Consider the following 55,661-nt stretch of genomic DNA (forward strand, 5'->3'; position numbering starts at 1 on the left):
AGAATTCAAGGCCGCCTATGCCGACATTTTCGGTGGTCCGACGGTCAGTGCCGCGCTGCAATATTCGGTGAGCGAAGGCTATCTGCCGCTGCGCCAATGGCTTGCCGGCCGCATGGCAGCCATCGGTATCCCTTGTGACCCGGAAAACATCCTGATCACCTCCGGCTCGCAGCAGGCGCTGGATTATCTCGGCAAGCTGTTCCTGTCGCCCAACGATACGGCGCTGGTCACCTGGCCGACCTATCTCGGCGCGCTGCAGGCATTCAATGCTTACGAGCCCGCCTACGACCAGCTGTCGCCAGCCGGCAACCGCACGCCGCAGACCTATCGCGATGTCGCGGCAGAAGCCGGCGGCCGGGTCAAATTCGCCTATATGTCGGCCGAATTCGCCAACCCCACCGGCGAAACGCTCGATTTGGCCGCGCGTGAAAAGGTTCTCGATCTGGCTGAAGAACTCGATATCGCCGTCATCGAGGACGCCGCCTATCAGTCGCTGCGTTATGACGGGCAAGCCGTTCCGCCGATGCTGGCGCTGGAGATTGCCCGCAAGGGCTCGATCAACGAGACCCGCACAATCTATTGCGGCAGCTTCTCCAAGACGCTCGCACCCGGCCTTCGCGTCGGTTTCGTGGTGGCGGCCATGCCGATCATCCGCAAGCTTGTGCTGATGAAGCAAGCGGCCGACCTGCATTCCTCGACCATCAACCAGATGGCCATCTGCCATGTCGCCGAGCGGGGTTTTGACGCCCAGGTCAACAAGATCCGCGCCGTCTACAGCAAGCGGCGCGACGCCATGCTGGCAGCACTCGGGAACTATATGCCGAATGGCGTCAGCTGGACGGTTCCGGAAGGCGGCATGTTCGTCTGGCTGACTTTGCCCGCCGGCATGGATGGCGCCGATCTGCTGGCAAAATCGCTGGTGACGGCCAAGGTGGCTTTCGTTCCGGGCAAGGCGTTCTTCGCCGACGGCTCCGGCGCCAATACGCTGCGCGTCAGCTTCTCCTGCGCCGACGAAGCGATGATCCAGGAGGGAATCTCCCGCCTCGGTAACCTCATCGGCCAGGAAGCAGCGTCGATCGCCGCCTGACTAATCTTCCTCTGCGAAGCAGGCGAGAGCGGCCTCGTAGATCACGTCGGGTAAGACCTCGAAGGTGTAGGGCATGTGGACGCGTTCCCATTTCTGATGGTAGTCGCGTCCCCATGGTCCGATATTGACCACCGGATAGGATAGAAGCCCGTCCGGTGCTTGGTCCACGAAGGCCGAGCAGGGGGTGTTGTCGGAGAGAAGCTGCGTCTGCCCGGCGGCTGGGCGATGGCCGAAGAAGCTCATGTCCGAAATGCCGGCGAAGAACTGTTTTGCCTTGATGGTTGTCCCATGCCGTTTCGCGCATGTTTCGGCGGCGGCCATCATGTTTCGTTCAAAGATTTTTCCCGTATCTCCGGCACTGTCCAGATGCACGCGCGGATAGTGCAGGGTCGAGAAACCAACGATCACCAGCGGGCCTTCGAGACCGGCCTCCGCGAGCGTTGCCGCGACGATCTGGCGGGTGACCGACAGCGGGTCTTCGCCGCCGGACAGGGACTGATCGAGGGCCTTCAGACGTTCGGCTGCAGCCTGTCCGCCATGGGAGACGGCACGCTGGTACATTTCGACATAAGTGAGGACCTGTCCCTGATGGATTTCCGCGCGGCCTGAGCCCTGGCGCTCGAAGAAGGCCTTTGCATTTTTTGCCTGGGTGTCGAGCGCCGTTTGCAAGGCGGTTGCGGCAAGCGCGCTGAACTCGGCGAGAACGTCTTCAGGCGTGCGCCTGTGCGTCAGCCAGTTGAACGACAGCCAGACATGGGCCGGTGTCGTCACTTCATATCCATGGCGCACGTCCTTGGCTTCCAGGCAGACCGGTGCCGGCGAAATCTCGCCATGGGCCTCGTCGCAAAGGGCGCTGTTCATTTCCATGGCGCGCATGATTTCGGCGCCGATCAGATGGGCGCTGACGCCATCGAAGGCATAGCCGGCATGGGTGGGCCGGCCAGCAACAAAGGCGAATGGCGAGAATTTGCCGACCGAGCCAAGATAGACGGCGCGGCCTTCCTCGCCATCGCCATCATCGCCGCTGGCGTCGAGATTGATACCGCCAACAATGTCCAGATCAAATTTTTCGGCGATGGCGGGCAGGGCGTCGCGTAAGGACCGCATGCCGCGCGAGCGGTTCTCTTCATCCGGCGTCGCGACGAACAACAAATTGCCGGGTGGCTCATCCAGCTCTGCGAAACGCTCCAGTGCGGCGATCCCGGCGGCAAGCCCGCTCTTCATGTCGAGCAGGCCACGGCCGGCAAGGAAATTGCCGGTCATCAGGTCGGCAAGTGCTTTGTCTTCGGCGGGATTGCGGCTTTTGGCCGTGAGTTCATCGATCAATGCCTTGGTGAGCGCTTCCGGTTCGCAAGCGAGCGATACCAGCGAACTGTAATTGGCAATCGAGACGGTATCGAAATGCCCCGCCAGAACCAGGCAACGCCGGCCCTTTCCGCGCACCAGAGCCAAGACGTTTTGCCGGGCGGGTGTACCGTGGCTGTCGAGCGCCAGCAGGTTTTCCGGGTTTTTGCGGAAATAGGGCGTAGCGCCGAGAAGCTCCATCAACCGGCCGGAGAATGCGGCTTCGTCATCGCTTTCCGTAACGCTCGGCCACCGGGTCATTTCGATCGAAAGCTCGCCGGTGCGCGACACGGAGTTGCGAAGAGATGGGCGGTCGGCAGACGGCATTTTGGGCGATCCTCTCGCGATTCGAATGGGCCTCTATGACGAGGCTGGCGAACTCTAGCGGGCGGCATCACAAAGCGAAATGGCAATAACATGGAAAATTGCTTGATATTTCGTGCAAAATGACAGGCTCTGTTGGCGTAATGATTGGAGATTCACGTCATGGACAATACTGACCGCCGTTTGCTGGCAATTCTCAGAGCTGATGGCCGGGCCTCGGTTTCGAAACTGGCCGAGCTCTTGAAGATATCGCGCGGCACGGTGCAGAACCGGATCGACCGGTTGACCGCCGATGGCGTCATCGCCGGATTCACGGTGCGGATCGCCGCAGCGGAAGACCCGCATGCGGTCCGCGCGGTCATGCTGATCGAGATCACCGGTCAGAAAACCGTCTCGGTCATCAAGATCCTACGCGGCATCCCCGAAATCCGGGCGCTGCACACCACCAACGGCGCCTGGGACCTCGTAGCTGAAATCGAAACGGAGAATCTCGCCGAGTTCGACCGCGTCCTACGCTATGTCCGGGCTTTGGAGGGCGTGTCCAAATCGGAAACAAGTCTGTTGCTGACAACGATTTGAGGCCTTGCCTTTCGGTCAGGTATGCGGCCCCAGTAGCGACAAGTCGGCTTCGCCCAGCCTGTCCTTGGCGGTTCGGACCTGATGCCAGTAGGGATAGAGGATTGGCGGGGCGCTGACTTTGTCGAGGCGTTCGCGCTCTTCCGTGGTCAGGACCAGTTCGGCGCTGGCGAGATTGTCCTTGAACTGTGCTTTGGTACGGCCGCCGATAATGACGGAGGTGACGGCCTTGCGGCCGATCAGCCAGGCCAGCGCCACCTGGGCGCCAGAGACATTGCGGCTTTCGGCGATCTCGACGAGGACATCGACGATGTTCCATAGGCGGTCTTCATCGCGGATCGGCGGCTCATCCCAGCCCGCCAGCTGCCGCGAGCCTTCCGCCGTCTTGTTGCGGCGATGCTTGCCGGAGAGCAGGCCGCCAGCCAGCGGGCTCCAGACGAGCACGCCGAGACCCTGATCGATGGAGATCGGCAAAAGCTCGTATTCGGCTTCGCGGGCTTCGAGCGTGTAGTGGATCTGCTGGCTGACGAAGCGCTGGCGATGTTCGGCGGTGCTGACGCCGAGCGCCTTCATGATGTGCCAGCCGGAAAAGTTTGAGCAGCCGATATAGCGGACCTTGCCCTGGCGCACGAGCATGTCGAGCGCTTCCATCGTTTCTTCCAGCGGGGTCTGGCCATCCCATTCGTGCAGCTGGTAGAGGTCGATAACATCGGTCTTCAGCCGTTTCAGGCTTGCCTCGCAGGCGCGCACCAGATGATGGCGCGAGGATCCGGCATCATTCGGTCCGTCGCCCATCGGGAAGCGGGCCTTGGTGGCGATCAGCACGCCGTCCTTGCGATTTGCACCAAGAATCTCGCCGACGATTTCCTCGGAAACCCCGTTGGAATAAACATCGGCCGTGTCGATCAGGTTTACGCCGGCGTCGAGAGACATGTCGACAAGTTTTTTGGCCTCATCGGCGCCGAGGTCACCGACGGTCTTTGCCCAGCCCTTGCCGCCAAAGGTCATGGTGCCGATGGTCAATGCCGAAACCTTGAGGCCGGAGCGGCCGAGAAGACGATATTCCATGATGATTTTCCCGATTCAGTTGACGTGCGCAGCGTCAGCTAAGCTAGTCGCGAGCGATCAAAAGGAAAGAGGTGGCCGGATAGCCACCCCTTGATTTTAGAAGCGTCGCTCAATCCTTTGCCAGCACGATGACCCGGTCGGCGGCGCTGTAGAGCAGCTTTTCGGACTTCGACGGATTGACCGTGACGCCACCAAGCCGGCGCTGGTCCTGATCCTCGTCGCGCTGACGGCGGTAGCCGATGGCCACTTCACCGCGCCGCAGGGCGGCAAGGCAGATCGTGTAGAAGGTGACGGGTTTGCCGATGGCGACATAATCGCTGACCGGCCGCATGTAGATTTCCGAGCCGTCCTCGTCGAGAAGTTCGTCGAAGATCGCGGCCATGCGTTCGTTTTCGGACGCCTGTGCCAGCATCAGGCTGACCAGCTTGTTGCTGACGACGAAATCGTCGGCGCGGGTGACTTCCGCCAGTTCCCGGTTGCGCACGTCGGTCATTTCGCTGACGACGCTGATATGCCGTCCGGCATGTTCGGCGATCTTGCGCAGCTGCAGCAGGGTGACCAGCGTGCGGGTGTCGGCGGGTTGCGGCGCCATATGGTCGCTGTAACCGAGAACCAGCACGTGGTCATAGCTTGGAATATCCAGCGCATCGAGCTCGGCGCGGTTGCTGGTGTCGATGACGCGGTAATCGACGGCCATGTTGCCGTTGGCGACCTTGAGGGCTGCAATCTCACCCTCAAGCTCAGGGGTATCAGCTGCAATGGTCAGCAGCGAGCCGGGCGCGACGTAGCGCGACAGTTCGAAGGTGATGATCGGTCCACGCCGGTTCCAGCCGAGCAAAAGCGTCCGTTCCGGCCCTTGCGCGCGCGCCTGCACGGGCAGAATAGCGTCTTTCTCGATATGGATTTCGTTGTTTCCGGATTTGATCGCGGCATCGTCCTCGGCGATGATGACGGCGCGTTCGCCCGGCTTGAAGATGCGGCCGGGCGGCGGGTTGAGATGGACCTTGCCGTCCTCCTCGCAAAGACCGATCAGCGTCGATGTCTCGTAGGCCATCACGGCTGCGGCAAAGCTCTTGCCGGTAATGTCCGGCTGTTCCAGCGTGTAGATCTCGCAACCGTCGAAATCGAGAAGTTCGGAATAGACGGCGCTCAGGCCGGATTGGCGGCTGGAATGCACGACGATGCGGGAAATCAGGTCGTCCGCCAAGATGAGCTGCAACTCCTTGCCACCGACGATGCGGGCAACCTCGGCGTTCTTGCTGTCGCGGATTTCCGCAGCGATCTGGTACGGCTTGGCGCGGCGGTTGGGGGCGTTCACCAGTGCCAGCACGCTCTTGATCACCTGCGAGTCCGGGTCGTCGCCTTCGGGCGACAGCACTATGACGGAGCGCGAGGTTTCCGGATTGACGATGTTCAGGTCGTAGAGATCGGTCGGGTCACCGCTGCGGCAGATGATCCTGGTGTTCTTGAGGTCGGCCACTTTCGTGGCGATCTCGTCCTCCATCTCCACCTTGTCCTTGTGGGCCATGATGACGATGCGCGGCTTCTTGCGGCTGGTATTGGCGATGACCAGTTCGGAAATGACGTCGAAGATCGAGGGCGACCAGTTGAGAATGATCGTGTGGTCGTTTTCCAGAACCTGCGAACGGCCCTTGCGCAGTTCTTCGAGCTTGTTTTCGAGGCCTGAGCTCAGAACACCGATCAAGGCCGAGAAGACGAAAATGCCTGCGACCGTGACGAACAGGGACACTCCGCGAAAGCCCCAACCGGTATCGCCACCCATTGTGCCGGCGTCGAAGGTCCGCATCAGCGATTCCCATGTGCCTTCGATAAAGCTGACGGGTTCGCCACCTTCCGGCGCGATCTGGGTGATGGCGAGAAAGGCGCCGGCGACAACGATGACGATGAGCGAAATGACCGTCAGCCAGCCGATCAGCGCGATTGCCCCTCCGGCCATGCTCTTGTCGAACTCATAGCGCAGCCGGGCGCTCCATGTCGTGCTCTTGCTCATCGATTTTCCCTTGGTCCCGCCATACGCGCTTCGCTCGGATCGCAGATATTCCTAATATATTCAACAGGTTTAGGTGGTTGCGGGCCAATGCACCCAGTAATGTTCATTCTATCATCCGGCTATCTACCCACATCACGCTTGTGGCTGGCTGTTTATTCTCCGCGCGTTGCGTCGGCAGTGTCATATGCCTGTCAATTGCCGCCACTATCCATCGGTCCATCTGTTCACTTGGGAAGAAGACCGATGAAGACGTTGCTTGGTGCATTCACCGCACTTGTTGCCGCCAGCCTGATTGCCGTTTCGGCACATGCCGAAAACCTGGTGCTCTACACCAGCCAACCGAACGAAGACGCGCAGGCGACCGTCGATGCGTTCAAGGCCGCCCATCCGGGCGTGGACGTGGAGTGGGTGCGCGACGGCACAACCAAGATCATGGCCAAGCTGATGGCCGAGATCGAAGCCGGCAATCCTGTTGCCGACGTGCTTTTGATCGCCGACACCGTGACGCTGCAGCGGATGAAGGAAGCCGGCCAGCTCTTGGCTTACAAGTCGCCGGAGGCTGCCAACTACGACGCAGCGCTCTACGATGCCGATGGTGCCTACTATTCCACCAAGATGATCACCACCGGCATCATCTACAACACCTCCGCCACGATGAAGCCGACAGGCTGGAAGGATCTGACCAAGCCGGAAGCCAAGGGCTTGGTGACGATGCCGAGCCCGCTAACCTCGGGTGCCGCGCTGATCCACGCGCAGACACTGACCGGCATCGATGGTTTCGGCTGGGACTACTACAAGTCCCTGGCCGAAAACGGTGCGACGGCTTCGGGCGGTAATGGCGGCGTGCTGAAGGCGGTTGCCACCGGCGAAAAGGCCTATGGCATGGTCGTCGATTTCATGGCGATCCGCGAAAAGGCCAAGGGTGCACCGGTCGAGTTCGTCTTCCCGGCCGAGGGTGTCAGCGCGGTGACCGAACCGGTCGCCATCCTGAAAACCGCCAAGAATGTCGATACGGCCAAGACGTTCGTCGATTTCCTTTTGTCCGAACAGGGCCAGCAGGTTTCCGTCAAGCTCGGCTACATTCCGGCCCGCAATGGTGTAGCCCTTCCGGAAGGTTTTCCGGCGCGTGACAGCATCAAGGTTCTGCCGATCGATGCGGCCGCAGCCGTCAAGAACTCCGAAGGCGACCTGAAGACGTTCTCCGGCATCTTCGGTACCAACTGATCGGTTGCCATGCCCAGACGATCTGCCAATCGAAGCAGCCAGCCAGCCTGGCTGCTTCCTTTCGTTATCATCGCCGTCTGCCTGCTGAGCGGGCTGCCGCTCGCACGGCTGCTGTATGCGGGATTGCGATTTTCGCTTGAGGGCGGTGCCACCGGCCTTTTCTCGGAGCCTTCCACCTGGTTTGCCATCCGCAACACGCTGATGACCGCGACCGCAGGAATGGTGATTTCCGTTCTGCTCGGCGCAACCTTTGCCTTTGTCGTGACGCTCACCGACATCCGCGCGAAAGGCTTTTTCAGCTTCGCCTTCGTGCTGCCGATGATGATCCCGCCCCAGGTGACGGCGCTGGCCTGGGTGCAGATGTCGGGTCCGGCCAGCCCTTTGTTGAAGACGCTCGGCCTCGCGCCGCCGCTCGGCAGCCCGCAGCCGCTCTATTCGCTTGGTGGTATTGCGCTGCTTTTGGGTGTCCAGCACGCACCGCTGGTGTTTCTGGCGCTGAAGGCCGGTCTTGCTTCCTTGCCGCGCGATGGTGTTGAGGCGGCGCGTCTGGCCGGTGCCTCGCCGATGCGGGTTTTTCGCGATATCATTTTTCCGCTGGCCGTGCCGGGCCTGATCGCGGGGGCGGCGATCGCCTTCGTCTCCGGAGTCGGCAATTTCGGCATTCCGGCCATTCTCGGAATTCCCGCATCGATTTTCGTGCTTCCGACGCTGATCTACAGCCGTCTCTCGAGCTTCGGAGCGGGCACGTTCGCCGAAATGTCGCAATTGTCCATGGTGATCGCCGCCATCGCCGGTCTTGGCCTCGTGATCCAGCAACGGGCGTTAAGGGGGAGGGATTACCGCATCATCGGACTGTCGGGACAGAGTGCGGCATTCTCGCTCGGGCCATGGCGTCTGATCGCTGAAGCCGGGTTTTCACTTCTGCTGTTTGCCGTTCTCGTCGCCCCCTTAGCGGCCCTCTTGGCCAGTTCGCTAGTGCCCACCTATGGCGTACCGTTGAACTTCCAGACCATGTCGCTCGGTGCCTACAGCGAAATCCTGTTTCGCCAGTCCGTGACGCTGACGGCGTTTGCCAATTCGCTGTTCCTGGCCGGGACCACGGCCTGCGGGCTGCTACTGTTCACCGTACTCACCGCCTATCTGCTGACCCGACGCCCAGGAAAGCTCGCCAACATCATCACTGGCCTGATTGAAATTCCCTATGCGCTTCCGGGCATCGTGCTGGCCGTCGCCTTCATCCTGTTGTTTGCAGCACCGTTGCCGTTCGTGAACGTGTCGATTTATGGGACGATCTGGATCATCCTGATCGCCTATTTCTCCAGTTTCTTTGCCGTCAGCCTGAAGCCGGTGGCGAGCGCTTTCCTGCAGCTTGATCCGTCGCTGGAGGAGGCTGCCCGGCTTTCCGGCGCAGGTTTTGGCCGCCGCATGCGCGACATTCTCGTTCCGCTGATCGCACCGGCGGCGGGCGCTTCCGTGATCCTCGTCTTCCTCATCGCCTGCAGCGAATTGACGGTTTCGGCGCTGCTGTGGTCGGCGGGCACGCAGACGCTCGGGGTGGCGATCTTCAATCTCGACGACAGCGGCAGTTCCGATCTCGCCTCGGCGCTCTCCGTGCTTGTCGTCATCATGGTGGTCATTCTGATGCTGCTTTTGGAACTACTGGCAAAACACCTTCCGAGAGGCGTGCTGCCATGGCGCAATTGATCCTCAACCATCTCAGCAAGGATTTCGGTACCGGCCGCGCCGCTGTATCCGATGTCTCGCTGACGGTGCGGGAAGGCGGCTTTCTGGCGCTGCTCGGGCCATCCGGCTGCGGCAAGACGACGGTGCTTCGCATGATTGCCGGTTTCGAGCAGCCGAGCGATGGGTCGATCGTGCTGGGCGAACGCACGCTGGCCGATGCCGGCGGCGCGCTGCCGCCGGAAAAGCGCAACATGGCGATGGTGTTTCAATCCTATGCGCTCTGGCCGCATATGACAGTGGCTGAGAATGTCGGTTATCCACTGAACGTGCGTGGCATCAAAGGCGCCGCGTGGGAGGGCCGCGTCAAGGATGCGCTCTCGGTCGTCCAGCTCGAAGAGTTCGCCGATCGCCGCCCGGCCGATCTGTCCGGCGGCCAGAGGCAGCGCGTGGCGCTCGCCCGCTGCCTCGTGACGTCACCGGACGTGGTACTTTTGGACGAGCCGCTTGCCAATCTCGACCGTCACCTGAAGGCGGCGATGGAGGAAACGTTTCGCGCGTTCCATGCCCGGTCCGGCGCGACGATGATCTACGTGACCCATGACCAGGGCGAGGCGATGGCGCTGGCGACCGACATTGCCGTCATGTCGGAGGGGCGGTTGATGCAAGTCGCATCGCCGCAGGAGATTTATGCGCGGCCCGAAGGCCGGGTCGTCGGCGGGCTGGTCGGGCAGGGGGCCATTCTTGATCTGGCACTGGCTGCTCACGGGCCGCGCCAGGTTCCATGGCCAGCGCTGGAAATGGCCTTCCGGCAAACAGATGGGCCGAGCCGTCCCGTGCTTGTGCGCCCCGAACACGTGATTGCCGATCCCGCAGGCATCCTGCTGCAGGTGACATCCTGCGTGTTCGAGGGCGAGCGGTTTTCCCTGTCGCTTCGCACGGCAGGCGGACAGGGTCTCAAGGCCTATTCCGCCCATGCCCTGGACTGCGGTGTTCTGCAGCCGTTCGTGATCCGCCAAGGTTGGCTGCTCTGAGATATCAGTTCGCGCCGGAGCATTGCCAGCGGATGACCCGGCAGCTGTCGGAATGGTTCGAACAGGATGCCAGCGCTGCGCGTTGCGCCTGCCTGCGCCAGTTTGCGCCCCAGCCGCCGTCTGCCCCGCGTGCGACCGCTCCGCAGCCATTCTTGAACCAGATGGCGGTGCGGCAATCGTCGGCATTCCTGTCGCAATGCGACCGCGCGACCTCTTCAGCCTCCCAACGCGAGCTATAGTCGTGCGACCAGCCGGTGGCCCCCGTCTCGGGCGACAGCGAGATCGCCCCGAAACTGTCGGCATGGGCCATCGCGACGCTGGCGCCGAGGAAAGCCAAAGCCGATATCGCCGCTTTGGCATTGCGTTTCCAGTTCGACATTCCGTTCTTCTCCCTGTGCCGTGCATCTGTCCGGCTGATCTTGCGAAGGTGAAACGGCCGATCAAGATCGATTATTCGCAATCACTGGATGACCCCAAAAATGGTGTCGAAGCGGCCGGTTAACGGGCAGGGATGAGATGCGGAGAAAGGCATTCGACTTTTACGCCCGATTGTCTAAAGTTGCCCCAATTGCACTCGGAAACTGCTGATGACCCTTCGCCTTGCCACCTTCAATGTCGAAAACCTGATGAGCAGGTTCGATTTCTCCGGCTTTCGCAACCACCTCAAGCAGGATCGCGTTCTTCGGCTCTTCGACGTCAAGAACGAGGCGGAATATCAGCGGCTGGAAGAAGCCCGCACCATCGCCTATACAGATGACACAAGGCAGATGTCGGCGCTGGCTATTGCCGATTGCGACGCCGATATTTTGTGCCTGCAGGAAGCCGACAACATGGCGGCGCTGCAGGCGTTTGAATACGGCTACCTGTTCCGCATGGTCGGCAACGGCTACCGGCAGAAATACCTGATCGAGGGCAATGACAGCCGCGGCATCGACGTTGCCGTTCTGGTGCGCGAGGAAACCCGCGATGGCCAGAAGATCGAGTGCGTCGACGTCAAATCGCACGCCGGCGTCACCTATGCCGATTTCGATCTGTTCAACGATGCCTTGGCGTCAACCAACGTGCCTGGCGACCGCATTTTCAAGCGGGATTGCCTGGAACTCGATTTCCGCATCGGCGGCCGGCCGTTCACGCTGTTCGTCGTGCATTTCAAGTCGATGGGGCCGGCGCGCGACGGGCTGGATGGGCGCATGTCGACGATGCCGGTGCGCGCCGCCGAGGCCGCCGCCGTTCGCCGCATCATCGAGAACCGCTTTGGAGCGGATAACCTGGATGGCAAGATGTTCGCCATCTGCGGCGACATGAACGATTATCAGGAACGGGTCGATGTGCTGGGCGACCGCCGCAACGGCTATCGTTTCGTGCCGCAGCAAGAGGCGCAGAGCGCGCTGGATGTGCTCAGCCGCGACGGTTTCGTCGAAAACGTCATGCGCCGGCGTCCGGAACTCGACCGCTGGACCCTGTTTCACAGCCGTGGACCGGACGAGCGGCACCTTTGCCAGCTCGACTACATCTGGCTGTCCAAGGCGCTCGCCGAGCGCAACCCGGCCAGCGTGCCGGAGATTATTCGCGGCGGACAGCCCTACCGGACGATCTTTCCGAAGGGGCAGGAGGTCGAGCGCTATCCGAGAACCGGCTGGGACCGGCCGAAAGCTTCTGATCATTGCCCGGTCGTCATCTCCCTCAACGTCTAAAATTCCTGAGGCAAGGTTTATGTCGAAACGCACCAGCAACATTTCCGGATGGCCCGACGAAGGTGTGATCTTTCCCGTCACGAGCATCGATGTACGTGTCAGCGGCGAGCCGCATCCGTATTTCCATTCACACACGGCCGAGATCGCGACCAATTGGGAGCGGGAGGTTGCCGCCAATCCCGCTCTGTTTGACGGCCGAATGCTCTTGATGAGGTCGCTTGAGAAACGCGACGGTGCGATTTCGGGAGAGTGCCATATCATTCCTTTCTCGGCGTTTTTGCTGTGGCGTAAAACCCGGCCTGCCGGTGCCGCCCTGCATCTGTTCGGCCTGCCGGTGATCGTTTCCTCCGATGGTGCCGTGATCGCCATCCGCATGGGGCAGCACACGGCCAATCCCGGCCGTGTCTACTGTGCGGCAGGCTCGCTCGATCCGGATGATATCCGCGGCGGATACTGCGACATCGACGGCAACATGGCGCGTGAGGTGCTGGAGGAGACCGGGTTGTCGCTCTCGGATGCCAGCAATATTTCCGGATTTCATGGCCTGCGTGGCCAGGACGTCGTCACGCTTTTTCGTGCCTATCATTTTGCCGAAACGGCGGCGGAGCTGATCGCGCTTATCAATGCCCATATCGCTGCCGATCCGGATCCTGAAATCGACGCTGCTCTGGCCATTCGCACAGCCAATCCGGGGCAACACCCCTATCCGCCCTTCATGCCGCCGGTGCTCGAATGGGTTTTCAGCACCACGCAATGACGCTTTTGCGCTTGCCGCAAGCTACCTGCCATGCAACGTCTGATGACGGAAAACAGCAAAAGGAGATCATCGTGGCGCGTCGCTATGCAATCTACGACGTTTTCACCGCCAACAGGCTGGAGGGAAACCCGCTCGCCGTTGTCTTTGATGGCGATGGCCTGAGCGATGCGGCGATGCAGGCGATTGCCGGCGAGTTCAACCTGTCGGAAACAGTGTTTTTACAGCAGCCGCAAAAAACCGGGCATGCGGCGAAGCTGCGGATTTTTACTCCGGGCTATGAATTGCCCTTCGCCGGTCATCCGACGGTGGGGGCGGCGATCGCGCTGGCCGAGGACGGGCGCGCTTCTGAAGGCGAAGACTACGATCTCGTGCAGATGCTTGAGGAAAATGTCGGCCCGGTGCGCTGCGCCGTGCGCGGCAGGGCAGGCGAGGCAACTTTCGCCGAATTCGACGTGCCGCGCAAATCGGTCCGCCTTGAGGCCAAATTCGACCGGCAGGCGATTGCCGATGCGTTCAGCTTGAAGGCAACGCAGATCGGCTTCGAAAACCATGTGCCTTCATTTTGGAGCGCCGGGGTTCCCTTCGTGATGATCCCCGTTCACGATGTCAGCGCGGCAGGTGCCGTCGAATTCGATCCAGCCTTGTGGGAGCAGATAACTCCGATTGCCGAAGGGCGGCTCGCGGCGGCCTATCTCTACTGTCGCGGCGGCGTCAATCATGTTGCCCGCTTCCATACCCGGATGTTCGCCCCCGCCATGGGCATCGTCGAGGACCCGGCGACGGGCGCTGCGGTTGCGGCCTTTTCGGGCGCGATCCACAGCTTCGACCAGTTGATTGACGGGCATCACCCGTTCCTGATCGAGCAGGGCGTGGAGATGGGGCGGCCGTCGCTGCTGCACCTCCATATCGACGTCTCCGGCGGTGAAATCAGCACGGCCCGGATCGGCGGGCAGGCGGTGAAGATTGCGGCAGGCGAACTTTATCTTTGAAAAACAGCCTCTAAACAGCCCACACACATTTTTTTGAGGAATCCGAAAGAAAATCACCCGAGGAACTAGACAAGCCCGGCGAACCCCATTATACGCCGCATCACACCACAGCAATGTGGTTCTAGAGGCCGCAAACGAAGCGGTTCTGGCGGGTGATTAGCTCAGTTGGTAGAGCAGCTGACTCTTAATCAGCGGGTCGTAGGTTCGAACCCTACATCACCCACCATTTTCTCTTTTTAAGTCATGGCGTTGATTTGATTTGCCTTCGGGCAGGTCGGTTTTTTCTGTTGGCAAATTCTCCTCTCTGAATATTTAAATCCTGAGCGTAAATTTCACCTTTTCCGCGTTGCGGCTTGCTGTTCCGGTCGAAGCGATTAAAAGGGGCGGCATTGATCATGAGTGACTTCTGTTCGCGCGAAGATTGCGCCCATTTGATATGTGGCCAGCGACTTCGCGGTGACTGCCGACAAGGATCCAAAGCATGCGCGATCTTATCGCCCGTTTCTTTTCCTATTACCGGCCGCACCGGCGTCTCTTCATTCTGGACTTTTCCTGCGCTGTGACGTCCGGGCTGCTGGAACTGGGTTTCCCGATCGCCGTCAAGCTGTTCATCGATGTGCTGTTGCCGACAGGGCAGTGGGGCTATGTCGCGGCGGCTTCTGCAGGTCTGATGGTGATCTATCTTGTCAATGGCGGGTTGATGGCTATCGTCACCTATTGGGGCCATATGCTCGGGATCAATATCGAGACCGAGATGCGGCGCAAGGCTTTCGATCACCTGCAGAAACTGTCCTTCGGCTATTTCGACAACCAGAAGACCGGCCATCTCGTGGCCCGCTTGACCAAGGACCTGGAGGAGATCGGCGAGGTTGCCCATCACGGCCCGGAAGACGTGTTTATTGCCATCATGACGCTGATCGGCGCCTTCCTGTTAATGTTCTCGGTCAACCCGAAACTGGCGATGATCACTGCACTGGTGCTGCCGCTGACGGCTTGGCTGACCACCCGCTACGGCGGCCGGATGACCCGCAACTGGCAGGCGCTCTACAATCGTGTCGGTGATTTCAACGCCCGCATCGAGGAAAATGTCGGCGGCATCCGCGTCGTGCAGGCGTTCGCCAACGAGGATCACGAACGCGGGTTGTTCGAGAAGGACAACCAGCGCTATCGCAAGACCAAGCTCGATGCCTACCGGATATTGGCCGTATCGACGACGCTGAGCTATCTCTCCATGCGTCTCGTCCAGATGGTCGTGCTGGTCGCCGGCAGCTATTTCGTGTTGAGCGGCGAGCTGACGGCCGGCGGGTTCGTCGGGTTTCTGCTTCTGGTCGGCGTGTTCTTCCGCCCGGTGGACAAGATCAATTCGGTCATCGAGACCTATCCCAAGGGCATTGCCGGTTTTCGCCGCTATATCGATTTTCTCGATACGCGCCCGGATATCGCCGATAGACCGGATGCCCGCGATGTTTCCGGGCTGAAGGGCAATATCCGCTATGACAAGGCTTCGTTCGGCTACCGGGAATCAAAGGCGATCCTGAAGGATTTGAGCATCGACATCCGCGCTGGCGAGACGGTGGCTTTCGTCGGTCCTTCAGGTGCGGGCAAGACGACGATCTGCGCACTCTTGCCGCGTTTCTACGAGGTAACCGGCGGCTCCATCACCATCGACGATATCGACATCCGCGACATGAGCCTGCGGTCGCTGCGCAATCATATCGGCATCGTCAGCCAGGATGTCTTCCTGTTTGCCGGCTCCTTACGCGAAAATATCGCCTATGGACGGCTTGATGCCAGCGAGGCGGATATTGTCGAGGCAGCCCGCAAGGCGCGGCTTGAAAACGTCATCGCCGGCCTGCCGCAGGGGCTCGACACGGTTGTGGGCGAGCGCGGAGTCAAACTGTCGGGCGGACAGAAGCAGCGCCTGGCGATTGCCCGAATCTTCCTGAAAAACCCGCCGATCCTGATCCTCGATGAAGCGACATCGGCGCTCGACACCGAAACCGAACGCGCCATCCAGCAATCCCTTTCGGAATTGTCGAAGGGACGAACGACACTGGTCATCGCCCATCGGCTGGCGACGATCACCCAGGCCGACCGCATTCTGGTCGTCAACGAGGGCGCGATTGTCGAGGATGGCAGTCATGCCGAACTTTTGGGCAAGAACGGTCTCTACAGCCGCCTCAGTCAGTTGCAGTCCGGGTAAGCCAGGCTGGCAAAGGAACCTTGGCGACGGTCGGGCGTTTTGTCTCCACTGTTCAAAAAGGAGAACGACATGCAGTGGATTTCAAAGCCTTTGCTCGCGGGTGCGATGTTTCTGACGGGAGCCGGCTTTGCGTCCGCCGGCATGATGGCAACGACTGCAACTGATCTGACGGTTTATTCCGGACCGAGCGCGGACTATCCGTCGGTCGGCATTGCCACGCGTGGCAGCGCTGCGGCGCTTGATGGCTGCCTTGAAGGCGAAAGCTGGTGCCGGATCGACGTCAACGGTCTGCGTGGCTGGGTGTACGCGAAGGAATTGACGGTCGATTACGATGGCGCGCCGGTCATTATTCAGGACCGCCGCGCTGACCTAGGAGTTCCGGTGGTCACCTACGAAAAGACCGTGGTTGTCGACGGTCCTGCATCGCCGGCGCCCGGTGATGAACTGGTTGGTACCGTTGATAGCAGCGGCGCAATCATCCCGCCGCCGGAAGTGCGCACCTATATCGATGGCGCTCCGATGGATGCCGTTACCTATGATGGCGAAGTGGTCGTCGGGGCGACGCTGCCCGGTGACATGGTGATTACCCAGGTGCCGAATTACCAGTACAGCTACGTGCGCATCAATGACCGGCCGATGCTGGTCCATCCGCAAAGCCGCCGTATTGTCTATGTGTATGAGTAAGCTGAATGAAAATCGGGCCGCAGAAAATGCGGCCCGTCCTGGTATTGTTTCGAGCTGGGGCTGCCGATGACCTCCCGTACACTTTTGCTCGGCGTCATCGCACTTATCGTCGGTTCGATCCTGAGCATCCTCGCCGTCCAACATTTTGCGCCGGACGAAAGCTCCAATAGCTTGGTGCCACCAGACCCGCTGGTGGTCACACCGGAAAATGCAGCCGAGGAAACCAAATAGCAGCCGGCCTGGTTAGCCGCTCCATCTCCCATTATGCGCCGATTGCGAAATCCTGCCTCAGAGCTGTCTCACATGCTTTGGTCAAAGCTGCAGGGTCGCGTACTCCGCCTTGGTACAGCCGAACAATAGCGGCGGCGCAGATTTGCATATCTGCGTCCGAGCCGGTCGTCTGATGTGCCTTGCAAAACTGATCGAAAACCTGACGCAAGATGTCGATATCTTCGCTGCACAGGGCGTCGGCGTGCGGATTGAAATATGCCATTGTTGTTCCTCCTTTTGAGGATGGACGTTCTGTCCTGAGCCGCCGTCGATGGAAGAGCGGCCGTTATGGCTGCAGTTTAGCGCGATTTGAATGCAGCGCTATTCACTAAGACATGTGCTGCGATGCCACGAAAAGTTTTTGTCAGGCAACCTTTTGCGTTTTCAGGCCTTTTCCTCAAAACAGGGAAAGTTTGTCATGGCTGCGTTCTATTTCAAAGTAATCGACAATGACGGCACAATTCCGGCCGATGATCCATTTGATTTCCCGGATCTGATTGCCGCCATCCGCCAGGCAAAGATCGTGCTGGCCGAAATGGCGCTCGACGGGTTGCCGGAGGATCCGGTCAAAGCTTTGGAAATCGAGGTGCAGAACGCAGATCACAGGCCTGTCGTCAGAATGAAACTGGAGTTGCAGATCCACTGGTCTACCGCGTAGTGATGCCGGTCGCTGCTGCTTCAATGGTCTGAACGGCTTTCAGTATCGCTGGAGCAACCAACCGGGCGCCCGTATCGGACGGGTGATCGTCATCGAAGTAAAACACCTTGTCAGCGCTCAGACTGTTGATGCAGCGACCCTTTACGAAGCTGTTGCAGAAGTAATCAGCCGGCCGGACACGGAAAAGGTTGGGATGAGAGAGGGCATCGAAGGCTGCGATCACCGCGCCGTTTCGCTGCCGATACCGCGCGTAGCTGGTGCTGAGTTCCAAGTTCCGGATACCCGCCGTCGCCGTTTTTGCTACGATGTCCGGAACGTTCCATCCGGCCTCCGGGATCGGATAGACCAGCACGACGTTGTGGCCGGAATCGAGATAGGCCCGGATATCTTCCACATATTGCGTCAGCACTCGTGCCTTGCGCGCCGGATCATCCTGTTTGGCGTGCTCGTCAAGGCGGTCCAGCAGATCGGCATAGGTCGGCTGCAGCGGTTCGATACCACCCTCGCCATTGTCAAACGGCGTGCCGTCGACATAGAGGCTCCAGCGGCTCGCCATGATGATGGTCTGCATGCCGCTCGTGCGGATGTAATTCTCGATGCCGGTAAAAAACGGGTTGCAGCGCAGCTTGTATTTCGGGTTGGACACATAGAATCCGGAAAAGCCGACACAGGCCGAATGCGCCATCACATAGAGATCGACATTGGCTGCATCGAAGCTGCGGAGCGCCTCCCCACCAAGTGCTCCGGCGTGCGAATCGCCGATCAGGATGGTCTTGCTGCTGGCCGAATGTTTCGTCAGGCATTCCCGGACAGGATGGGGCAGGGAGGTTTCGCCCTTGTCGAACAGGCAGGTATTCATGACGGGATCGTGATGCTGCTGTTCGGCAAGAGCGGTCAATGCAGTCTGTGGCAAGCGGAACTGCAGGCCATTGCTTGACGTGCCATAAAACCCGATGCCGATGAAAAGCAATGCCGTTATGCCACCGGCACTGAGAATGCGGACGGGCGTCGGCAGCAGCCGCGCCGAGCCTGTCGTGCGGAACGGCGTCTCGATGAACCGCCAGGACAGATAGGCAAGGCCGACGGAGGCAAGCGCCAGGATGCTCATCAACACCAGCGACGGTTCCGTGATGCTGCGGATGCGGGCGAAGGCAAAGACCGGCTGGTGCCAGAGATAAAGGCTGTAGCTGATCAATCCGATGCCGACCATCGGACGCGTCGAAAGCAGCCGGGCAGTGACAGTGCCTTGTGACCCGAAGAGGATGATCAGCACGGCGCCCAGAACAGGAACGAGTGCATAGAGTGAGGGGAAGGGTGTCGTCTGATCGTAGTCGAAAATCGAAAAGACGATGATGCACAGTCCGGCAAGCGACAGGATGTTGCTTTTATAGTGTTTACCGCCGGTCAGCAGGAAAGCGCAGAGCGAGCCCGCCAGCAGTTCCCAGGCGCGGGTGTTCGGCAGGTAGAAATTGGCGGTCTCGAAATTGATCGAGCCGTATTGGGCAAGCAGCAGGCTGGCGAGCGCCACGGCGGATATGGCGGCGATCAGCGCCCGCCGCCCAAACCGCCAGATCAGCATGACGAAAAGCGGAAACAGCATGTAATACTGTTCTTCGACGGCAAGGCTCCAGGTGTGCAGCAGCGGCTGTTCTTCCGATGCGGCTGCGAAGTAACCGCCGCTCTCATGCCAGAAGAGGAAGTTGGAGCCGAACAGGCAGACGGCGATGATGCTGCGGGCGAAACTTGCCATCTGCGCCGGCAGCATCCAGGCCCAGGCAAACGGCAGGCAGCACGCCAGCACGAAAAACAGCACGGGCAGAATGCGGCGGGCCCGGCGTTCGTAGAATTTAAGCAGCGAGAAATGGCCCTTTTCGCGTTCCGCGATGATGATCGAGGTGATCAGATATCCGCTGATGACGAAGAAGATATCGACGCCGACGAAGCCGCCGCCGAACTGCTGAAACCCGGCGTGAAACAGCACCACAGGTATAACGGCGACGGATCGGAGGCCGTCGATTTCACGTCGATAGTTCATGGCTGGCCCCGGCGAGATCCCAATCCTGGATGGCTCGGCAGGATGCGACGGCTTGCTGGCACGGATCAAGTCTGTCCTGTGGAAAAGAGTGGAAAACCAAGACCATATGTTGGCAAGCAGACGTTTTGACACGGCAATCCGGCTTCTGCAGACGCTGCATCCTGCGTTGGCCTTGGAAGGGGCCTGCGCAGGATGGCATGAGGACTGTCGCGCGGATTTCGTTGCTAATCCCGAAACAGCTTCCAGCGGGTCGGACGGAAGGAGATGCGGGAGCGGTCGGAGGTGATTTTTTCCGGCGGCAGTTCGATCTCGACCTTATTATTGGCGGCACCGATATCGAGTTCGACATGGCGCGTTCCGGCAACGCGGCGGGTCACCGTGACGAGGCCGGTAATGCAGCCGTCGCTGCTGTCGAGCAGTTCGATATCGTGCGGGCGGAAATAGAGCTGGCCGGGGCCATCGGCTTCGCCCTGCGCGCTGACGCCGATCGACCGGTCCTCGATCCAGAGCTGGCCGTTTTCGACCCGCACAGGCAGGATGTTGGACTGGCCGATGAAGCCGAAGACGAAGGGGGAGTTGGGCGTGTCGTAGATTTCGTCGGGCGTGCCGATCTGCTCGATCTTGCCCTTGCTCATGACGACGACCCGATCGGCGAGTTCCAGCGCTTCATCCTGATCGTGCGTGACGAAAACCGTCGTGTGGCCGGTGCGATCGTGGATCTCGCGCAGCCAGCGGCGCAGTTCCTTACGCACCTGCGCGTCGAGTGCGCCGAACGGCTCGTCGAGAAGAAGGACATTGGGTTCCACCGCCATGGCGCGGGCCAGCGCCACGCGCTGGCGCTGGCCGCCGGAGAGCTGCGCCGGGTAGCGTTTTTCAAGGCCACTCAGCTGAACGAGGTCGAGCAGCTCGAGCGCGCGCTTGCGGATGTCGGCCTTGGAGGGGCGGCGGCCGGCCGGCCGGATCGTCAGGCCGAAGGAGACGTTGTCAAGCACCGTCATGTGTCGGAACAGGGCGTAATGCTGGAACACAAAACCGATGTTGCGCTGCTGCACGGTTTTGCGCGAGGCATCCTCGTTGCCGAAATAGACAGTACCGTCGGTCGGGCTTTCAAGGCCTGCGATCAGCCGCAGCAACGTCGTCTTGCCGGAGCCGGAAGGGCCGAGCAGAGCGATCAGTTCGCCGGAGCGGATATCGAGCGAGACGTCGTTCAGCGCCGGAAAGCGGCCGAATTCCTTGCGTATGTTTTGAACGCGAACTTCCATGTAAACTATGACCTTTCAGTGCCGGCGGCTGGCGGCGATCTGTTCGCTGTACTTCATTTCAAGCAGCGACTTCAGAACGAGGGTGACGAGAGCCAGCAGGGCGAGAAGCGTTGCGACGGCAAAGGCGGCAACGAAATTATATTCATTGTAGAGAATTTCCACCTGCAGCGGCATGGTGTTGGTCAGTCCACGGATATGTCCGGAAACGACGGAGACTGCGCCGAATTCACCCATGGCACGGGCGTTGCAGAGCAGGACACCATAGAGCAGGCCCCATTTGATGTTGGGCAGCGTGACATACCAGAATGTCTGCCAGCCGCTTGCCCCGAGTGACAGGGCGGCTTCCTCATCGCTGGTTCCCTGTTCCTGCATCAGCGGGATCAGTTCGCGGGCAACGAAGGGGAAGGTGACAAACACTGTCGCCAGCACGATGCCGGGAACCGCAAACAGGATCTGGATGCCGTGGTGCTGCAGCCAGGGCCCAAGCAGGCTGTGCGAGCCGAACAAAAGCACGAAGACCAAGCCGGAAATGACCGGCGAAACCGAAAAGGGCAGGTCGATCAAGGTGGTGAGAAACGCCTTGCCCTTGAATTCGAACTTGGCGATCGCCCATGCGGCGGCAATGCCGAACACCAGATTGAGCGGCACGGCGATCACGGCGACCAGCAGCGTCAGCTTGATGGCGGCAAAGGTTTCCGGATCGGATAAGACGGTAAAGAACTCGCCAGGGCCGTTGCGCATGGCTTCGGTGAACACTGCCGCAAGTGGCAGGACAAGGAACAGCGCCACGAAACAGAGCGCTGTGCCGATCAGTCCGTAGCGCGCATACCGGCTTTCGGAGGTGGCGACCCGGACCAGTTCCGTGTTGCCGGTACCGGTTGTTGTGGTCTCATGAGCCATAGCCGTATCTCCTCCTGCTCCAGGCCTGGATCATATTGATGATCAACAGCATGGCAAATGAGATGATCAGCATGACGGCGGCGATGGCGGTCGCGGCCGGATAGTTGAATTCCTCCAGGCGGATGACGATCAAAAGAGGGGCGATTTCCGAGATATAGGGAAGGTTGCCGGCGATGAAGATGACCGATCCGTATTCGCCGACACCGCGGGCAAATGCCAACGCAAACCCGGTCAGCACCGCAGGCGCAAGCCCCGGCAGAAGCACGCGCCTGATGGTCTGGAAGCGATTGGCACCCAACGTGGCGGCTGCTTCCTCAACCTCCTTGTCGATTTCCTCCATGATCGGCTGCACGGTTCTGACGACGAAGGGCAGGCCGACGAAGACTAACGCAAAGACGATACCGATCGGCGTGAAGGCGATCTTGATGCCAAGCGGCGCCAGAAGGCTGCCGATCCAGCCGTTCGGCGCATAAAGCGTCGTCAGCGCGATACCGGCAACGGCGGTCGGAAGTGCGAAGGGCAGGTCGACCATGGCGTCGATGATGCGCTTGCCCGGAAACCGGTAGCGCACCAGCACCCAGGCAAGGATGACGCCGAAGACGACATTGATCAGGGCGGCGACGAAGGCGGTGCCGAAACTGATGCGCAAGGCGTTGATTGTGCGTTGGTCCGTGGCGAGCGCCCAGAACGTGCTCCAGCCCAATGCGCTCGAGCGCCAGGCAAGGCCGGAGAGAGGGATGAGAATGATGAGTATGAGCCATGACAAAGTAACGCCGAGCGCCAACCCGAATCCCGGAATGACGCTCGGCTGTCTGAATTGCCACAGCGAAGCTGTGCGTGCGGTCATATAGTCTTATTGCCCCGGCTTGTAGATCTGGTCAAACAGTCCACCGTCCCCAAAATATTTTGGCTGAGCTTCCTTCCATCCACCGAATTCGTCAATAGTGACGAGCTTCACATCGGCAAATCGCTTGATATCATTCGGATCGGCGACTTCAGGCTTGAAAGGCCGATAATAGTGTTTGGCGGCGATCTTCTGGCCGACATCCGAGTAGAGGTACTGCAGATAGGCCTCCGCCACCTTGCGTGTGCCCTTGGCATCGACATTGCCATCGACCAGCGCCACCGGCGGTTCCGCCTTGATCGAAATCGTCGGGGTGATGATGTCGAATTTGTCGGGGCCGAGTTCTTCCAGTGACAGATAGGCCTCGTTTTCCCAGGCGATCAGGACGTCGCCGAGACCGCGCTGCACGAATGTGGTGGTGGCGCCGCGTGCGCCGGTGTCCAGCACGGGAACATGCTTGAAGAGGTCAGCGACATATTCCTGGGCCTTGGTGTCGTCTCCGCCATTGGCTGCGCGTGCCCACGCCCAAGCGGCCAGGAAGTTCCAGCGGGCGCCGCCCGAGGTTTTCGGGTTCGGCGTGATCACCTGGATATCGTCCTTGACCAGATCACCCCAGTCCTTGATGCCCTTCGGGTTGCCTTTACGGACGAGGAATACGATCGTCGAGGTGTACGGAGCGCTGTTGTTTTCGAACTTCGTCTTCCAGTCTGCCGGAATCTTGCCGGTTTCCTTGACGATCGCGTCGATATCGGCTTCCAGCGCCAGCGTCACGACGTCGGCTTCCAACCCGTCGATGACCGAGCGTGCCTGCTTGCCGGACCCGCCATGTGACGTCTGGATGGTCACGGTCTCGCCCGTATCCGTCTTCCACTTTTCAGCGAAGGCCGCGTTAAAATCCTTGTAGAGTTCGCGCGTCGGGTCGTAGGAGACATTGAGGATCGTCGTATCGGCGAAAGCAATGCCGAGCCCGCCGATCTGGATGCTGGAGGCGAGAAGCGCCACCGTAAAGAATTTCGTGAGTCGTTTCGCTCGCATGTCTACCTCCGTTGTTAGCAGCCATACTCTATTCATTAAGTGGAATTTTATAACGCAGAACTTTCCCTTTGCGCGTACAGCCGGAGAAAGTCCTGCTCTTTGCTGGGCGCAATATCGAAATCATTTGCTTCAGAGCGGCCACGACGATCCGTTCTCAGGAATAAGTTACCACGCCGGGACCGACTGCGGAACGTCAATCGTAAGGGAAGCCGATAAAGCCCCGGCGGCGCGCAACCAGCTTGAGTGACCGGTCCGGCATGACCACATAGGTCTCTTCGATCCGCTCGCCGTAAGGGCCGTAGAAATTGTTATGAAGGGTGCTTCCGACCGGCGCTTTCCTGAGTTTGGTGCGCGGCTGGCCACCATAAGTTATGCTGCCGGGGATAGGCTCGGGCCCGCGATAGGATCCACCATAGGACTGCGTTTCGACGCAGGACGTTAGAAACAGGGCGGCAAGGGCCGCAACGATCATTTTTTTCATTGTCGAACTCCCAACCAGGACCTCCTGATCCCTTCCATCTGTGACATAACGCTTCTGCGATGATTTTCCAGCGCGTTGGAACAAGCCGCTTCTTTTGCCACTGACAAAGATCGGAACCTGATTGCGCGTGTGGTCCGGGATGCCGTAAATGCTGGCAAATCGGCAAGGGCGAGCAGTGAGGTTTCACGGCGCAGACGTCACAGCCAATGCGCGCGAAAATGTTATCCCGCCGTGGTAAGGCCGAAATTGCGTGTGAAACAGGCCGCCGGCAAAAGAGGCCGCGCGATAATGCCGCGCCGCGAAGGTGCGAAGCTGAAGAGGAAAGAGACATGGCGGACACCGTCGGTTTAAGTACACCGGAAGATGTTTTGTCGTTCTGGTTCGGCGAGTTGCAGCCGCAGGATTGGTTCAAGCCGCATCCGGACCTCGACAGCCAGTGCGAGCAACGTTTCCGATTGGCGCATTTGGCATTGGCGCGTGGCGTGCCGCCGGAATGGCGTGCCACACCGATGGCCCGGCTCGCCACCATCGTGCTGCTCGACCAGATGCCGCGCAACATGTATCGCGGTACGCCGCTGGCCTTTGCAACTGACGGTCTGGCCCTGCGGGAGGCGGCTCTTGCGGTTGAGGCGGGTGCGGATAGCGGCCTTTCCGTCGATGAGCGTGTCTTCCTTTACCTGCCGTTCGAACATTCTGAAAATCTTGTCGATCAGACGCGATCGGTGGCGCTTTTCACGGATCTGGGCGATGCGAACTATCTGGATTACGCCATCCGGCACCGCGAGGTTATCCGGCAGTTTGGCCGCTTCCCGCATCGCAATTCAATTTTAGCACGGGTCTCCACCCCGGCGGAGGTCACGTTTCTCTCCCAGCCAGGTTCAAGATTTTGACCCGTCCGGGCTCCAACGGATGACCGGAGACCGCAAATCCGATTTTGCATCTGGCTGCTGCCCGGCCTATTGAAAGCCAAACTGTCCGCGCTGCGCCTCGATTCTGTTCCAGCTGCGCTCTGCCGGAAAAGGGATATGTGATTGCCGATGATATCGAAACTGTTTGCCGCCTTTCTGTGTTTGTGGATGTTTGCCGCATCGGCGGCTGTCATGGCGCAGGAGCCGGCTGTCCAGGCCACGCCGCAGCAACCGGTTGCCGCAGCGGCGAGCCCGCAGGCACAGGCCGCCGAGCAGCTGGACGTGGCTCGCAAGAACCTTGCAAGACTGACTGATCAGACGAAAAATGCCGCAGATGACGATAGCCGTCTGGCGGAACTGAAGGTCGAGGTTGATGCGGCGACGAAGCAGATCATTTCGATATCGGTCGCCACCCGGCCCCGCCTGGACGAAATCAAGGCGCGTCTTGCCGAGCTTGGCGACCCGCCAGCGGAAGGTGCGCCGCCGGAGACGGATGTCGTCTCACAGGAGCGCAAGCGCCTTCTTGCCGAAAGGGGCGAGATCAACGCGCTGACGGGAACGGCGGAAGACCTGTCGATCCAGACAACCAAGCTGTCGAACGGCATCACCGCCACGCGGCGCGCGCTGTTCAGCAACACGCTTCTCAAACACACCGACATCAATGGTTCGATGGTGATGGATGCGATGGCCTCACTGACGCTGGAACGGCAGGCCTTTACCCGCACCGTTGGTAGCTGGCTGACATTTGCGTGGAATTTCAAGCGCTTGCAGCTGCTGACGGCGCTGTTTCTGTCCTTATGCGCAGCCCTGGTCCTATTGTTGGGCACGCGAAAACTGTTTTTTCCGTTGATCCATCGCGAACCGCTGAGCGAAGAACCGGGCTATATCACCCGCCTGTCGGTGGCGTTCTGGTCGACGATGATTCCGACAGCGGCAATGGCGGTTTTCGCGGCCACAAGCTATTTCTTTCTTCAGGCTTTCAAGGTTTTACGGCCCGATATTGCGCCGATCATCTCGGCCACGCTGGCAATCTGCGTCGCACTGCTGTTTGTATCAACCTTGTCGAATGCCGTTCTCGCGCCGAAGCAAAGTATCTGGCGGCTGGTGCGTGTTTCCGATCGCGGTGCGCGCCGCCTGGCACTGTCGATCTTTGCCATGGCCGCCATCAACGGTCTCGACTATCTCGCCGGCACGATCAGCGAGGTCATGGGCTCGCCGGTGGTCCTGACGGTTGTCAAAAGCCTGATTGCCACCATCATCACCGGCATCATCCTGATGGCGATGTCGCTGATCAAGCCGATCGTCCCGGCCGGAGAGACATTGCAGGGGCAGGGCAAGCCCTGGCCCCGCGCCGTTTTTCTGCTGTTCGTTTTCACCGGCATATTGCTGATCATTGCCGCGCTGGCGGGCTATGTCGGCCTTGCCCGGTTCATCGCCACCCAAATCGTCATGACCGGTGCTATTCTGGTGACGATGTATATCGGTGTTTTGACCGGCAAGGCCGTTGCCAAGCAGAACGCGCTCGCCGACACGGTGGTTGGCCGCTACCTCGAAAAGCGGTTCGGACTGGAGCAAGTTGCGCTGGACCAGACAGGATTGGCAGCAGGCCTCGGCATCTACGTGCTGGTGGTCCTGTTCTTCATACCGCTGATCCTGCTGCAATGGGGCTTCCAGATCGCCGATATCGAGGCGTGGGCCTACCGTATTTTCACCGATATCAACATTGGCAGCATCAAGATCTCGATTGTCGGCATCCTGGCCGGGATATTGCTGTTTGCCGGCGGCTATGTGGTCACCCGCTGGTTCCAGCGCTGGCTCGACGGCAATGTCATGGCCCGCAGCCGAGTCGATACGGGCGTGCGAAACTCCGTCAAGACCGGCATCGGCTATCTCGGCATCGGTCTTGCCGGGCTCATCGGCATTTCGGCGGCAGGCTTTGATCTGTCGAACCTTGCACTTGTTGCCGGTGCCCTGTCTCTCGGCGTCGGTTTCGGCCTGCAGAACATCGTTTCCAATTTCGTCTCCGGCCTCATCCTTCTCGTCGAGCGGCCGTTCAAGGTTGGAGACTGGGTGGTGACCGGCACGACGGAAGGTTTCGTCAAGCGCATCTCCGTCAGGGCAACCGAGATCGAGACATTCCAGCGGCAGACGATCATGGTGCCGAATTCGCTGTTCATCAATGCGTCCGTCGGCAACTGGACCCACAAGAACAAGCTCGGCCGTTCGGATATTCCCGTGACCGTCAGCTATGACAGTGCACCAAGGCAGGTGATGGAAACGCTGTTGCAAATCGCAGCTACCCATCCGCTGGTGCTGAAAAATCCGGAACCACAGGCTGTCTTTACCGCCTTCGGCGATGCGACCATGACCTTCGAACTGCGGGTCTATCTGGCCGATATCGTCAATGGCAACGGTGTGCGCAACGATCTCCGGCTGGCGATCTACGAACGCTTCAAGGATGAAGGTCTCGGTGCACCCTTTCCCAAGGAGGAATTGGAGCCGGAGACGTTGCCGCCGGGTCCGGAAGCCGATGCCGTGGCTTTGGGGGCCGAGGCTGCCGGTCCGGCTGCGGTGACCACGCCGGTGCCTGAAGCTTTCAAGCGCAGCGGAACGCAACGTCGCCCCCGACGGGTCACCGTCGATGGAGTGGGCGACAGGGACTGAGGCCTGGTGGGCTATGAAGAATAGCAAAGGCTGCCCGGGCCGGCCGGCCAGCCGTCGCCGTGAACTTGGTTTTGGCATTTGGAGCGACATTCGGGGGCCGGTGCCTCCAATTTGCGCGCAAGACGCGTCTGGTCGTGCAGCATGATGATTATGTCGTAGACAGGCTCTAGTCTCGGTTCCGCAAACTCTAAAATCTGGTTTCAATATTCAATCAGGGTCGCACGCAATGGCAGAGTTTCCGCAAAAGGCGAAGGTCGTTATCATCGGGCTGGGGGGCATCGTCGGCGCGTCGATCGCCCATCACCTGATCGAGCGGGGCTGGGACGATATCGTCGGCATCGACAAGTCGGGCATTCCGACCGACATCGGTTCGACGGCGCATGCTTCGGACTTCTGCTACACGACCAGCCATGACTATCTCTCGGTCTGGACGACGCAATATTCCATCGACTTCTATGAGAAGATGGGTCACTACGCCCGTATCGGCGGCCTTGAAGTGGCCCGTACGGGCGATGACACCTGGATGGAAGAGATCAAGCGCAAGCTTTCTTCCGCCAAGGCTTTTGGCACACGCGCGCATTATGTCTCGCCAGCTGAAATCAAAGAAATGTTTCCGCTGATCGAGGAAGATCAGGTGATGGGTGGCCTGTTCGATCCCGATGCCGGCCTCGTCGTTCCGCGCTCGCAGACCGTTGCCGGCAAGCTGGTCGATGCAGCGGAAAAATCAGGCAAGCTGCAGGTCTACGGCAACACGCCGGCGAAATCGCTGATCGTCGAGGGTGGCCGCATCACGGGCGTCGTCACCCATCGCGGCACGATCATGGCCGACCATGTCATCGTATGCGCCGGCATCTGGGGCCGCCTGATTGCCGAAATGGTCGGCGAGGACCTGCCGGTCATGCCGGTCGATCACCCGCTGACGTTCTTCGGTCCGTACAACGAGTTCGAAGGCACCGGCAAGGAGATCGGCTTTCCGCTTCTGCGCGACCAGGGCAACTCCGCCTATATGCGCGACACCGGCGACCCGAAGACCACCGAGGGCGGCCAGATCGAGTGGGGTTATTACGAGACCACCAATCCGCGCCTCTGCCACCCGCGCGACATTCTGGAAAAGCACGAGGCGCGCCTGTCGCCGTCCCAGCGCGATCTCGACATGGAGCAGATCATCGAGCCGCTCGAACGCGCCATGGAGCTGACGCCGATTTTGGGCGAGCTCGGCTATAATGAAAGCCACTCGTTCAACGGTCTGCTGCAAGTCTCCGCCGGCGGCGGCGCCTCGTGCGGCGAGAGCCAGAAGGTGCGCGGCCTCTGGTACTGCGTTGCCATCTGGGTCAAGGACGGCCCCGGCTACGGCAAGCTGATTGCCGACTGGATGACGGATGGGCGCACCGAGGTCGACCACAACTCGATCGATTACGCGCGCTTCTATCCGCATCAGTTGGAGGAAAAATTCATCGAGGGCCGCACCTACGAGGCCGCGCAAAAGATCTACTTCCCCGCCGTGCACAACCGCGAGCCCTATGCCTCGGGTCGCAACATCAAGCGCTCACCTTTCTACGAGCGCGAGAAGGAACTCGGCGGCTATTTCATGGAACTCGGCGGCTGGGAGCGTGCGCACGGTTATGCCGCCAATGAGCACCTGTTGGAAAAGTATGGCGATAAGGTTCCCGTGCGCGAGAACGAGTGGGACAGCCGCCATTTCTGGCGCGTCTCCAATGCCGAACATCTGGCGATGACCGACGATTGCGGCATCGTCAACCTCTCGCACTTTCACATGGTCGATATCGAAGGCCCCGATCACGTCGAACTGCTTGAATGGCTGTGTGCGGCCAAGATCGGCGGCGACGGCAATATCGGCAAGGGCATCTATACCCACTTCCTGGATGACGAGGGCATGGTGCGCGCCGACTTTACCGTCATCCGCATGGCAGACCGCTGCCGTCTGATCAACGGCGCCGATGCCGGCCCGCGCGACTTTCACTATATGCGCCGCGTTGCGCAAGATCGTGGCCTCGACGTCACCATCACCGATGTGACCGAAAAATTCATCACCATCGGTATCTGGGGGCCGAATGCCCGCGATACGCTGAAGAAGGTCGTCGCCGATCCGGCCGGTCTTGATGCGGAAAACTTCGCCTTCGCCGCGATCAAGCAGATCGAGATCGGGGGCAAGCCCGTTACCGCCTTCCGCATCTCCTATGTTGGCGAGCAGGGCTGGGAACTGCATATGAAGTACGAGGACGGCCTGGCTGTCTGGGATGCGCTGAGGGCGACCGGCGTCATGGCCTTCGGCGTCGAGACCTATGCGAATTCGCGCCGCATGGAAAAGAGCCTGCGTCTGCAGAACGCCGACCTTCTCACTCAGTACAACCTTATCGAAGCTGACCTTGCGCGACCAAAGGTCAAGGACGCCGACTTCCGCGGCAAGGAAAAACATCTGGAGTACAAGGCGCGTGCGCATCAGCCCGCCATGCTCTGCACGCTTGTGATGACTGAAAACACCGACAAGACCGGGGTGAAGCGCTACCCGCTCGGCAACCTGCCGGTCATGGACCCGGAAACCGGCGAGGTGCTGATCGACGAGCTCGGCCGCCGGTCCTACACGACCTCGATCGCCTTTGGCCCGACCGTCGGCAAGAATATCGCGCTTGCCTATCTACCGCACGCCTATTGCCAGGTGGGCCGCAAGCTGAACATGGAGTACTTTGCCGAGACCTACCCGGTCGAGGTGGTCGGGATCGGCTACAAGCCGCTCTACGACCCGGAAAACCTGAAGCCGAAAAGCTGACCTTTATCCAATAATCTGCAAACAATCCCGGCGCGTCCGCTCACCCGAGCGGACGCGCTTTTTTTCATATCGCTGGCCCGAACGCGTTTCATCGCGAACTGGCACTGCATCCCTTTGTCCAGTTGAAGGATGAATGCCGGCTATTCAGCCTATTCAGCCTCTATTCAGCCGCCCCGCATTATTTATCATGCAATTTCACTTGTGTGCGTTAGTCTGATGCGGGGTGAAAGGCGTCCTGTCTTTTTCGGGTTCATCACCCGGAGCAGCAGGAGGCTCAAAAAGGGGCGGCGCTTCGCGCTGATTGGCAATGAAAACATTCGTAAGTGCATGTGTTCTGACTGTCATGATGACCCTTCCGGCATGGGCCGCGACGGTGACCAACAAGGATGCCGATGCTGCGGTGCTTGTCGTCGTTGAGGGCGAGAGCCGCATGGAAGTCGCCATCAGTGCAGGCGGCACGGAATCGATCTGCCCGAGCGGCTGTTTCATCACCACCCCGAGCGGTGACCGCATCGGCCTGCAGGGCGATGAAACCATCGAGATCGTCAACGGCTCTGCCGTCGTCAAGTAGGGCCGTTCCTGGCCGGCATCGACGGTCAATACGGGCGCCTATTTTTCTTCGTGGAGGCGGGCTTTTGCCCGTCCCGCTTTAGCAAAAATGCGACCTGCTATTTCAGCAGGCAATTAACGACTGCGAAAACCTTTCTGCGTAGCTTGGCCTCGGGGACAATATTTTCAGGTAGGCAATCAATGTCATTTTTTGGCGTGTCCGGAATGTACTATTCCGGTGAATCCTTGCAGCAGCACCGCATCGTGCTGGCCGAGGATTCCAATCTTTTCTCCGCCATGGTCTCCAAGAGACTGAAGGAACTTTTCGATATCGATGTGATCGTCTGCCGCGATTATGACGACTTGCAGTTTTCGGTCGAGAATGCCTCCTTCCCGGCGACGCTCGCCATTTCCAATATCAACCTGCCGGGTGCCGAAAACGGCGAAGCCTTGTCCTATCTGATCGACATGAGCGTGCCGACGATCGTCTTTACCGGCACCTTCCAGGAAAGCACCCGCGAGACCATCCTTGCCAAGGACATTGTCGATTATGTCATCAAGGACAGTGTTTTCGCCGTCGATATGCTGGCGGAATCCGTCTGCCGTTTCCTGACCAATCACCAGCACCATGTGTTGATCGTCGATGACAGTCCGACGGCGCGCGCGCTTTTGACGACACAGCTGAAGCGCTACAATTTCCGCACGAGCTCGGCTGAAAGCGGCGCTGCTGCGCTTGAATTGTTGAAGAAGCATCCGGATATCGGCCTGGTGATCACCGATTACAACATGCCCGATATCGATGGTTTCGAGCTGACCCGTCGTATCCGCGGCGCCTATGGCCCGCATCAGCTGCGTATCATTGGCGTGTCGTCCTCCGCAAACCGGCTTTTGTCGGCGCGATTCCTGAAGGCTGGCGGCAACGATTTCATGTTGCGCCCCTTCGTCAATGAAGAGTTTTACTGCCGGGTGAACCAGAACCTCGATACGCTGACGAAAATCCAGACTTTGGGTGCGAAGATTGCAAAGAAAGCCTGAATAGACCATCTCATTGCTAAATTAGAATTTTCGGTCGCCGGAAATGTGACATTTTTGTGTTTCCGGCAACAAAATCTACTCATTCGACCTGATGATTTAACCAAATCGCAAGCGCATGCCAGTTGAATGCAGCGGAGGGACGAGAGGTCTTGCTCTGCTTTAAAGGGCGACTATCCGCATAACGATAATTTATGGGAGCCAGCGTTGGTAACAGGAACGCCTGCGGCTCACTATGGGATTGATGGGACGTGAGCTTTCGCAAGGCGCCGGCGCGGGGAAACCATATTCAGAAACATTCGGGTAAACGAATGCTTCTGGTCGAGGATTCCCGTATGTTTGCTACGGTTCTCAAGCACGGCTTGGAGACTGCGCACGGCGTTGAGGTTACCCATTGCGGCTCCCTTGAAGCGTTGCGCCAGGCGGTGGAAACCGCCGACTGTGACTATTCCGTCGCCGTTCTCGATCTCAATCTGCCGGACGCGCCGAACTGCGAAGCGCTTGAATATGTGATTTCCCAGAACATCGCGGCGATCGTCTTCACGGGGTCGTTCAACAGCAGCACCCGCGAAGACATTCTCTGCCGCAAGGTGGTCGATTGCGTCATCAAGAGCCAGCCGGATTCGATCGGTCATGTGATCTCGGTCGTCGATCGGGCATTGACCAATGTCAAGACGAACGTGCTGCTGGTGGATTCCAATGCGGTATCGCGGGCAGAACTTTTGAGCCAGTTGCGGCAACAGCAGTTTTCCGTGACGCCGGCGAGCGGCGGCATCGAAGCATTGCATCTGCTTGATACCAACGATTGTTTCGATCTCGTCGTCACCGATTTCGTGCTTTCCGATATGTCCGCCTACGCGCTTCTTGGTGAACTGCGCCAGCGATATGGCGAGGATACGCTAAGCATCATCGCCCTTGCCTCCGCCGAAGATCGCCAGCATGCTGCGCGTTTCCTTCAGCGCGGCGGCACCGAATTCATCCAGAAGCCGTTTATGGTGGACGAGTTTAACAGCCGGGTGTTTCAGGTGGCCAGCATCCAGAAGCGCATTGAGGCTTTGCATGGCATCGCCGCGCGTGACTATCTCACCGATATCTATAACAGGCGCTATTTTTTCCAGCACGGGCCGCGGCTTGTCGAGCAGTGCTTGCGCCGGGGCGAGACGACATCGATTGCCATTCTTGACATCGATCATTTCAAGCGCCTGAACGATACCTACGGCCACGAGGTTGGCGACCTGGTGCTGAAAGCCGTTGCCAAGAGACTGCGCTGGCTCGTGGGAGACGAACATCTGCTTGCCCGGCTCGGCGGTGAAGAGTTCGGGGTGCTTTTCAACGGGCTGGATGTCGCGACCGCCAGTGATTTCTGCGAGATGGTACGGCTTGATCTGGCCCAGGCAAAGGTGATTGCCGACGATGAGGAATTGTCGGTTACCGTCTCGATCGGCCTTGCCACGATCGAAGGGCTCGAAACCTTCGAAAACTACCTGAATGCCGCCGACCAGTTTCTCTATATGGCGAAATATGATGGGCGGAACCGCATCGTCTCGGAATTGACGCTGCTCAAATCCATGGCGTCATAAGGGCGGCGCCAGACTCTTGCCGCCGCGCCGCCATCGTTTCGAGATGCGCTGTCTAGCGCGCTGCCTGCAGCGTCAGCTTGCGCTCGGCGCGCTCCTGCTGGGGCGAACGATTGTAGAGTTCGCGATAACACTTGGAAAAGTGCGACGCCGAGACAAAACCACAGGCGACCGCCACTTCAACCACCGGCATGGCCGACTGCACCAAAAGGTGCCGGGCGCGGTCCAGCCGGATCTCAAGATAGTAGCGGGCAGGGGAACGGCCCATTTCCTGGCGGAACAGGCGCTCGATCTGGCGGCGCGACAGGCCGGCACCATCGGCTATTTCCAAAAGCGACAGCGGTTCGGACAGATTGCCTTCCATCAGTTCGATGATCGACAGAACTTTGGCATTCTGCACGCCGAGACGGGCGCGAAGCGGCAGGCGCTGGCGGTCATGCGGCCCGCGTACCCGATCCGTCAGCGCCTGTTCGCAAACGCGATTGACGAGGTTCTCGCCAAAGTCCTGATCGATCAGGTTCAGCATCATGTCCAGCGATGCGGTACCGCCCGCACAGGTGTAGATGTTGCTGTCGATCTCATAAAGGTCGGCATAGACATCGACTTGCGGGAAGGTTTCCGCAAAGCCCGGCAGGTTTTCCCAATGGATAGCGCAGCGCTTCCCCGTCAAAAGGCCGGCGGAAGCCAGCACGTGGGCGCCCGTACAGAGGCTCCCGACCGAGACGCCGCGATTGTAGAGTTCGCGCAGCCATGCATTGACGGACTTGTTGTTGAAGTCTTCGACATAGATGCCGGAACAGACCAGCACCATCGACGGGCGGTTTTCTCCGCCGAGGAATTTCCGTTCGTCGGCAAGCGAGGTGTTGACCTCCAGGCCGATGCCGCTGGATGAGAGCACCTGGGTGCCATCCGTCGAGGAAAGCCGCCACGTATAGGCCTCGTAGCCCAGCATACGGTTGGCGATGCGCAGCGTTTCGATCGCCGCAGAAAACGGCAGCATCGAGAAGTTGGGCACGAGGAAGAAGACGAGAGATCGCTTTTTGGTCAGTGGCTTGTTCATCGAAGGTCCCATGCGCCGCAGATGTCGCATTTGTCACGTGGAAAAGCGTCATCGAGCTTTCCTGAATGCGACATTGACATGGACGCCAGCGACCGGAAAGAAATAAATACCTATCCTGCAGGCTAACGTGCCGCGGAAAGCGCCATAATGGTCAGAAAACGGCCAAAATCTTCGTTATCGAAGCCATAAATGTCGCATTCACGTCTTGCGTCTGCGAGTTGCAGCCGGCTGTTACGACCCGTTTCCGGATGGGTTGCCGACAGTTTGCGACCTGTAGCCGGCGGATTGAACGGTGTCGGAAATAGGCCATAGGAATCGTGAAGCTCCAAACAAGAAAAAAGGGCATCCCGCCATCATGGCCGAAATGCCCTTTGTCAAAACACGACTGACGGTTTTCGACACGCCTGACCGTCACAGGCCGTTTCTGCCTGCATCATCGTGTTGATTTGGCGTTGGTCCTGTCGGCGGATGGGAAGCCGATATCCTTTAAAGTATCGTAGGAGAGGCCTTCCAGGGCTCGCTCGGCACGACGACGCTTCCACGAGGCGACAGCACGCGCGCGCAGGCCGAAAAGGGTCGAAGCAAAGGATGAATGCCTTGGCCTGGAGCTGTGTTCTAAACTAAAGAATGCCATTGTTCTGGTTCCTTTTGAGTGGGAGGTATCAAAAGGTCGCGACCATGAGAGAGTAATGCCGGATGACCATTCATCATTCAAGCGAATATAATTGATCCCTTGCATCAATAATCATGATGTATCTTGGGTGCGGAATGCCTTTGCGATAAGGCTGCGGACCTGAGCAAATGTGACTGCTGCCGGAGGTTTTTCTAGGATGTTTTCGCCGCTTTTTGCGGAACATCCACGACTGGCAAAAGTTGAATTTTCCCGGCCGTTTGTGCGGTCATGGCTGCCTTGACCAAATCGAGAGCTGCTTCCGGCGGTGTTCCCTTGGACATTTCGGTCTGAACCCGCCGCAGCCAGAGTTTGAGCTGCGCGTCGCTAAAATTTGGGCCGGATGTCATGTAGGCGGTTCTCTGCATCGAATAGAGGACAAGTATGCTCATGATTTCCTTAATGTCAAATCATGCGCTTTTACCCTTAAATTCTAGGGGTTTTCTACCGTTCCACTGGCAACTTTCATTGATGATTATCCGCAGTTGAAAATAAGAGCTAAAATAGACAACGATAAAGCGTCAATCGTGACGAGGCTGGAGTAACCGATGAAACCGCAATCTCATATCGTCGATCTTCTCAGTGCCGCAAAACTCCTGGCCGACAACCAGTGTAATGTCCTGTTGAGCTACATTATCAACATGGCAATGATAGAGGCCTCGACAGGGGCTGGCATTAGAAGAAACGAAGACGGCAAAAGCAGCGCCGACGCCGCATAAGCATGGATACCGCGAACGAGAAGGTGGCCTTTAAACACCAATAGCCGGTGCCTTACTTCACCGGGACTTTTTGAAGGGCTGGTCGTGAGACCGGCCTTTGTTCATTTGTGCGTAGTCTTTGGCCGGGCGATCGCCAGCAGATACGGCCTGCCGGCGATCGTTGAAGACGTCAATGTGAGTGCCGGACGGTTGGAACTCAATCCTCGTCCTGGAACACCGCTTCGCGCTTGGCCTTGACCGCAGGCAGGAAGACGACGACCAGAACGGCCAGGGCGATCAGCAGCAGGATGGCGCTGATCGGCCGGGTGATAAAGGTGGTGGCATCGCCGCGGGACAGGATCATCGCCCGCCGCAGGTTTTCCTCCAGCAGTGGACCCAGCACGAAACCGAGCAGCAGAGGCGCCGGTTCGCAGCGCAGCTTGACCAGCGCATATCCCGCCAGGCCGAAGAAGGCGACGGCGTAGAGGTCGTAGACGTTGGAGTTGACGCTGTAGACCCCGATCGAACAGAAAGCCATGATGATCGGGAAAAGCACGTAGTAGGGGATCGTCAAAAGCTTTACCCAGAGGCCGATCAGCGGCAGGTTGAGGATGACCAGCATCAGGTTGCCGATCCACATCGAGGCGATGATACCCCAGAACAGCGCCGGTTGCTCGACGGCAACGTTTGGGCCTGGAACGATGCCCTGGATGATCATCGCGCCCACCATCAGCGCCATCACCGGATTGGCGGGAATGCCGAGCGTCAGTAGCGGAATGAACGAGGTCTGCGCCCCGGCATTGTTGGCCGATTCAGGGCCGGCAACACCGGCAATCGCGCCATGGCCGAATTCCTCCGGATGCTTGGACATGCGCTTCTCGACGGTATAGGACGCAAAAGCCGCAAGAATGGCGCCGCCTCCGGGCAGAATGCCGAGCGCAGAGCCGATTGCGGTGCCGCGCAGCACAGGTGCGACCATCTGCTTGAAATCGTCGCGCGTCGGCAGCAGACCGCTAACCTTGGCCATCAGGAGGGTGCGGGTCTTTTCGCCCTCGAGATTGCGCAGGATTTCAGCGACGCCGAAGACGCCGACGGCGACAGCGACGAAGTTCAGGCCATCGGCATATTCCCGGATACCGAGGGTGAAGCGCGGCGTGCCGGTATAAATATCGGTGCCAACGAGACCCAGCAGGAGACCGAGCGCCACCATGGCCAGTGCCTTGACGATCGAGCCATGGGCCAGCGCAATCGACGAGACGAGGCCGACGATCATTAGCGAGAAATATTCCGCCGCGCCGAACTTCAGGGCAATGGCCGTCAGGGGCAGAGCGAAGATTGCCACCAGGAAGGTTGATACCGTCCCGGCGAAAAACGATCCCAGCGCTGCGATGGAAAGGGCGGCACCGGCCCGGCCTTTGCGCGCCATCTGGTAGCCGTCGATGGCGGTGACGGCAGACGAGGATTCGCCGGGCATGTTGATCAGGATGGCGGTGGTCGATCCGCCGTATTGCGCGCCGTAATAGATGCCGGCGAGCATGATCAGCGAAGAGACGGGTTCGAGCTGGAAGGTGATCGGCAAAAGCATGGCGATGGTCGCCGTGGCGCCGATGCCCGGCAGCACGCCGATCAATGTGCCGAGCAGCACGCCGATCAGGCAGAAGAGCAGGTTTTCGGGCGAGCCGGCCGTGGAGAAGCCGAGTGCGAGATTGCTGAAAAGATCCATCGTGATGTCCTACAATCTGACCCAGGGGCCGAAGCGCTGGAAGGGCAGGCCGAGCGCGTAGCTGAACACGGCGACCGAAAAGATCGTCAGCGCGACCGAGAGCGCCAGTGCGGTCAGCGGTTTCATGCGCTGGGACGCGAAGCAGGCGATCAGGGCGGTGAAGAACAGCGATGGCACGAAGCCGAGGCCGCGCACGGTCAGCCCGAAAAAGATCGGCGCCGGTAGAATGAACAGCATGCCGCGCCAGGCGACAGGTCCAAGCGGTTCGCCTTCGACACGGGTCGATTGAACAATGATGATGACGCCGAGAAGCGTCAGGATGGCAGCCAGGAACAGCGGAAAGTAGCCCGGTCCCATCTTGAACGCCGTGCCCAGTTCAAGGCCGAGACTCTGATAGATGAAAAAGCCGCCCAGTCCGATGAAGAGCGCGCCGCAGAGCGCATTGGTGGTGTCGAAGGATAAGGATTTCATGATGCCTCCTTTGTTTCCGCCCCGTTCCTGTGCCCGCCAATCTCGTTGCATAGCTGTCGAAATGGTCTTGGGCAGACGCCTTCCTCTTTTGCGAAAGAGGAAGGCGGAAGGGCATATGACCTATCGTGGGCGTGATCAGTCGGCGTACTGGCCGGCGGATTCGATCACCGGCTTCCAGCGCGCGATTTCGCTTTCAAGCTTTGCCTTGAGCGCGGCAGGCGTCGCTTCGGATTCTGCCGACGGAACCGTGCCGAGTTCGGCGAAGCGTGCAACGACGTTCGGGTCCTTCAGCGCGACCTGCAGCGCCTTCGACAGGCGTTCGGTGGCTTCTGCAGGTGTACCCTTCGGCGCGTAGACACCATGCCAGATGCCGACCTGGAAGTCAGCCAGACCGCCTTCGACGGCTGTCGGCACGTCCGGCAGGACCGGAAGGCGTGCAGCCGAAGTGACAGCATAGGCCTTGATCGTGCCGCCGAGGATCTGCTTGGTGGTATTGGTGGTCTGGTCGCACATGATATCGACCTGGCCGCCGAGCAGATCGGTCATCGCCGGGCCGGTTCCCTTGTAGGGAACGGTGACGAGCGGCGTTTCGATGGCGCTCATGAACATCATGCCGCAGAGATGCGAGGCGGCGCCGATGCCGGCATTGGCAACGGTGACCGTGTCCTTGTTGGCCTTGACGTAGTCGATCAAGCCCTTGAGGTCCTTCGGTTCGAAATCCTTGCGGGCGACGATCGTCATCGGCACGTCGGTGACGAGACCGACATATTCGAAGGCGTTCAGCGTGTCATAGGCAAGCTTGCGGTAAAGCGTGGCGCTGGTTGCCATGCCGATGTGGTGGAGCAGAACCGTATAACCATCCGGATCGGCCTGGGCCACGCGGCCGGCACCGAGCGAACCGCCGGCGCCGCCGACGTTCTCGACGACGATCTGCTGGCCAAGGTCCTTCGACATGGATTCGGCAACGAGACGGGCAACCGTATCTGTCGGTCCACCGGCCGAGAACGGAACGACCATGGTGATCGTGCGGTCCGGGTAGGTCTGGGCACTGGCGGAAACGGAAATGAGTGAAACGGCAGCAAGGGCCGTCATGCCAAAGATGGCTGTCAGGTTTTTCATCGAAGTCCTCCCGGATGAAATATGTTGCCAGCCGGCGCAGCTCCTCCCGCGCCGATTCTGGATGTTTGAGTTTTGGAGCAGGACGGCGAAGCGGCAACCATTCAGCGAGCACATTCGCAGAATTTCGTAAGGAGTGCGGCGCAGCATGGGTGAGATTGGGAACATCTGTCACAAATTCCGGGTGGATTTCCACCCATCGGGGGGTCATGCAGCGTAGTCGTCATCCCCGACGGATAATTTTTTATCGAGCCCGTATTTCTGCATTTTCTCGTAAAGCGTCTTTCGAGAAATGCCGAGGAGCTCGTAGACGGGCCGCAGCGCACCGCCATGGGCGGCTAGCGCGCTGGCGATGATCCCGCGTTCAAAGTCGGCGACCTTGTCTGCCAGCCGCTGTTTTTCCGGCCGCGTTTGCGCCTCGTCTGAATTCAGGTCGAGTCCAAGGACCAGCCGGTCGGCAGCGTTGCGCAACTCGCGGACATTGCCCGGCCAGGCGCGTTCGGCGATTTCGGTGATCAGGCTCGGCGGCACATCGATATCGTTGCGCATGTAACGGGCGGCGGCCTCCCGGACCAATTGCAGGAACAGAAGCGGGATATCGGCCTTTCGCTGTGCCAGCGATGGCACATGCAGCGTTGCGACATTGAGGCGGTAAAGAAGATCGGCGCGAAAACGCCCTGCGGCGACTTCCGCTTCGAGGTTGACCTTGCTGGTGGCAATAAACCGCACGTCGAGCGGCACGATCTCATTCGAGCCAAGGCGGGTGATTACCCGCTCCTGCAGCACCCGGAGGAATTTGGCCTGCAGGTCGAAGGGCAGGGAGCCGATTTCGTCAAGCAGGATGGTGCCGCCACGGGCATGTTCGAATTTGCCGTAGCGCGGCCGCAGCGCCCCCGGAAAGGCGCCGGCCTCATGGCCGAACAGCTCGCTCTCGATCAGGTTTTCGGGCAAGGCGGCGCAGTTGATGGCAACGAGCGGCCGGTCGGCGCGGGCGCTGATATCGTGCAGCGCCCGGGCAACGACTTCCTTGCCGACGCCGGTTTGGCCGATGATCAGCGTGTCGGCATCCGTGGCGCCGATGGCGCGTAGCCGGTAGCGCAGATCGACCATGGCCTGTGTCCGGCCGGGCAGCCTTGCCTCGATATCGTCGCGCTTGCCGGCAACGGCTCTCAGCCGCCGGTTTTCCAGCACAAGGCTGCGCCGGTCGAGCGCGCGGCGGGCGATCGCTGCCAGATGCTGGGCGGTAAACGGCTTTTCGAGGAAGTCGTAGACACCTTCGCGCATCGCCTTGACGGCCAGCTGCACGTCGCCATGCCCAGTGACGAGGATGACCGGAATTTCCGCATCAACCTCGCGGATGCGTTGCAGAAGCGTCATGCCGTCCATGCCCGGCATGCGGATATCGCTGATGACGACGCCGGAAAAGCTGTAGCCGATCAGTTCAAGCACATCCTCGGCGCTGGAGAACGTATCGACGTCCAATCCGAACAGGCCAAGCGCCTGCGCGGTGGAGCGGCGCATGTCCTCTTCGTCGTCGACCAGCAGCACGCGTGCATCGCTCACTCGGCGGCCTCCTGCGCTGCCGTGGCTGCTTCCAGTTCGATGCGAAACACAGCGCCCCCCTCGGGGTGATCCGAGACGGAGAGACTGCCGCCGAAATCCTTGACGATATTGTAGGAGATTGACAGGCCGAGACCCAGCCCCTTGCCGACGCCCTTGGTGGTATAGAACGGATCGAAGATTCGCTCGGTGATTGCAGCTGGCACGCCCGGTCCATGATCCCTGATTATCAGGATAATCTTCTCGTTTTGACGTTCCGTCACGACATGGATGCGTCGGTCGGCAAGACCTTCGATCGCATCCGCCGCGTTGGTAATGATATTGACAAGCACCTGCTGGAGCCGCACCGACCCAGCATTGACCATCCCGGCATCGCCGGCGAGTTCGATCTGTAGGTCTGCATCGGCGGTCTTCAGGCGGGCGGAGACGATCTCCAGCGTATCGGCGATGACGGCATCGAGCGCCACGGGGCCAAGCTTCTCGTTCGGCTTGCGGGCGAAATTACGCAGGTGGCGGCTGATCGAGGCCATGCGGTCGATCAGCCCGGAAATACGCCGGACATTGTCACGGGCCTCGGGCACACGATCCAGATCGATCAGCATCGCGGCGCTGTCGGCATAGGTCTTGGCGGCGGCCAGCGGTTGGTTGAGTTCGTGGGAGAGGGCGGCGGACATCTGGCCGAGACCTGCGAGCTTGCCTGCCTGGATCAGATCGGCCTGGGTCTTGCGCAGTTCCTTTTCGGTCAACCGCCGCTCGGCAATCTCTTCCTCGATGCGCTCGTTGACCAGCGCCAGGTCTGCGGTGCGCTCCTCGACCCGGTGTTCCAGCTCGTTGCGCGCCTCGGCCTGCATCCGCATGCGCTCAGCAAGGCGGGCGCGGCGCTGCAGGACGATGGCGAGCGCAAGGCCGGCAAGGCAGAGGAAAAGCACGATGGCGATGATGGTGGTGCGCGCCTGGGCGCGGATGGAGGCCGTATCCATCAGCACATTCACCGTCCAGTCGGCCTCGGGCATATATTGTGACAGCACCAGATATTCCCGGCGGTCCGCGGTGGTCGTGGTCATCAGCTCGTGATCATCAAGCGTGCTGCGGGTGATCGGCAATGGCTTGAGTTCCGCCTCTGCGTAGCGCCGCGAGGCCTGCGTCCTTTGCAGGCGGGCACTGTTGAGCGGCAGGATGCTGGAATAAAGCCATTCCGGGCTGCCGGTCATGAAGACGATGCCTTCCGGGTCGGAGACGAAGATCTTGTATTCACCGCCGCGCCAGGACGTTTCGATCGAATCGATATCGACCTTGAAGACGATGACGCCGCTGATCCGGCCATCGATGCGGATCGGCGAGGCGAAATAGTAGCCGCGTTTCAGCGATGTCGTGCCGAGCGCATAGAACCGCGACTGCCTGCCCATGGCAGCGTCCTGGAAATAGGGGCGGTAGCTGAAATTCTGGCCGACGAAGCTGGCCGGCTGATCGTAATTGCTGGCGGCAATGGTGTTGCCGTCGAGGGTCATGACGTAGATATCGGAGGATTCCAGCAGCCTGTTGATATCCTTCAGATAGACATCCGCCGTATCACGCAGGGCCTTGTCATCGGGATGGGCGATCAGTTCCTTGATGTCATCATGATCGGCAATCAGCGCCGGCAAGGGCTCATAGCGGCTGAGATGTCCACTCAATGCGGATACCGCCAGCCGCAACGCCGAGCTTGCCTGCAGAGATGCCTCGTCCATATAGCTGCGCGTCGCCCATGCTCCGCCCTGGAAAACCACGGCAAACAGCAATAGCGGCGCAAGACAGAGGGCGGCGAGCAGGCGATATTTCACGGATTAAAGGCTCCTCCCTCGTTTCCGGCCAGCGGCTGGGCACCACTGGAGGCGAGTTTAGAGGTCCGCGCGAAAGTTTCCAAGGGGCCTTTGTAAGGCCGCTAGCGGTTAAGGCTGCTCGAGCGGGATGACCGTGCCATCGGAAAAAGCCAGATCCTGTTGTAGACTGGCCGGCAGATGGGAGATTTCGCGCCGGGTTGCCTTGCGCGTTTCCGCGATCTTGCGGGCGTGGTGACCGCCGGTCAGTTGCAGGACGAGCGGTGCAAGCATTTGGCGCATCGTGAATGTGAAGCCGCCGGCTTGCAGCCGGATGGAGGTTTTTTCAACCGGTGCCGTGTCGTGGTGCAGGGACATGGGAAGCTCCTTTCGTCACGTCTTCGATGTTTGCAACTTGACTATCGGCCTCCGTTGAGGTTCAATCAAACGAAATGAAGTGATGCTCTTATTCAGAAAATCTGATCCGTGAGGCTCCCATGAATATGATGATGCGGCATGTCCTTCCGCTCCTTGAACTGGACATCCTGAAAACATTCGTCGCCATCGCCGAGACCGGAAATTTCACCACGGCGGCTGAAACCGTCTACCGGACGCCGTCGGCGGTCTCAATGCAGATCAAGAAACTCGAGGAAATGCTGGGCTGCGTTCTGTTCCTGCGGGACGCGCGTTCGGTATCGCTGACGCCGAAGGGCGAGGTGCTTCTCGGGTTCGCGCGGCGCATGCTGGCGCTCAACAACGAGGCCGTGTCGCGTTTCCTCTTGCCGGACATGAATGGTGTCGTCCGTGTCGGCGCACCCGAGGATATCGGCGAGCGAATCCTGCCGGAAGTGCTGAAACGCTTCTCCGAATCCTATCCGAATGTCACGGTCGATGTGACCATCGGCAACAGCAGCGTCATGCGCAAGCGTGTGGAAGAACATCGGATGGACATTGCCATCTTCAACAGTCTGGCCGGTGAAAACACCGGCGGCGGCGAAATCCTGGTCTCCGAGAAACTCGTCTGGGCCGGCATCAAATGCGGAACGGCGCATACGCGCGAGCCTCTGCCGATCTCGATGTGGGAGGATGGCTGCGTCTGGCGCGCCGATGCTGTCGAGCAGCTGACACAATCCGGCCGCAAGTTCCGTGTGGCGTTTCTAAGTGCCCACACGACGGGACAGCGCGCCGCCATCCAGGCGGATCTGGCGATCGCGCCTCTGCCTCGCTATCTCGTGCAGGGCGATCTCGTGGCGCTCGGCGAGGCGGAAGGCCTGCCGGAACTCGGCCATTACAATATCGGCCTGCAGGTCGTCGATAACGCGTCGCCGCCGGTTCTGGCCGTGGCCGAGCATGTGCGCACCGCGTTCGTCGGATTGCAATAATCGATCCCGAGGGCGGCGCCTATGTGCCGCCCTTCTTCAGCCAGCGCTGCACCCGGATTTCGTCATCATCCATCCAACGCGTCAGCTTCTCGCTGCGGCTCGGCCGCATTTTCATCAGGCCTGCGAGCGCGCCAATTTCGAAATCCTCAAAGACTTTCGGATGGATATAAGACGAGCGGCAGACGGCGCGGGTATTGACCAGCCGCGCGGCAACGCTGTCCACCACATCATTGATCTGCCGCTTCAGTTGCCGCTGGCTCTGACCCGGCTCGATTGCCGCCAAAGCCTTTGCCGCCATCCGGGTGGCGCCCCATGTTCGGAACTGCCGTGACGAGAAATCGGCACCGGAGGCCTCGCGGATATAGGCATTGACATCCTGCGAGCGGATCGCATGGCGCCGGCCATCCTCGTCGAGATATTGAAACAGCTGCTGGCCCGGCAACTCCTGCAGCATTCGGATTGCCTTAGTAATGCGCGGGTCGCGGTGAGTGAGACGCCACTCCTTGCCGGATTTACCCTTGAAGTTGAAGTGGACGCTGGAGCCTTCGATCTTCACATGACGATTGCGCAGCGTCGTCAGACCATAGGAGCCGTTCTCCTCGGCATAGGTCGCATTGCCGACGCGGATGTAGAGATTGTCGAGCAGCCAGACGATCGTGGCGAGCGCCTTGCCCATGCCGGGCTTTCGCAAGCGCAGGTCGGTGTCGACCTTCTCGCGGATTTTCGGCAGCCGCGCGGCGAATTCCGGCAGTTGCGCAAATTTGCTTTTGCCGCGTTCGGCCGACCATTCGGGATGATAGCGATATTGCTTGCGCCCGCGCGCATCCCGGCCTGTTGCCTGCAGATGCGAGTGGGGATTGGGCGAGATCAGCACATCGGTATAGGCGGGCGGGATGGCGAGCGCTGCAATCCGGTCCAGCTCGGTCCGATCGGTGACGCGCTTGCCATCGGCATCATAATAATGGAAGCCGCGCTTGCCCGGCTTGCGGCTGATGCCGCTTTCCAGATTGGACAGATAGACGAGTTCTGCTGCCGCCTTCTGCATGGCGCTGTGCGAGAAGTTTTTGGGCGTTTGAGTGAGCATCTGATCCACAGTGACGCAAAAACGCCGCCGCGGTCATTTGGTTCCCGCACGTCGAAGCAATCGCGGCAGCAATTTCAAGCCGCTATTCTCGGCTGCGCCGCCTGCGCCTGCCGCCGCCTTCGCCACCATCGTCGGTCAGCACCTTGCGCTCCGGCAGCGTGACCGCCGCAGACAGTTTCGGGAAGGTATCGACCTTGTTGGGAAGCGCCATCGCATAGACGAAATGCTCCTGAAATTTTGATTCAAGTGCCGTCTCTATCTTCTCGATTTTGCTGACGGTTTGCTCGATCTCGCGGCGGTGGCCGCGGTTGAGCAGCGCCATCAGCGCGCCGGTTCCCGCCGCATTGCCGACGGCCTTGACCTCGGAGAGATCGCAGTCCGGAATGAGGCCCAGCACCATGGCGTATTTCGGATCGATGAAGGAGCCGAAGGCGCCGGCAAAGCGGATCGTATCGACATGCTCTATCTCGAGCTTTTCCATCAAAAGCTTGATACCGGCATAGAGGGCCGCCTTGGCCAGCTGAATGGCACGCACGTCGTTCTGCGTCACGGTGATGCGCTGGTCGCCATCGTACAGCAGATAGGAAAAGGTACGGCCGTTCTGCAGGATGCGCGGACTTTTAGCCGCCATCCCGCCATCGACGACGCCGTCTTCGGAAATGATGCCGCAGAGATACATTTCGGCGACGACCTCGATGATCGCCGAGCCGCAGATGCCGGTGATGCCGACGGCTGTGGCTTCCTCGGCAAAACCCTCTTCATCAGACCATTTGTCGACGCCAATGATGCGGAATTTAGGCTCCAGTGTTTCCGGGTCGATGCGGACGCGCTCGATGGCGCCGGGGGCCGCCCTTTGACCGGATGAAATTTCCGCACCTTCGAAGGCCGGGCCGGTCGGCGAGGAGGCTGCGACGACGCGGTCCCTGTTGCCGAGCACGATTTCGGCATTGGTGCCGACATCGACCAGAAGCATCATCCTGTCCTGGCGATAGGGCCCTTCGGCCAATGTTGCGCCTGCAGCATCGGCGCCGACATGACCGGCAATGCAGGGCAGCATGTAGAGACGGGCGCCGCGATTGACGTCGATATCGATCTCATGCGCCCAGTATTGCAGGGCGCCGGAGACGGCAAGCGCGAACGGCGCCTGGCCAAGCTCGGTCGGATCGATACCGAGAAACAGGTGGTGCATGATCGGGTTGCCGACAAATACCATGTCGAGAATATCGTGGCGATCGACCTCGCCCTCGGCGCAGACCTTGCCGATCAGGACATTGATGGCTTCACGAACAGCCTTAGTCATGGCTTCCCGGCCATCCGGGTTCATCATCACGTAGGAGACGCGGCTCATCAGGTCTTCGCCGAAGCGGATCTGCGGGTTGGAGGTTCCGGAAGATCCAACGATGCGGCCGGAAAGCAGCGAAACCAGGTGCATGGCAATGGTCGTCGAGCCAATATCGCAAGCGATACCATAGGCTTCGTTCTTCAGGCCGGGCCAAAGGCCGACGATGAACGGGCGTGAGCTGTCCATGTCGCGATGGATGGCGGCGGTAACGCCCCAGTTACCCTTGCGCAGGATGCCCTGAATCTGCGGGATCAGGTGCGGCGCGATCAGCAGATCCTTCCAGCCCCAGTCCTTTTCCAGCATGACCTTCAGCCGGTCGAGATCGCCGAGCGGCTTGTGCATGTCCGGCTCATCAACCTCGACATAGCAGAGTTGCACGGCGGCATTGCGCTCGATCACCCGGTCGGTCGCCGCCTTGCGCACCACCTGCGCATTGATGACCGTATCCTGCGGCACGTCGATGACGAGGTCGCCGAGGATCTGCGACGAGCAGGACAGGCGGCGGCCGTCCGGCAGGCCGCGAATGCTCTCGTAGCGCTCTTCCTTCGGCCCCTTGCCGGAGATGTGGTCGAGCGAGGAGACGATCTTGTGCTTGGCGAAATTGCCTTCCTGAACGGAGACCTGGCAGCGGCCACAGGTCGCCCGGCCGCCGCAGACGCTTTCGACATAGACGCCAAGCGAGCGCGCCGCATCCAGCACCGGCGTGCCGACGGGGAAACGGCCGCGTTTGCCGGATGGCATGAACAGGACGAGGGGATCGCTTTTGTTTTCCTGGGCGGACACGGTCAGTTCATTCCTATGTAATTTGGCCTACGTAGTTTGGCCTATTCGCTGAGCCGCCGCGCATTGGCGCGGACACGGCTGCCATATGGTTTCAGTGCCGCGACGGCAACCCGGTCAGACGCGCCGGTAAGGCCAGCGCAGGTGCCGGTGACGAGCGCGGTGGCGGCGATCATGCCTTCGTTCACCATCGCCGCATTCACGGCCATGACGCTTTCGGTGGCAGCCGAGAGCTTTTCGGTGATCATCCGGCTGACTTCGGCAGCGCCGCCCGCCGATCCGCCGGAGAGGGCAAAATCCTGCAGGCGCGAGGATATGACCATCGGCGCCTGGAACCACAGGCTGGCGAATTCGTCGAGAAGATCGGCACTGAAAAACATCATGTCTCTTTTCTGGCGGTTATTCCGCCTTTGCGTCGGCCGGTTCTTCCGCCCGGGGTCCGGCGCGTCCAGCACGGCCACCACGGCGGCCACTGGAGGCGCCGGGAGCTGCTGCGGCCGGGGCCGCATGGCCACCTGCCGGATTGTGATCGCGATAGGTCATGATCCAGGAACCGCAATTCTGGTCGGTCCCGTTCAAGACGTTGGCCGCGCGAACGGCTTCCATTTCCTGCGGACGGCAGGGGTTCATGATCGCCGACGTCATGCCCGCACCAATAACCATGGGGATGAAGCCGGCATTGATGCCGTGGCGATGCGGCAGGCCGAACGAGATGTTCGACAAGCCACACGTGGTGTTGACTTTCAGCTCGTTGCGCAGACGGTAGAGGAGCGCGAAGACCTGGCGGCCCGCATCGCCGAGAGCGCCGATCGGCATGACCAGCGGATCGACCACGATATCGTGCGGCTTGATACCATAATCCATGGCGCGTTCGACAATTTTCTTCGCAACTGCGAAACGAACGTCCGGATCCATCGAAATGCCGGTTTCGTCGTTGGAGATGGCGACCACCGGAACGTCGTATTTCTTGCAGAGTGGAAGGATGGCCTCGAGCTTTTCTTCCTCGCCGGTGACCGAGTTGATCAGCGGCCGGCCCTTGGCAACCTTCAGCGCGGCTTCAATGGCGGCGGTGACCGAACTGTCGATCGACAGCGGCACATCGACCAGGCCCTGGACGATTTCGAGCGTACGGACCAGCAAGGCCGGCTCGGTCTCGTTCGGATTGACCGAGGTGACACCGGCATTGACGTCGAGCATGGTGGCACCCGCTGCCACCTGCTCCAGCGCGTCCTTGATCACCGTGTCGAAATTGCCGACGATCATCTCGGCGGCCAGCTTCTTGCGGCCGGTCGGATTGATGCGTTCACCGATGACGCAGAAGGGCTGGTCGAAGCCGATAATGATTTCGCGGGTGGCGGAAGCAACGATGGTGCGGGTCATGTCTGGTCCTTCGGGTCGGTGAGCGCTGCTTGATCGGCGCCGGGATGGTTTGTCAAAGGCATGGCCTGCCGGCCGGCCACAGTTGTCTGGTGTTCAATGCTGGCGGTGCGCCGCGACGTCGGCCATTTCCTCTTGGTTTTCCTGCTTGCCGTCGCGGATAGCATCGAGCCGTTCGGCAACGCGGCTGTCGCCGGGATTGGCTTCGCGGGTCCACGGCGTGCGTCCCTTGAGGACGCCGGATTCATGGACGATCTCGGCAACAAATTCTTCCTGCCGGTAGGCCATGACATGCACGCCGGAAACGCCCTTGATCTCCTTCACCTCGTTGATGATGTCGATGCAGAGTTGCTTGCCTTCCTTTTTCTGGTCCTGCGCACCTTCCAGCCGCTTGATGATCGCGTCCGGGATATGGATGCCGGGCACATTGTTGCGGATCCAGTTGGCGGTTTTGGCAGAGGCGAGCGGCCCGACGCCGACGAGGATGAAGCATTTTTCATCGAAGCCGAGATCGCGCACCTTGTTCATGTAGTCGCGGAACATCGGCACGTCGAAACAGTACTGGCTCTGGACGAACTGGGCGCCGGCCTCGATCTTCTTGCCGAGCCGGTAGGGGCGGAAATCATAGGGTGGTGCGAACGGGTTGATCGCCGCGCCGAGAAAGACCTGCGGCGGCGTCGTCAGCTTGCGGCCCGACAGAAACTTTGAATTGTCGCGCATGACACGCACCGTCTCCAGTAGCGACATGCAATCGAGGTCGAAGACCGGCTTGGCGCCGGGCTGGTCGCCGGCCTGGACGCCGTCGCCGGTCAGGCACATGATATTGGCTACGCCCATGGCGGCGGCACCCAGAACGTCGCCCTGGATGGCGATGCGGTTCTTGTCGCGGCAGGCGATCTGCATGATCGGCGCATAGCCCATGCGGGTCAAAAGCGCGCAGATGCCAACGGACGACATATGGCAGTTGGCGCCGGACGCATCGACGGCATTGATGCCATCGACCCAGCCTTCGAAGATCGCGGCCCGCTCATAGACGTCTTCCGGATTGGCGCTGTCGGGCGGATTGAGTTCCGCGGTGACAGCAAATTCGCCGCGGCGCAAAACGCGCTCCAGGCGGCCGCGTGAGGAATGGCCGGGCAGGGGATCGAGCGGAAGATGGCGGCCCAGCGGGTTTTCGTCGATATGGGCCATGCTCAGGCGTCCTTTGCAGCGGCTGCGGCTTCGCGGGCTTCGGCGGCCTGTGCGGTGACGCGCAGCCAGGACGAGGTTTCGCGCAGCGACTGATTGACGGGTTTCTGCACGTTCAGGATCGCATCCCCCTTCACCATGTTGCGCGAGCCTTCCCAGGCCTTCACCCAGACACAGGGCATATCCGGCTCGACTTCACAATTGCCGTTGGCGCGAACGCCGCCGCAGGGGCCGTTGCGCAACTGCTTCGGGCAGTTCATCGGGCAGGACATGCCGGTCGATGACAGAGCGCACTGGCCGCACATGCGACAGTCGAACAGAAGGCCTTTGACATTGCGCTCGATGAAGGTAATCGGCGCTTCCACCCGGCTGTAGCCGATCGCCTTCCACAGCGGATGAAGCAGCAGGAAGACGTCGGCGAAGCGGTGGTAGAACCATTCGAGGAAACGCGAGTGGCGCACGGCCCAGAGACGAATCGTGTAGCTGCGGCGCGAACGGCGGTTGGGCGAAACACTGGCCGGCGTATAGGCGCCGGTGGCGGCCTTCTTGGCGGGCGCGGCATTGCCGGGTTTTGCGTCAGCCATTGTCTTTGCCGCCGGATTTGACCAGGGCAACCAGCCGCTCCTTGTCGTAGGCTGCTTCCAGTTCGGCGGCGGCCTTGTCAGCCTCGATCTCGAGATCGTCGGAGACCGGGGTCGGGTCGGCCTTGCGCCATTCCGCCAGATAGTCGCCGCTATCGGCAGCGCCCGTGCGCATGGCGCACATGTCGATCGCTTCGGTAAAGCGCAGGGTCAGCTCGCGCTTGGCGGTCTTGCGGCCCTGCTTGATGATGACTTGCGCCGGAATATCGCGCCAGTAAACGATAATGCGATCTGCCATATGCCCGAATTCTCCTCTTGCCCGACAATGCGCATCTTGCCACGTCATGGCTCACCTTGGCACGACGCGCGTCATGCTCAAAAGCGACTTGTCCTCAATGTTGATGATATAACTACCAAATACCGCGGGAGAAGCCATTCCAGAGCCATGTCCAGACCGGCGGATGATACCACTGACGCGAATTGCCGTTTGCCGGCAGAGGCTTGAGATTGCCAGACAACGCATCGTCGATGGCGCGGATGGCAATGTCCGTGGAGGCTGCGGTCTGCAGCAGCGGATAGGTGTGCATCGTGTCGTTTTTCGACGGTGTCATGCGCGACTGATAAAGAATGTCGCCGGTATCGACGCCTGTATCGACCAGATGCACCGTTGCGCCGAAATTGGCCTCGTCGTTTTCCACGCGCGCCCAGTATCCGCCCATCAGGCCGCGATACTGTGGATTGATGCCGGCATGGAAGTTGACGACCGGGCAGGGCAAGGCTGACAGCGTCGAGGCGGACAGCATGCGGCAGCTGACAAGGAACACGACCGCCGGATTTTTGGCGCGGATCTGCTCGATTGCTTCAGGTGTGTTGACGGAGCCGACTGCGATCACAGGAATGGCCGGATTTTCGCGGTCATCGACGTCGTATTGGCGCAGAATGTCTGCCGTGCGCTTCCCGGTAAAGCGCTTGCCGAATTTCGAGGCCACCATCGTGGCAAACTGGCCGGCAGCCGTGATCAGCCCGAGTTTGCGTATACGGCGCTTGAGAAAGAGTTTCTTCGATTCCGGCTGTTCCAGCAAAACCGTGACACTGCCAAAGCGGCTAGCCAAGGCGTTGATCAGGATCTGCGGATTGCGCCCGCCGGCAGTGACGATGACGATCTGTGGGTTGGCTGCGGAAGTCATGCCGGCGATCACCGTCCGTCTTAAATGATGAAGGCCAGGACTGCGCCAGCTGCGAGGATGACCATGCCGGCGACGGCAAGGGAGAGGATGCCGATCAGGGCGCCGGCGACAAGACCAAGGCCATCCCGCTCCGTATGGGCAAAGCCGATGACGGCAAGCGCAAAGGCGGGCAGCCAGTTGCCGAAGGGAATGGGCAGGAAGATCACCACCGCCAGGATAAGCGCCAGAAGGCCGATCAGCCGTTCGGCCAGCCGGCTGCCGAGGAACCAGCCGCGCGGCTTGATCAGGGTTTCGGCGCGCTGGAGCCAGGGCGAGATACGGTTGACGAAAACGAAGAATGTCGTGTTGTCGAAGGCATAGTCGCCCATGCGCTTCGGCAGCCAGATGCCGGTGCGGCGCGAGGCAAACATCTGCCAGGCGATAAAAATCAACGGCAGGCCGAGGATGAAGGTGGCGCCCGGTGGCAGAGGGATGAGGTTGGGAAGGGCAAACACGACGAGGAAGGCGCCGAAGGAGCGGTCTTCCATGGCAACGGCGAGATCGCGCAGGGTGATTTTCGGTCCGGCATTGAGCGAGAGATTGCGCAGGAGCTGGGACAGCTGCTGCCGGTGATGGCTGTGTGCCGCAGTCCTTGCCGATAGGTCCGTTGCGAAAATGTCCGTCATCCCCGTCACCTTTTATTGTGTTTGTTCAGGCGAGTTTGGCGGCAGGCAGTTACGATGCACTTAAGTCAAATGCAGCGCTTGATGCAAAATTGAGAGCAAGGCTAACAGATGGTTTCCGGGCGATCAGGCGTGCAGAAGCGCCGGGGTGAGGTCGCCATAACCGGTGAACCGGTATTCGTAGGTCAGCCCTAGCGTGTCTGCGGCTTTGCGGGCTTTTTCCTGCAGCTTTTCGTCTTCGACCTGCGAGAGGTAGATGAGTTTCTTGTAGTGGCCGAAATACATGTCGCGCAGTTCCGGGTGGCGGTCGAGACCGAGCGGTTCGACGACGAAGGCCTCGAATTGGCGGGCAAGAAAATCCGTCAGGAAGAACGACGTGAAATCCTCGTCCCATCCGGCCTCGAAAGCGGCATTGCCGGCGAAGAAGGAAAAACAGTGCGGACCGGCGATGCGCTCGACCTTTTCTTCTTCGCAGAGCTTGTCGAGCAGCCCGCCGGTGCCGCAATCGGCATAGGCAACGAAGATGCGGCCAAAGCCTTCGGCGCGGGCCTTGTCGATGGCATTCTTGATGCCGGGCGTGATCTTGTCGGGGGTATTATGCCAGATGGCGGGAAGACAGCTGAGGTCGATATGGCCGAGCTTGTTGGCCTCGCAGACGGCAAGGATTTCACGGGCAATCGCGCCGCAAGCGATGACGTGAACTTTTTCCGTTTTCGTGCGTTCCATAGCTGAAGATCTTTCTTCCACGCCAACGTTATCTGTCACAATAAGGAACCCGACCCATGACAGCAAAGACAATCGCCACGATCGGTCTCGTACTCTTTTCCGTCACCACGCTTGCTTCCTGCGGCAATACCATTCGCGGCATGGGCGCCGATGCCGCCAACACCGTAGATGCGACCCAGGATGCCGGCCGCAAGGTTGATCGCGCTGCCAACTAAAGGTTGGGCAAAATATAAAAAAACCGGCCGCGCTTTTTCATCAGCGCGGCCGGTTTTTGCATGCTCAAATGCGCTCGATCAGGCGCCGGCCAGCTGGTTGTGCTTGCGCTTCATGAATTCCTTGGCAGTTTCAACGGCCACTGCCGCGTCGCGGCAATAGGCATCGGCGCCGACAGCCTTGCCGAATTCCTCATTCAGCGGCGCGCCACCCACCAGGACGACGTAATCGTCGCGCATGCCTTTTTCCTTCATCGTATCGATCACCACCTTCATGTAAGGCATCGTCGTGGTCAGAAGGGCGGACATGCCGAGGATATCGGGCTTTTCGCGCTCGATGGCGTCGAGATAGTTCTCGACCGGGTTGTTGATCCCCAGATCGATGACGTCGAAGCCCGCACCTTCCATCATCATGCCGACAAGGTTCTTGCCGATGTCGTGGATATCGCCCTTGACGGTGCCGATGACCACCTTGCCCTGCTTCGGTGCGCCGGTGGCGGCGAGCAGTGGACGCAGGATGAACATGCCGGCCTTCATGGCGTTGGCCGATAGAAGAACCTCAGGAACAAACAGAATGCCATCGCGGAAATCGACGCCGACGATCCGCATGCCTTCGACCAGTGCCTGGGTGAGGACATCATAGGGAGCCCAGCCACGCTTCAGCAGGATTTGGGTCGCATCCTCGATCTCTTCCTTCATGCCGTCGTAGAGATCGTCATGCATCTGCTGCACGAGCTCGTCGTCGGAAAGATCCTCGAGAATGATTTCGTCGTCTGCCATGTGGGTTTCCTCGGTTCCTGGCGCTGTCAGGCTCAAACCTCGCCGACGCAGCTACTATACTTAGCTTTGTTGGTTCCAAAAGCTCTTTTCGAAAGCGACGTCGCATGCGATGAAAAACGACGGCGCTTCGATCGCTGGCAGACCGCATGTGGCCACATCCGATAAAAACCGTGTATCGCCGGATTTGACCGATGAAAAATGTGATATCGGCAATTCAAACAGTTTTGGTCAGAGACGTGCCGAGCAGGTCTTGCCGCGATCGTGTTCGAGTTGCGCCACCCGTTGGCGCATTGAGAACCGTTCGGATTCTGGGGCTTGGTAGCATAGGCCCGACATGTGCGCAGACGAGGCGCGGGAGAGGATAACAAAATGGTAGATGTGACCGAGCAAACGGAAGAAACCGGCGGACGCCGCTCGCGCGGCGAGGGCCGGGGTGCCGCAGCCCGTCGTGCTTCGCGTACCGGTGGTGGCGCTCCGCCGTCGCTTCCCTATATCACCCGCAAGATCCGCGAATACGAGGTGCTCGACGAGGAAGGCCTGGCACTGATCGAGGCCAATGCCGATCTCATTCTCGAGGAAATCGGCATCGAATTCCGCGACGACGAAGAGGCGCTGGCGCTTTGGAAGCAAGCCGGAGCCGACGTTCGCGGACAGCGGGTGCATTTTCCCAAGGGTTTGTGCCGGGAACTCTTGAAAACTGCGCCGTCCACCTTCACCTGGCATGCGCGCAATCCCGAGCGCAACGTCCAGATCGGCGGCAAGGCCACGGTGTTTGCACCGGTTTACGGGCCTCCCTTCGTTCGCGACCTCGAAGGCCAGCGCCGCTACGCGACGATCGAGGATTTTCGCAACTTCGTAAAACTCGCCTATATGGCGCCGTCGATGCATTCGTCGGGCGGTACCGTCTGCGAGCCGGTGGATGTTCCGGTCAATAAGCGCCATCTCGATATGGTCTACAGCCATATCAAATATTCCGACAAGCCGTTCATGGGCTCGGTGACGGCACCGGAACGCGCCGAAGACACGATCGCCATGGCCAAGCTGGTGTTTGGCGATGATTTCGTCGAAAACAATTGCGTCACCCTCAACCTGATCAACGCCAACTCGCCGATGGTTTTCGACGAGACCATGGTCGGCGCCCTGAAGGTCTATGCCCGGCACAACCAGGCCTGCGTCGTTTCACCGTTCATCCTCTCCGGCGCCATGAGCCCGGTGACGGTCGCGGGTACGCTGACGCAGATTCTGGCCGAAGTGCTGGCCGGTGCCGCCTTCACGCAGCTGATCCGGCCGGGCGCACCGGTGCTGTTCGGCACGTTCGCGGCATCGATCTCGATGCAGTCGGGCGCGCCGACCTTCGGAACGCCGGAGCCGTCGCTGGTGTCTTATGGTGCGGCCCAGCTCGCCCGCCGTCTCGGCCTGCCATTCCGCACCGGCGGCTCGCTTTGTGGATCGAAGGTTCCCGATGCGCAGGCAGCCCACGAATCGGCCAACACGTTGAACATGACGCTGCTTGCGGGTACGAACTTCGTGCTGCACGCCGCCGGATGGCTTGAGGGTGGACTGGTCTCGTCCTATGAAAAGTTCATGA

The 55,661-nt window shown here is 60.0% G+C and carries 54 protein-coding genes and 1 tRNA gene (2 of these 55 running past the window's edge); 23 read left to right on the forward strand and 32 right to left on the reverse strand.

The features are described 5' to 3' along the window. Positions 1–1,087 carry the 3' portion of a PLP-dependent aminotransferase family protein gene (locus ACP7E6_RS03180; protein ID WP_426227826.1) on the forward strand. Its footprint begins 143 nt before the window's first position, so the window shows 1,087 of its 1,230 coding nt (coding positions 144–1,230); its start codon lies beyond the left edge, outside the window; its stop codon occupies positions 1,085–1,087. Here the strand turns inward: ACP7E6_RS03180 and ACP7E6_RS03185 are convergent, their stop codons facing one another. Beyond that, positions 1,088–2,758 (reverse strand): M20/M25/M40 family metallo-hydrolase, encoded by a 1,671-nt coding sequence (locus ACP7E6_RS03185; protein WP_426227827.1) that lies wholly within the window; start codon positions 2,756–2,758, stop codon positions 1,088–1,090. 159 nt (positions 2,759–2,917) lie between these two features. On the opposite strand from ACP7E6_RS03185, the gene ACP7E6_RS03190 reads away from it, so the two are divergent. Continuing rightward, positions 2,918–3,334, forward strand: a complete 417-nt coding sequence (locus tag ACP7E6_RS03190) for an Lrp/AsnC family transcriptional regulator (protein WP_426227829.1) — start codon at positions 2,918–2,920, stop codon at positions 3,332–3,334. A 15-nt stretch (positions 3,335–3,349) separates the two neighbouring features. Here ACP7E6_RS03190 and ACP7E6_RS03195 read toward each other — a convergent pair whose 3' ends face one another. Then, on the reverse strand, positions 3,350–4,399 hold the full coding sequence (locus ACP7E6_RS03195) for an aldo/keto reductase (protein ID WP_426227831.1): 1,050 nt from the start codon (positions 4,397–4,399) through the stop codon (positions 3,350–3,352). A 109-nt stretch (positions 4,400–4,508) separates the two neighbouring features. Continuing rightward, positions 4,509–6,410 (reverse strand): CASTOR/POLLUX-related putative ion channel, encoded by a 1,902-nt coding sequence (locus ACP7E6_RS03200; RefSeq protein ID WP_426227833.1) that lies wholly within the window; start codon positions 6,408–6,410, stop codon positions 4,509–4,511. A gap of 243 nt (positions 6,411–6,653) precedes the next feature. Between ACP7E6_RS03200 and ACP7E6_RS03205 the strand changes: the two genes are divergently transcribed. From ACP7E6_RS03205 to ACP7E6_RS03215, 3 genes are read left to right on the forward strand one after another with little or no spacing between them, the layout of a single operon-like run. Further along, the gene (locus tag ACP7E6_RS03205; RefSeq protein ID WP_426227835.1) at positions 6,654–7,634 is read left to right on the forward strand and encodes an ABC transporter substrate-binding protein; all 981 of its coding nucleotides are present in this window, start codon (positions 6,654–6,656) and stop codon (positions 7,632–7,634) included. A 9-nt stretch (positions 7,635–7,643) separates the two neighbouring features. Next, positions 7,644–9,338 (forward strand): ABC transporter permease, encoded by a 1,695-nt coding sequence (locus ACP7E6_RS03210; RefSeq protein ID WP_426227837.1) that lies wholly within the window; start codon positions 7,644–7,646, stop codon positions 9,336–9,338. Next, positions 9,326–10,348 carry an ABC transporter ATP-binding protein gene (locus ACP7E6_RS03215; protein WP_426227839.1) on the forward strand — a complete coding sequence of 341 codons (1,023 nt, stop codon included), beginning with the start codon at positions 9,326–9,328 and terminating at the stop codon, positions 10,346–10,348. Before ACP7E6_RS03210 ends, ACP7E6_RS03215 begins: the two co-directional genes overlap by 13 nt. Before the next feature lie 4 nt (positions 10,349–10,352). Here ACP7E6_RS03215 and ACP7E6_RS03220 read toward each other — a convergent pair whose 3' ends face one another. Beyond that, a complete protein-coding gene (locus ACP7E6_RS03220) occupies positions 10,353–10,727 on the reverse strand; it encodes a DUF4189 domain-containing protein (protein WP_426227841.1) in 375 nt (124 codons plus the stop codon). A 208-nt stretch (positions 10,728–10,935) separates the two neighbouring features. Between ACP7E6_RS03220 and ACP7E6_RS03225 the strand changes: the two genes are divergently transcribed. The 4 genes from ACP7E6_RS03225 to ACP7E6_RS03240 all read left to right on the forward strand — a co-directional run bounded on the left by ACP7E6_RS03225 (position 10,936) and on the right by ACP7E6_RS03240 (position 14,014). Beyond that, positions 10,936–12,042 (forward strand): endonuclease/exonuclease/phosphatase family protein, encoded by a 1,107-nt coding sequence (locus tag ACP7E6_RS03225; RefSeq protein ID WP_426227843.1) that lies wholly within the window; start codon positions 10,936–10,938, stop codon positions 12,040–12,042. Positions 12,043–12,061: 19 nt separating this feature from the next. After that, a complete protein-coding gene (locus ACP7E6_RS03230) occupies positions 12,062–12,799 on the forward strand; it encodes an NUDIX hydrolase (protein ID WP_426227845.1) in 738 nt (245 codons plus the stop codon). A gap of 71 nt (positions 12,800–12,870) precedes the next feature. After that, complete coding sequence (locus ACP7E6_RS03235) at positions 12,871–13,788, forward strand: PhzF family phenazine biosynthesis protein (RefSeq protein WP_426227847.1); 918 nt, start codon at positions 12,871–12,873, stop codon at positions 13,786–13,788. A gap of 150 nt (positions 13,789–13,938) precedes the next feature. Next, positions 13,939–14,014 (forward strand) — tRNA-Lys (locus tag ACP7E6_RS03240). Between the two features lie 15 nt (positions 14,015–14,029). Here ACP7E6_RS03240 and ACP7E6_RS03245 read toward each other — a convergent pair. Beyond that, on the reverse strand, positions 14,030–14,185 hold the full coding sequence (locus ACP7E6_RS03245; protein WP_426227849.1) for a hypothetical protein: 156 nt from the start codon (positions 14,183–14,185) through the stop codon (positions 14,030–14,032). 84 nt (positions 14,186–14,269) lie between these two features. Here ACP7E6_RS03245 and ACP7E6_RS03250 point away from each other — a divergent pair, with 84 nt between their 5' ends. From ACP7E6_RS03250 to ACP7E6_RS03260, 3 genes are all read left to right on the forward strand, one after another. After that, positions 14,270–15,991, forward strand: a complete 1,722-nt coding sequence (locus tag ACP7E6_RS03250) for an ABC transporter ATP-binding protein (protein WP_426227851.1) — start codon at positions 14,270–14,272, stop codon at positions 15,989–15,991. Between the two features lie 69 nt (positions 15,992–16,060). Further along, the gene (locus ACP7E6_RS03255) at positions 16,061–16,675 is read left to right on the forward strand and encodes a DUF1236 domain-containing protein (protein ID WP_426227853.1); all 615 of its coding nucleotides are present in this window, start codon (positions 16,061–16,063) and stop codon (positions 16,673–16,675) included. Positions 16,676–16,741: 66 nt separating this feature from the next. Next, entirely contained in the window at positions 16,742–16,906 is a 165-nt protein-coding gene (locus tag ACP7E6_RS03260; RefSeq protein WP_426227855.1) for a hypothetical protein, read from the forward strand. Between the two features lie 31 nt (positions 16,907–16,937). On the opposite strand, the gene ACP7E6_RS03265 is transcribed toward ACP7E6_RS03260, so the two are convergent. Then, positions 16,938–17,168 carry a hypothetical protein gene (locus ACP7E6_RS03265; RefSeq protein ID WP_426227857.1) on the reverse strand — a complete coding sequence of 77 codons (231 nt, stop codon included), beginning with the start codon at positions 17,166–17,168 and terminating at the stop codon, positions 16,938–16,940. Positions 17,169–17,258: 90 nt separating this feature from the next. On the opposite strand from ACP7E6_RS03265, the gene ACP7E6_RS03270 reads away from it, so the two are divergent. Beyond that, entirely contained in the window at positions 17,259–17,603 is a 345-nt protein-coding gene (locus ACP7E6_RS03270; protein WP_426227859.1) for a DUF6894 family protein, read from the forward strand. On the opposite strand, the gene ACP7E6_RS03275 is transcribed toward ACP7E6_RS03270, so the two are convergent. The 6 genes from ACP7E6_RS03275 to ACP7E6_RS03300 all read right to left on the reverse strand — a co-directional run bounded on the left by ACP7E6_RS03275 (position 17,593) and on the right by ACP7E6_RS03300 (position 24,160). Next, complete coding sequence (locus tag ACP7E6_RS03275) at positions 17,593–19,638, reverse strand: acyltransferase family protein (RefSeq protein ID WP_426227861.1); 2,046 nt, start codon at positions 19,636–19,638, stop codon at positions 17,593–17,595. The two genes, ACP7E6_RS03270 and ACP7E6_RS03275, sit on opposite strands and share 11 nt — an antisense overlap. Positions 19,639–19,862: 224 nt before the next feature. After that, entirely contained in the window at positions 19,863–20,900 is a 1,038-nt protein-coding gene (locus ACP7E6_RS03280; RefSeq protein ID WP_426227862.1) for a sulfate/molybdate ABC transporter ATP-binding protein, read from the reverse strand. Between the two features lie 15 nt (positions 20,901–20,915). Next, complete coding sequence (gene cysW / locus ACP7E6_RS03285; protein WP_426227864.1) at positions 20,916–21,800, reverse strand: sulfate ABC transporter permease subunit CysW; 885 nt, start codon at positions 21,798–21,800, stop codon at positions 20,916–20,918. Beyond that, positions 21,790–22,647: a sulfate ABC transporter permease subunit CysT gene (gene cysT / locus ACP7E6_RS03290; RefSeq protein WP_426227866.1), complete on the reverse strand. Its 858-nt coding sequence runs from the start codon at positions 22,645–22,647 to the stop codon at positions 21,790–21,792. Before cysT ends, cysW begins: the two co-directional genes overlap by 11 nt. Before the next feature lie 6 nt (positions 22,648–22,653). Further along, on the reverse strand, positions 22,654–23,679 hold the full coding sequence (locus ACP7E6_RS03295; protein ID WP_426227868.1) for a sulfate ABC transporter substrate-binding protein: 1,026 nt from the start codon (positions 23,677–23,679) through the stop codon (positions 22,654–22,656). A gap of 193 nt (positions 23,680–23,872) precedes the next feature. Next, a complete protein-coding gene (locus ACP7E6_RS03300) occupies positions 23,873–24,160 on the reverse strand; it encodes a membrane lipoprotein lipid attachment site-containing protein (RefSeq protein WP_426227870.1) in 288 nt (95 codons plus the stop codon). A 329-nt stretch (positions 24,161–24,489) separates the two neighbouring features. Between ACP7E6_RS03300 and ACP7E6_RS03305 the strand changes: the two genes are divergently transcribed. The 6 genes from ACP7E6_RS03305 (at position 24,490) to ACP7E6_RS03330 (ending at position 33,681) form a co-directional block, all read left to right on the forward strand. Beyond that, positions 24,490–25,050 (forward strand): DUF924 family protein, encoded by a 561-nt coding sequence (locus ACP7E6_RS03305; RefSeq protein ID WP_426227872.1) that lies wholly within the window; start codon positions 24,490–24,492, stop codon positions 25,048–25,050. 186 nt (positions 25,051–25,236) lie between these two features. Continuing rightward, entirely contained in the window at positions 25,237–27,732 is a 2,496-nt protein-coding gene (locus ACP7E6_RS03310; RefSeq protein ID WP_426228530.1) for a mechanosensitive ion channel family protein, read from the forward strand. 226 nt (positions 27,733–27,958) lie between these two features. Then, positions 27,959–30,520 carry a GcvT family protein gene (locus tag ACP7E6_RS03315; RefSeq protein WP_426227874.1) on the forward strand — a complete coding sequence of 854 codons (2,562 nt, stop codon included), beginning with the start codon at positions 27,959–27,961 and terminating at the stop codon, positions 30,518–30,520. A 307-nt stretch (positions 30,521–30,827) separates the two neighbouring features. Next, positions 30,828–31,091, forward strand: a complete 264-nt coding sequence (locus ACP7E6_RS03320) for a hypothetical protein (RefSeq protein WP_426227876.1) — start codon at positions 30,828–30,830, stop codon at positions 31,089–31,091. Between the two features lie 179 nt (positions 31,092–31,270). Further along, positions 31,271–32,104 carry a response regulator gene (locus tag ACP7E6_RS03325; RefSeq protein WP_426227878.1) on the forward strand — a complete coding sequence of 278 codons (834 nt, stop codon included), beginning with the start codon at positions 31,271–31,273 and terminating at the stop codon, positions 32,102–32,104. A gap of 332 nt (positions 32,105–32,436) precedes the next feature. Next, complete coding sequence (locus tag ACP7E6_RS03330) at positions 32,437–33,681, forward strand: diguanylate cyclase (RefSeq protein WP_426227879.1); 1,245 nt, start codon at positions 32,437–32,439, stop codon at positions 33,679–33,681. A 52-nt stretch (positions 33,682–33,733) separates the two neighbouring features. On the opposite strand, the gene ACP7E6_RS03335 is transcribed toward ACP7E6_RS03330, so the two are convergent. The 3 genes from ACP7E6_RS03335 to ACP7E6_RS03345 all read right to left on the reverse strand — a co-directional run bounded on the left by ACP7E6_RS03335 (position 33,734) and on the right by ACP7E6_RS03345 (position 35,758). Next, a complete protein-coding gene (locus tag ACP7E6_RS03335) occupies positions 33,734–34,738 on the reverse strand; it encodes a GlxA family transcriptional regulator (RefSeq protein WP_426227881.1) in 1,005 nt (334 codons plus the stop codon). 433 nt (positions 34,739–35,171) lie between these two features. Further along, complete coding sequence (locus ACP7E6_RS03340; protein ID WP_426227883.1) at positions 35,172–35,372, reverse strand: hypothetical protein; 201 nt, start codon at positions 35,370–35,372, stop codon at positions 35,172–35,174. Between the two features lie 191 nt (positions 35,373–35,563). Further along, entirely contained in the window at positions 35,564–35,758 is a 195-nt protein-coding gene (locus tag ACP7E6_RS03345) for a hypothetical protein (protein ID WP_426227885.1), read from the reverse strand. Positions 35,759–35,956: 198 nt separating this feature from the next. On the opposite strand from ACP7E6_RS03345, the gene ACP7E6_RS03350 reads away from it, so the two are divergent. Then, positions 35,957–36,127 carry a hypothetical protein gene (locus ACP7E6_RS03350; protein WP_426227887.1) on the forward strand — a complete coding sequence of 57 codons (171 nt, stop codon included), beginning with the start codon at positions 35,957–35,959 and terminating at the stop codon, positions 36,125–36,127. Between the two features lie 196 nt (positions 36,128–36,323). Here ACP7E6_RS03350 and ACP7E6_RS03355 read toward each other — a convergent pair whose 3' ends face one another. The 6 genes from ACP7E6_RS03355 to ACP7E6_RS03380 form a co-directional block, all read right to left on the reverse strand. Next, positions 36,324–37,829 (reverse strand): tripartite tricarboxylate transporter permease, encoded by a 1,506-nt coding sequence (locus ACP7E6_RS03355; protein ID WP_426227889.1) that lies wholly within the window; start codon positions 37,827–37,829, stop codon positions 36,324–36,326. A gap of 9 nt (positions 37,830–37,838) precedes the next feature. Beyond that, positions 37,839–38,300: a tripartite tricarboxylate transporter TctB family protein gene (locus ACP7E6_RS03360; RefSeq protein WP_426227891.1), complete on the reverse strand. Its 462-nt coding sequence runs from the start codon at positions 38,298–38,300 to the stop codon at positions 37,839–37,841. 135 nt (positions 38,301–38,435) lie between these two features. Next, complete coding sequence (locus tag ACP7E6_RS03365) at positions 38,436–39,419, reverse strand: tripartite tricarboxylate transporter substrate-binding protein (RefSeq protein ID WP_426227893.1); 984 nt, start codon at positions 39,417–39,419, stop codon at positions 38,436–38,438. A gap of 204 nt (positions 39,420–39,623) precedes the next feature. Further along, positions 39,624–40,979 (reverse strand): sigma-54-dependent transcriptional regulator, encoded by a 1,356-nt coding sequence (locus ACP7E6_RS03370; RefSeq protein ID WP_426227895.1) that lies wholly within the window; start codon positions 40,977–40,979, stop codon positions 39,624–39,626. Next, positions 40,976–42,796: a sensor histidine kinase gene (locus ACP7E6_RS03375; RefSeq protein ID WP_426227897.1), complete on the reverse strand. Its 1,821-nt coding sequence runs from the start codon at positions 42,794–42,796 to the stop codon at positions 40,976–40,978. The genes ACP7E6_RS03370 and ACP7E6_RS03375 overlap by 4 nt, the downstream gene beginning before the upstream one ends. 108 nt (positions 42,797–42,904) lie before the next feature. Then, entirely contained in the window at positions 42,905–43,150 is a 246-nt protein-coding gene (locus tag ACP7E6_RS03380; protein ID WP_426227899.1) for a hypothetical protein, read from the reverse strand. A 119-nt stretch (positions 43,151–43,269) separates the two neighbouring features. On the opposite strand from ACP7E6_RS03380, the gene ACP7E6_RS03385 reads away from it, so the two are divergent. Next, positions 43,270–44,154 carry a LysR substrate-binding domain-containing protein gene (locus tag ACP7E6_RS03385; protein WP_426227901.1) on the forward strand — a complete coding sequence of 295 codons (885 nt, stop codon included), beginning with the start codon at positions 43,270–43,272 and terminating at the stop codon, positions 44,152–44,154. Between the two features lie 19 nt (positions 44,155–44,173). Here the strand turns inward: ACP7E6_RS03385 and ACP7E6_RS03390 are convergent, their stop codons facing one another. From ACP7E6_RS03390 to ACP7E6_RS03435, 10 genes are all read right to left on the reverse strand, one after another. Continuing rightward, entirely contained in the window at positions 44,174–45,238 is a 1,065-nt protein-coding gene (locus tag ACP7E6_RS03390; protein ID WP_426227902.1) for a DNA topoisomerase IB, read from the reverse strand. An 82-nt stretch (positions 45,239–45,320) separates the two neighbouring features. Further along, a complete protein-coding gene (locus ACP7E6_RS03395) occupies positions 45,321–47,321 on the reverse strand; it encodes an ASKHA domain-containing protein (RefSeq protein WP_426228532.1) in 2,001 nt (666 codons plus the stop codon). An 83-nt stretch (positions 47,322–47,404) separates the two neighbouring features. Then, positions 47,405–47,743, reverse strand: a complete 339-nt coding sequence (locus ACP7E6_RS03400; RefSeq protein ID WP_426227904.1) for a hypothetical protein — start codon at positions 47,741–47,743, stop codon at positions 47,405–47,407. A 16-nt stretch (positions 47,744–47,759) separates the two neighbouring features. Continuing rightward, entirely contained in the window at positions 47,760–48,740 is a 981-nt protein-coding gene (locus ACP7E6_RS03405; RefSeq protein ID WP_426227906.1) for a methyltetrahydrofolate cobalamin methyltransferase, read from the reverse strand. Between the two features lie 93 nt (positions 48,741–48,833). Continuing rightward, on the reverse strand, positions 48,834–49,928 hold the full coding sequence (locus ACP7E6_RS03410) for a methylenetetrahydrofolate reductase (protein WP_426227908.1): 1,095 nt from the start codon (positions 49,926–49,928) through the stop codon (positions 48,834–48,836). 2 nt (positions 49,929–49,930) lie between these two features. Beyond that, positions 49,931–50,509, reverse strand: coding sequence for a methylenetetrahydrofolate reductase C-terminal domain-containing protein (locus ACP7E6_RS03415; protein ID WP_426227910.1), 579 nt, complete (start codon positions 50,507–50,509; stop codon positions 49,931–49,933). Beyond that, on the reverse strand, positions 50,502–50,804 hold the full coding sequence (locus tag ACP7E6_RS03420; protein ID WP_426227912.1) for a virulence factor: 303 nt from the start codon (positions 50,802–50,804) through the stop codon (positions 50,502–50,504). The genes ACP7E6_RS03415 and ACP7E6_RS03420 overlap by 8 nt, the downstream gene beginning before the upstream one ends. 112 nt (positions 50,805–50,916) lie before the next feature. Then, on the reverse strand, positions 50,917–51,693 hold the full coding sequence (locus ACP7E6_RS03425; RefSeq protein WP_426227914.1) for a formyl transferase: 777 nt from the start codon (positions 51,691–51,693) through the stop codon (positions 50,917–50,919). Between the two features lie 20 nt (positions 51,694–51,713). After that, positions 51,714–52,358, reverse strand: a complete 645-nt coding sequence (locus tag ACP7E6_RS03430; protein WP_426227916.1) for an exopolysaccharide biosynthesis protein — start codon at positions 52,356–52,358, stop codon at positions 51,714–51,716. Positions 52,359–52,481: 123 nt separating this feature from the next. Further along, entirely contained in the window at positions 52,482–53,102 is a 621-nt protein-coding gene (locus ACP7E6_RS03435) for a DUF1638 domain-containing protein (protein ID WP_426227918.1), read from the reverse strand. Between the two features lie 35 nt (positions 53,103–53,137). On the opposite strand from ACP7E6_RS03435, the gene ACP7E6_RS03440 reads away from it, so the two are divergent. Further along, complete coding sequence (locus ACP7E6_RS03440; protein WP_060640439.1) at positions 53,138–53,296, forward strand: hypothetical protein; 159 nt, start codon at positions 53,138–53,140, stop codon at positions 53,294–53,296. Between the two features lie 78 nt (positions 53,297–53,374). Here ACP7E6_RS03440 and ACP7E6_RS03445 read toward each other — a convergent pair whose 3' ends face one another. Continuing rightward, the gene (locus tag ACP7E6_RS03445; protein ID WP_426227920.1) at positions 53,375–54,073 is read right to left on the reverse strand and encodes a corrinoid protein; all 699 of its coding nucleotides are present in this window, start codon (positions 54,071–54,073) and stop codon (positions 53,375–53,377) included. Between the two features lie 369 nt (positions 54,074–54,442). Between ACP7E6_RS03445 and ACP7E6_RS03450 the strand changes: the two genes are divergently transcribed. Further along, on the forward strand, positions 54,443–55,661 hold the 5' portion of the coding sequence (locus ACP7E6_RS03450) for a trimethylamine methyltransferase family protein (RefSeq protein ID WP_426227922.1). Its footprint extends 353 nt past the window's final position; the window shows 1,219 of its 1,572 coding nt (coding positions 1–1,219); it begins with the start codon at positions 54,443–54,445; its stop codon lies off the right edge, out of view.

The sequence above is a fragment of the Pararhizobium sp. DWP3-4 genome (assembly GCF_049898205.1).
Taxonomy (GTDB): Bacteria; Pseudomonadota; Alphaproteobacteria; order Rhizobiales; family Rhizobiaceae; genus Pararhizobium.

What these genes read in the sequence shown, in the direction of transcription:
- ACP7E6_RS03185 (WP_426227827.1), bottom strand. Translation starts at nt 2,758, where the DNA reads ATGCCGTCTGCCGACCGCCCATCTCTTCGCAACTCCGTGTCGCGCACC.
- ACP7E6_RS03190 (WP_426227829.1), top strand. Translation starts at nt 2,918, where the DNA reads ATGGACAATACTGACCGCCGTTTGCTGGCAATTCTCAGAGCTGATGGC.
- ACP7E6_RS03195 (WP_426227831.1), bottom strand. Translation starts at nt 4,399, where the DNA reads ATGGAATATCGTCTTCTCGGCCGCTCCGGCCTCAAGGTTTCGGCATTG.
- ACP7E6_RS03200 (WP_426227833.1), bottom strand. Translation starts at nt 6,410, where the DNA reads ATGAGCAAGAGCACGACATGGAGCGCCCGGCTGCGCTATGAGTTCGAC.
- ACP7E6_RS03205 (WP_426227835.1), top strand. Translation starts at nt 6,654, where the DNA reads ATGAAGACGTTGCTTGGTGCATTCACCGCACTTGTTGCCGCCAGCCTG.
- ACP7E6_RS03210 (WP_426227837.1), top strand. Translation starts at nt 7,644, where the DNA reads ATGCCCAGACGATCTGCCAATCGAAGCAGCCAGCCAGCCTGGCTGCTT.
- ACP7E6_RS03215 (WP_426227839.1), top strand. Translation starts at nt 9,326, where the DNA reads ATGGCGCAATTGATCCTCAACCATCTCAGCAAGGATTTCGGTACCGGC.
- ACP7E6_RS03220 (WP_426227841.1), bottom strand. Translation starts at nt 10,727, where the DNA reads ATGTCGAACTGGAAACGCAATGCCAAAGCGGCGATATCGGCTTTGGCT.
- ACP7E6_RS03225 (WP_426227843.1), top strand. Translation starts at nt 10,936, where the DNA reads ATGACCCTTCGCCTTGCCACCTTCAATGTCGAAAACCTGATGAGCAGG.
- ACP7E6_RS03230 (WP_426227845.1), top strand. Translation starts at nt 12,062, where the DNA reads ATGTCGAAACGCACCAGCAACATTTCCGGATGGCCCGACGAAGGTGTG.
- ACP7E6_RS03245 (WP_426227849.1), bottom strand. Translation starts at nt 14,185, where the DNA reads ATGATCAATGCCGCCCCTTTTAATCGCTTCGACCGGAACAGCAAGCCG.
- ACP7E6_RS03250 (WP_426227851.1), top strand. Translation starts at nt 14,270, where the DNA reads ATGCGCGATCTTATCGCCCGTTTCTTTTCCTATTACCGGCCGCACCGG.
- ACP7E6_RS03255 (WP_426227853.1), top strand. Translation starts at nt 16,061, where the DNA reads ATGCAGTGGATTTCAAAGCCTTTGCTCGCGGGTGCGATGTTTCTGACG.
- ACP7E6_RS03260 (WP_426227855.1), top strand. Translation starts at nt 16,742, where the DNA reads ATGACCTCCCGTACACTTTTGCTCGGCGTCATCGCACTTATCGTCGGT.
- ACP7E6_RS03265 (WP_426227857.1), bottom strand. Translation starts at nt 17,168, where the DNA reads ATGGCATATTTCAATCCGCACGCCGACGCCCTGTGCAGCGAAGATATC.
- ACP7E6_RS03270 (WP_426227859.1), top strand. Translation starts at nt 17,259, where the DNA reads ATGCAGCGCTATTCACTAAGACATGTGCTGCGATGCCACGAAAAGTTT.
- ACP7E6_RS03275 (WP_426227861.1), bottom strand. Translation starts at nt 19,638, where the DNA reads ATGAACTATCGACGTGAAATCGACGGCCTCCGATCCGTCGCCGTTATA.
- ACP7E6_RS03280 (WP_426227862.1), bottom strand. Translation starts at nt 20,900, where the DNA reads ATGGAAGTTCGCGTTCAAAACATACGCAAGGAATTCGGCCGCTTTCCG.
- cysW (WP_426227864.1), bottom strand. Translation starts at nt 21,800, where the DNA reads ATGGCTCATGAGACCACAACAACCGGTACCGGCAACACGGAACTGGTC.
- cysT (WP_426227866.1), bottom strand. Translation starts at nt 22,647, where the DNA reads ATGACCGCACGCACAGCTTCGCTGTGGCAATTCAGACAGCCGAGCGTC.
- ACP7E6_RS03295 (WP_426227868.1), bottom strand. Translation starts at nt 23,679, where the DNA reads ATGCGAGCGAAACGACTCACGAAATTCTTTACGGTGGCGCTTCTCGCC.
- ACP7E6_RS03300 (WP_426227870.1), bottom strand. Translation starts at nt 24,160, where the DNA reads ATGAAAAAAATGATCGTTGCGGCCCTTGCCGCCCTGTTTCTAACGTCC.
- ACP7E6_RS03305 (WP_426227872.1), top strand. Translation starts at nt 24,490, where the DNA reads ATGGCGGACACCGTCGGTTTAAGTACACCGGAAGATGTTTTGTCGTTC.
- ACP7E6_RS03310 (WP_426228530.1), top strand. Translation starts at nt 25,237, where the DNA reads ATGTTTGCCGCATCGGCGGCTGTCATGGCGCAGGAGCCGGCTGTCCAG.
- ACP7E6_RS03315 (WP_426227874.1), top strand. Translation starts at nt 27,959, where the DNA reads ATGGCAGAGTTTCCGCAAAAGGCGAAGGTCGTTATCATCGGGCTGGGG.
- ACP7E6_RS03320 (WP_426227876.1), top strand. Translation starts at nt 30,828, where the DNA reads ATGAAAACATTCGTAAGTGCATGTGTTCTGACTGTCATGATGACCCTT.
- ACP7E6_RS03325 (WP_426227878.1), top strand. Translation starts at nt 31,271, where the DNA reads ATGTCATTTTTTGGCGTGTCCGGAATGTACTATTCCGGTGAATCCTTG.
- ACP7E6_RS03330 (WP_426227879.1), top strand. Translation starts at nt 32,437, where the DNA reads ATGTTTGCTACGGTTCTCAAGCACGGCTTGGAGACTGCGCACGGCGTT.
- ACP7E6_RS03335 (WP_426227881.1), bottom strand. Translation starts at nt 34,738, where the DNA reads ATGAACAAGCCACTGACCAAAAAGCGATCTCTCGTCTTCTTCCTCGTG.
- ACP7E6_RS03340 (WP_426227883.1), bottom strand. Translation starts at nt 35,372, where the DNA reads ATGGCATTCTTTAGTTTAGAACACAGCTCCAGGCCAAGGCATTCATCC.
- ACP7E6_RS03345 (WP_426227885.1), bottom strand. Translation starts at nt 35,758, where the DNA reads ATGACATCCGGCCCAAATTTTAGCGACGCGCAGCTCAAACTCTGGCTG.
- ACP7E6_RS03350 (WP_426227887.1), top strand. Translation starts at nt 35,957, where the DNA reads ATGAAACCGCAATCTCATATCGTCGATCTTCTCAGTGCCGCAAAACTC.
- ACP7E6_RS03355 (WP_426227889.1), bottom strand. Translation starts at nt 37,829, where the DNA reads ATGGATCTTTTCAGCAATCTCGCACTCGGCTTCTCCACGGCCGGCTCG.
- ACP7E6_RS03360 (WP_426227891.1), bottom strand. Translation starts at nt 38,300, where the DNA reads ATGAAATCCTTATCCTTCGACACCACCAATGCGCTCTGCGGCGCGCTC.
- ACP7E6_RS03365 (WP_426227893.1), bottom strand. Translation starts at nt 39,419, where the DNA reads ATGAAAAACCTGACAGCCATCTTTGGCATGACGGCCCTTGCTGCCGTT.
- ACP7E6_RS03380 (WP_426227899.1), bottom strand. Translation starts at nt 43,150, where the DNA reads ATGTCCCTGCACCACGACACGGCACCGGTTGAAAAAACCTCCATCCGG.
- ACP7E6_RS03385 (WP_426227901.1), top strand. Translation starts at nt 43,270, where the DNA reads ATGAATATGATGATGCGGCATGTCCTTCCGCTCCTTGAACTGGACATC.
- ACP7E6_RS03390 (WP_426227902.1), bottom strand. Translation starts at nt 45,238, where the DNA reads ATGCTCACTCAAACGCCCAAAAACTTCTCGCACAGCGCCATGCAGAAG.
- ACP7E6_RS03395 (WP_426228532.1), bottom strand. Translation starts at nt 47,321, where the DNA reads ATGCCATCCGGCAAACGCGGCCGTTTCCCCGTCGGCACGCCGGTGCTG.
- ACP7E6_RS03400 (WP_426227904.1), bottom strand. Translation starts at nt 47,743, where the DNA reads ATGATGTTTTTCAGTGCCGATCTTCTCGACGAATTCGCCAGCCTGTGG.
- ACP7E6_RS03405 (WP_426227906.1), bottom strand. Translation starts at nt 48,740, where the DNA reads ATGACCCGCACCATCGTTGCTTCCGCCACCCGCGAAATCATTATCGGC.
- ACP7E6_RS03410 (WP_426227908.1), bottom strand. Translation starts at nt 49,928, where the DNA reads ATGGCCCATATCGACGAAAACCCGCTGGGCCGCCATCTTCCGCTCGAT.
- ACP7E6_RS03415 (WP_426227910.1), bottom strand. Translation starts at nt 50,509, where the DNA reads ATGGCTGACGCAAAACCCGGCAATGCCGCGCCCGCCAAGAAGGCCGCC.
- ACP7E6_RS03420 (WP_426227912.1), bottom strand. Translation starts at nt 50,804, where the DNA reads ATGGCAGATCGCATTATCGTTTACTGGCGCGATATTCCGGCGCAAGTC.
- ACP7E6_RS03425 (WP_426227914.1), bottom strand. Translation starts at nt 51,693, where the DNA reads ATGACTTCCGCAGCCAACCCACAGATCGTCATCGTCACTGCCGGCGGG.
- ACP7E6_RS03430 (WP_426227916.1), bottom strand. Translation starts at nt 52,358, where the DNA reads ATGACGGACATTTTCGCAACGGACCTATCGGCAAGGACTGCGGCACAC.
- ACP7E6_RS03440 (WP_060640439.1), top strand. Translation starts at nt 53,138, where the DNA reads ATGACAGCAAAGACAATCGCCACGATCGGTCTCGTACTCTTTTCCGTC.
- ACP7E6_RS03445 (WP_426227920.1), bottom strand. Translation starts at nt 54,073, where the DNA reads ATGGCAGACGACGAAATCATTCTCGAGGATCTTTCCGACGACGAGCTC.